Annotated in this window: 46 protein-coding genes and 1 pseudogene (1 of these 47 running past the window's edge); 16 read left to right on the forward strand and 31 right to left on the reverse strand. The window is 70.5% G+C overall.

Features of this window, described 5'->3' with window-relative positions; all coding sequences use genetic code 11:
• Window positions 1–760 precede the first annotated feature (760 nt).
• The 6 genes from ACLZN2_RS23395 to ACLZN2_RS23420 all read left to right on the forward strand — a co-directional run bounded on the left by ACLZN2_RS23395 (window position 761) and on the right by ACLZN2_RS23420 (window position 10724).
• The gene (locus ACLZN2_RS23395; RefSeq protein ID WP_416980954.1) at window positions 761–4723 is read left to right on the forward strand and encodes a DnaB-like helicase C-terminal domain-containing protein; all 3963 of its coding nucleotides are present in this window, start codon (window positions 761–763) and stop codon (window positions 4721–4723) included.
• Between the two features lie 3 nt (window positions 4724–4726).
• Entirely contained in the window at window positions 4727–5371 is a 645-nt protein-coding gene (locus ACLZN2_RS23400) for a hypothetical protein (RefSeq protein WP_416980955.1), read from the forward strand.
• A gap of 797 nt (window positions 5372–6168) precedes the next feature.
• Entirely contained in the window at window positions 6169–7866 is a 1698-nt protein-coding gene (locus tag ACLZN2_RS23405; RefSeq protein WP_416980956.1) for a KAP family P-loop NTPase fold protein, read from the forward strand.
• Entirely contained in the window at window positions 7866–8705 is an 840-nt protein-coding gene (locus ACLZN2_RS23410; protein ID WP_286246767.1) for a hypothetical protein, read from the forward strand. Before ACLZN2_RS23405 ends, ACLZN2_RS23410 begins: the two co-directional genes overlap by 1 nt.
• A complete protein-coding gene (locus ACLZN2_RS23415) occupies window positions 8702–9976 on the forward strand; it encodes a hypothetical protein (protein ID WP_416980957.1) in 1275 nt (424 codons plus the stop codon). Before ACLZN2_RS23410 ends, ACLZN2_RS23415 begins: the two co-directional genes overlap by 4 nt.
• On the forward strand, window positions 9960–10724 hold the full coding sequence (locus ACLZN2_RS23420) for a TatD family hydrolase (RefSeq protein WP_286246765.1): 765 nt from the start codon (window positions 9960–9962) through the stop codon (window positions 10722–10724). Before ACLZN2_RS23415 ends, ACLZN2_RS23420 begins: the two co-directional genes overlap by 17 nt.
• A 27-nt stretch (window positions 10725–10751) precedes the next feature.
• Here ACLZN2_RS23420 and ACLZN2_RS23425 read toward each other — a convergent pair whose 3' ends face one another.
• Entirely contained in the window at window positions 10752–11588 is an 837-nt protein-coding gene (locus ACLZN2_RS23425; protein WP_416980958.1) for a pentapeptide repeat-containing protein, read from the reverse strand.
• 836 nt (window positions 11589–12424) lie between these two features.
• Between ACLZN2_RS23425 and ACLZN2_RS23430 the strand changes: the two genes are divergently transcribed.
• Together ACLZN2_RS23430 and ACLZN2_RS23435 are read left to right on the forward strand one after the other, a co-directional pair.
• Window positions 12425–16690, forward strand: coding sequence for a hypothetical protein (locus ACLZN2_RS23430; RefSeq protein WP_416980959.1), 4266 nt, complete (start codon window positions 12425–12427; stop codon window positions 16688–16690).
• A gap of 605 nt (window positions 16691–17295) precedes the next feature.
• Window positions 17296–18282 (forward strand): hypothetical protein, encoded by a 987-nt coding sequence (locus ACLZN2_RS23435; protein ID WP_416980960.1) that lies wholly within the window; start codon window positions 17296–17298, stop codon window positions 18280–18282.
• Between the two features lie 11 nt (window positions 18283–18293).
• Here the strand turns inward: ACLZN2_RS23435 and ACLZN2_RS23440 are convergent, their stop codons facing one another.
• Window positions 18294–18488 carry a hypothetical protein gene (locus ACLZN2_RS23440; protein ID WP_416980961.1) on the reverse strand — a complete coding sequence of 65 codons (195 nt, stop codon included), beginning with the start codon at window positions 18486–18488 and terminating at the stop codon, window positions 18294–18296.
• 301 nt (window positions 18489–18789) lie between these two features.
• Complete coding sequence (locus tag ACLZN2_RS23445; protein WP_416980962.1) at window positions 18790–19944, reverse strand: hypothetical protein; 1155 nt, start codon at window positions 19942–19944, stop codon at window positions 18790–18792.
• A gap of 337 nt (window positions 19945–20281) precedes the next feature.
• Between ACLZN2_RS23445 and ACLZN2_RS23450 the strand changes: the two genes are divergently transcribed.
• A complete protein-coding gene (locus tag ACLZN2_RS23450; RefSeq protein ID WP_416980963.1) occupies window positions 20282–22624 on the forward strand; it encodes a Helicase associated domain protein in 2343 nt (780 codons plus the stop codon).
• A gap of 117 nt (window positions 22625–22741) precedes the next feature.
• Here ACLZN2_RS23450 and ACLZN2_RS23455 read toward each other — a convergent pair whose 3' ends face one another.
• The 3 genes from ACLZN2_RS23455 to ACLZN2_RS23465 all read right to left on the reverse strand — a co-directional run bounded on the left by ACLZN2_RS23455 (window position 22742) and on the right by ACLZN2_RS23465 (window position 27087).
• Complete coding sequence (locus ACLZN2_RS23455) at window positions 22742–23785, reverse strand: AAA family ATPase (protein ID WP_416980964.1); 1044 nt, start codon at window positions 23783–23785, stop codon at window positions 22742–22744.
• A gap of 78 nt (window positions 23786–23863) precedes the next feature.
• Window positions 23864–26320, reverse strand: a complete 2457-nt coding sequence (locus tag ACLZN2_RS23460; protein WP_416980965.1) for a hypothetical protein — start codon at window positions 26318–26320, stop codon at window positions 23864–23866.
• Window positions 26321–26328: 8 nt separating this feature from the next.
• The gene (locus ACLZN2_RS23465) at window positions 26329–27087 is read right to left on the reverse strand and encodes a TnsA-like heteromeric transposase endonuclease subunit (RefSeq protein ID WP_416980966.1); all 759 of its coding nucleotides are present in this window, start codon (window positions 27085–27087) and stop codon (window positions 26329–26331) included.
• Between the two features lie 201 nt (window positions 27088–27288).
• Between ACLZN2_RS23465 and ACLZN2_RS23470 the strand changes: the two genes are divergently transcribed.
• The gene (locus tag ACLZN2_RS23470) at window positions 27289–27612 is read left to right on the forward strand and encodes a hypothetical protein (RefSeq protein WP_416980967.1); all 324 of its coding nucleotides are present in this window, start codon (window positions 27289–27291) and stop codon (window positions 27610–27612) included.
• 47 nt (window positions 27613–27659) lie between these two features.
• Window positions 27660–28277 carry a hypothetical protein gene (locus ACLZN2_RS23475; protein WP_416980968.1) on the forward strand — a complete coding sequence of 206 codons (618 nt, stop codon included), beginning with the start codon at window positions 27660–27662 and terminating at the stop codon, window positions 28275–28277.
• Between the two features lie 7 nt (window positions 28278–28284).
• On the opposite strand, the gene ACLZN2_RS23480 is transcribed toward ACLZN2_RS23475, so the two are convergent.
• The 5 genes from ACLZN2_RS23480 to ACLZN2_RS23500 form a co-directional block, all read right to left on the reverse strand.
• Window positions 28285–29352, reverse strand: a complete 1068-nt coding sequence (locus ACLZN2_RS23480) for a hypothetical protein (RefSeq protein ID WP_416980969.1) — start codon at window positions 29350–29352, stop codon at window positions 28285–28287.
• Between the two features lie 842 nt (window positions 29353–30194).
• On the reverse strand, window positions 30195–31661 hold the full coding sequence (locus ACLZN2_RS23485; RefSeq protein WP_416980970.1) for a UvrD-helicase domain-containing protein: 1467 nt from the start codon (window positions 31659–31661) through the stop codon (window positions 30195–30197).
• 80 nt (window positions 31662–31741) lie between these two features.
• Window positions 31742–32224: a hypothetical protein gene (locus ACLZN2_RS23490; protein WP_416980971.1), complete on the reverse strand. Its 483-nt coding sequence runs from the start codon at window positions 32222–32224 to the stop codon at window positions 31742–31744.
• Window positions 32221–33042, reverse strand: a complete 822-nt coding sequence (locus ACLZN2_RS23495; protein WP_416980972.1) for a DUF6083 domain-containing protein — start codon at window positions 33040–33042, stop codon at window positions 32221–32223. Before ACLZN2_RS23495 ends, ACLZN2_RS23490 begins: the two co-directional genes overlap by 4 nt.
• Before the next feature lie 219 nt (window positions 33043–33261).
• On the reverse strand, window positions 33262–33525 hold the full coding sequence (locus ACLZN2_RS23500; RefSeq protein WP_416980973.1) for a helix-turn-helix transcriptional regulator: 264 nt from the start codon (window positions 33523–33525) through the stop codon (window positions 33262–33264).
• Window positions 33526–34144: 619 nt separating this feature from the next.
• Here ACLZN2_RS23500 and ACLZN2_RS23505 point away from each other — a divergent pair.
• Window positions 34145–34699, forward strand: a complete 555-nt coding sequence (locus tag ACLZN2_RS23505; protein ID WP_416980974.1) for a hypothetical protein — start codon at window positions 34145–34147, stop codon at window positions 34697–34699.
• Between the two features lie 218 nt (window positions 34700–34917).
• Here ACLZN2_RS23505 and ACLZN2_RS23510 read toward each other — a convergent pair whose 3' ends face one another.
• From ACLZN2_RS23510 to ACLZN2_RS23520, 3 genes are all read right to left on the reverse strand, one after another.
• The gene (locus tag ACLZN2_RS23510; RefSeq protein WP_416980975.1) at window positions 34918–35415 is read right to left on the reverse strand and encodes a hypothetical protein; all 498 of its coding nucleotides are present in this window, start codon (window positions 35413–35415) and stop codon (window positions 34918–34920) included.
• Between the two features lie 77 nt (window positions 35416–35492).
• Window positions 35493–35693, reverse strand: a complete 201-nt coding sequence (locus tag ACLZN2_RS23515) for a hypothetical protein (RefSeq protein ID WP_416980976.1) — start codon at window positions 35691–35693, stop codon at window positions 35493–35495.
• A 53-nt stretch (window positions 35694–35746) separates the two neighbouring features.
• The gene (locus tag ACLZN2_RS23520) at window positions 35747–36412 is read right to left on the reverse strand and encodes a hypothetical protein (RefSeq protein WP_416980977.1); all 666 of its coding nucleotides are present in this window, start codon (window positions 36410–36412) and stop codon (window positions 35747–35749) included.
• A gap of 92 nt (window positions 36413–36504) precedes the next feature.
• On the opposite strand from ACLZN2_RS23520, the gene ACLZN2_RS23525 reads away from it, so the two are divergent.
• The 4 genes from ACLZN2_RS23525 to ACLZN2_RS23540 all read left to right on the forward strand — a co-directional run bounded on the left by ACLZN2_RS23525 (window position 36505) and on the right by ACLZN2_RS23540 (window position 39442).
• A complete protein-coding gene (locus tag ACLZN2_RS23525) occupies window positions 36505–36789 on the forward strand; it encodes a hypothetical protein (RefSeq protein WP_416980978.1) in 285 nt (94 codons plus the stop codon).
• A gap of 199 nt (window positions 36790–36988) precedes the next feature.
• A complete protein-coding gene (locus tag ACLZN2_RS23530; protein ID WP_416980979.1) occupies window positions 36989–37279 on the forward strand; it encodes a helix-turn-helix domain-containing protein in 291 nt (96 codons plus the stop codon).
• Window positions 37276–38841, forward strand: a complete 1566-nt coding sequence (locus ACLZN2_RS23535) for a helix-turn-helix domain-containing protein (RefSeq protein ID WP_416980980.1) — start codon at window positions 37276–37278, stop codon at window positions 38839–38841. The genes ACLZN2_RS23530 and ACLZN2_RS23535 overlap by 4 nt, the downstream gene beginning before the upstream one ends.
• 28 nt (window positions 38842–38869) lie before the next feature.
• Window positions 38870–39442, forward strand: a complete 573-nt coding sequence (locus ACLZN2_RS23540; RefSeq protein ID WP_416980981.1) for a transcriptional regulator — start codon at window positions 38870–38872, stop codon at window positions 39440–39442.
• A gap of 123 nt (window positions 39443–39565) precedes the next feature.
• On the opposite strand, the pseudogene ACLZN2_RS23545 reads toward ACLZN2_RS23540, so the two are convergent.
• From ACLZN2_RS23545 to ACLZN2_RS23625, 17 genes and pseudogenes are all read right to left on the reverse strand, one after another.
• A pseudogene (locus ACLZN2_RS23545) lies at window positions 39566–39854 on the reverse strand (IS110 family transposase); the annotation flags it as partial.
• An 843-nt stretch (window positions 39855–40697) separates the two neighbouring features.
• Complete coding sequence (locus tag ACLZN2_RS23550) at window positions 40698–41246, reverse strand: MarR family winged helix-turn-helix transcriptional regulator (protein WP_416980982.1); 549 nt, start codon at window positions 41244–41246, stop codon at window positions 40698–40700.
• 886 nt (window positions 41247–42132) lie between these two features.
• Complete coding sequence (locus tag ACLZN2_RS23555; RefSeq protein ID WP_416980983.1) at window positions 42133–44322, reverse strand: xanthine dehydrogenase family protein molybdopterin-binding subunit; 2190 nt, start codon at window positions 44320–44322, stop codon at window positions 42133–42135.
• Entirely contained in the window at window positions 44319–45299 is a 981-nt protein-coding gene (locus ACLZN2_RS23560) for an FAD binding domain-containing protein (RefSeq protein ID WP_416980984.1), read from the reverse strand. The genes ACLZN2_RS23555 and ACLZN2_RS23560 overlap by 4 nt, the downstream gene beginning before the upstream one ends.
• A 9-nt stretch (window positions 45300–45308) precedes the next feature.
• Window positions 45309–45950 (reverse strand): (2Fe-2S)-binding protein, encoded by a 642-nt coding sequence (locus tag ACLZN2_RS23565; RefSeq protein ID WP_416980985.1) that lies wholly within the window; start codon window positions 45948–45950, stop codon window positions 45309–45311.
• Between the two features lie 498 nt (window positions 45951–46448).
• Window positions 46449–47594 carry an XdhC family protein gene (locus ACLZN2_RS23570; RefSeq protein ID WP_416980986.1) on the reverse strand — a complete coding sequence of 382 codons (1146 nt, stop codon included), beginning with the start codon at window positions 47592–47594 and terminating at the stop codon, window positions 46449–46451.
• A 488-nt stretch (window positions 47595–48082) separates the two neighbouring features.
• Window positions 48083–48949, reverse strand: coding sequence for a metal ABC transporter permease (locus tag ACLZN2_RS23575; protein WP_416980987.1), 867 nt, complete (start codon window positions 48947–48949; stop codon window positions 48083–48085).
• A complete protein-coding gene (locus tag ACLZN2_RS23580; protein ID WP_416980988.1) occupies window positions 48946–49689 on the reverse strand; it encodes a metal ABC transporter ATP-binding protein in 744 nt (247 codons plus the stop codon). Before ACLZN2_RS23580 ends, ACLZN2_RS23575 begins: the two co-directional genes overlap by 4 nt.
• The gene (locus ACLZN2_RS23585; protein ID WP_416980989.1) at window positions 49686–50612 is read right to left on the reverse strand and encodes a metal ABC transporter substrate-binding protein; all 927 of its coding nucleotides are present in this window, start codon (window positions 50610–50612) and stop codon (window positions 49686–49688) included. The genes ACLZN2_RS23580 and ACLZN2_RS23585 overlap by 4 nt, the downstream gene beginning before the upstream one ends.
• A gap of 68 nt (window positions 50613–50680) precedes the next feature.
• Window positions 50681–51007: a putative quinol monooxygenase gene (locus tag ACLZN2_RS23590; RefSeq protein WP_416980990.1), complete on the reverse strand. Its 327-nt coding sequence runs from the start codon at window positions 51005–51007 to the stop codon at window positions 50681–50683.
• Window positions 51008–51120: 113 nt separating this feature from the next.
• A complete protein-coding gene (groL, locus tag ACLZN2_RS23595; protein WP_416980991.1) occupies window positions 51121–52788 on the reverse strand; it encodes a chaperonin GroEL in 1668 nt (555 codons plus the stop codon).
• A 162-nt stretch (window positions 52789–52950) separates the two neighbouring features.
• Window positions 52951–53976, reverse strand: a complete 1026-nt coding sequence (locus ACLZN2_RS23600; RefSeq protein WP_416980992.1) for an NAD(P)-dependent alcohol dehydrogenase — start codon at window positions 53974–53976, stop codon at window positions 52951–52953.
• Window positions 53973–54707, reverse strand: coding sequence for an iron-sulfur cluster assembly protein (locus tag ACLZN2_RS23605; protein WP_416980993.1), 735 nt, complete (start codon window positions 54705–54707; stop codon window positions 53973–53975). The genes ACLZN2_RS23600 and ACLZN2_RS23605 overlap by 4 nt, the downstream gene beginning before the upstream one ends.
• The gene (locus tag ACLZN2_RS23610; RefSeq protein WP_416980994.1) at window positions 54704–55711 is read right to left on the reverse strand and encodes an amidohydrolase family protein; all 1008 of its coding nucleotides are present in this window, start codon (window positions 55709–55711) and stop codon (window positions 54704–54706) included. Before ACLZN2_RS23610 ends, ACLZN2_RS23605 begins: the two co-directional genes overlap by 4 nt.
• Window positions 55712–55731: 20 nt before the next feature.
• Window positions 55732–56085, reverse strand: coding sequence for a propane 2-monooxygenase effector subunit MimD (gene mimD, locus ACLZN2_RS23615; protein WP_416980995.1), 354 nt, complete (start codon window positions 56083–56085; stop codon window positions 55732–55734).
• Window positions 56082–57212 (reverse strand): aromatic/alkene monooxygenase hydroxylase subunit beta, encoded by a 1131-nt coding sequence (locus ACLZN2_RS23620; RefSeq protein WP_416980996.1) that lies wholly within the window; start codon window positions 57210–57212, stop codon window positions 56082–56084. The genes mimD and ACLZN2_RS23620 overlap by 4 nt, the downstream gene beginning before the upstream one ends.
• A 48-nt stretch (window positions 57213–57260) precedes the next feature.
• On the reverse strand, window positions 57261–57671 hold the end of the coding sequence (locus tag ACLZN2_RS23625) for an FAD-binding oxidoreductase (protein ID WP_416980997.1). The gene runs 621 nt beyond the window's last position; 411 of the gene's 1032 nt are visible here — the last part of the coding sequence; the start codon falls outside the window, past its right edge; it ends in the stop codon at window positions 57261–57263.

A 57671-nucleotide genomic window follows, 5' to 3' on the forward strand; every position in this document is an offset into this window, starting at 1 on the left:
TACATCACCCGCCCCGGGCAGTGGAACCCGGCGCCCACCCGACGCGACAACCGGGCCGCTGGCCTGCCCACCATCAGCTCCGGAAAGCAAAAGGCCCACCGACTCCGTCGGCGGACCCTCGCGAAAGATCGAGGTTAGGGGGATGGCCGGCAGCGACCAGCCCGTCTCGCAGTGCTTCGTACCACACTGACCTGAGTTGATAGCCACCGCCGTACTGCTGCCCGATGCCATGAATCCCAGCGATTGTTGCCATACCGGCAGCCTGGGCGCTGGCCTGTAGGGGCGCCTGCGGGGCAAGCCAACCGGTTGAAAAGTCGGTGCGTAGAGTCGGTTGCGCCGTGTTCCACTCATGGTTTCGGCCGCGCGGCGCCGTGACGATAAGGCCCCTCTCCGCCTGCATGACAGGTTCTCGTACGCACCCGTCACGTCCCCCTTACAGACTACTCTCGCTGTTACGTGTCCAGTGGATTGTGTAGCGGGTGGTGTTACGGGTTGGGTAGGGTGAGTCTTGCTGCTGGCTCAGGTGTGACGCGGGTGGCGTGTGTGGCGCTGCCCCCTGGACCATCTTGATCATTTCCCCGACCGCCGCCGCTGGCTGGTTGGCTTGTTTCTGGAGCTGCTGATGTCTGCCCGTTCCGGTGTCTTTGATGCGTCCGCCGCTGGGTCCGGGGTGGAGGGGGCTGGTGGTGGCGTCGGAGGTGCTGGTGCTGCTGAGGCGCGCGCCGCTGTGCCGATGTCGGTGTCGGTTGAGGTGCCGGAAGTGCTGGGGGTTTCCCAGGCCCGGAACCGGCTGTATGAGCTGGTGGACGCCGCGCGGGACGACGGCCGGGTGACGGTGGTGGTCAAACGTGATGGGACCACGCACCGTACCTACCGGGCGGCGCTGATTCCGGTGCACCGGCTGGACGATTCCGGGCGGGCGCGGCTTGCGGGGTGGCCGTCGTGGGCGCGGACGGCGGCCCGGCCGAAGCTCGGTGACCGGGTGATGGACGCGGTCGGCCGGCCCGGGACGGCGGGGGTGCCGCAGGTGCTCCTTGACCGTACGACCCCGCTTGCGGTGCTGGTGGATGCCGCGCTGGTCCCGCCCGGCGGCACACCGGTCGCCATTCCCGCCGAGGGCGCGCTCGCACCGGCCGCAGCATGGACGGACGCCGCGCATCTTGCGCCCTCTGAGGGGTCAGTCATGTCCCTGGGACCCGAGGCCGCGGCCCCCGACGGGCTCGAGGATTCCCGTCCGGTGGCTGCTTCGGTGCCGGCCGCATCCGCAGAGATGCCCGTCGTGCCGGTCCCCGGCGGCGGTGCCGACGTCGTCGAGGCGGGTCACGCTGCCGTCGGGGCCGGTCGGGGCGCCGTGGCGGAGCCGGCCGACGTCGCTGCTGCTGTTCAGGAAGCCGTCGTCGGCCGGGGGGCGGGCGGTGTGGCGGCCTCAGCGCGTACGGCCGCGCCTGTTCCGGTGGTTGGTGGTGGTGGTCGTCGGTTGCATGGTCTGGGGGAGGTGGCCGGGCTGGCTCTGACGGAGGCTGTCGCTCCTGCGGTCGTGTCGGGGTTCGGGTTCGGTCTGCGGGCTCTGGACGGGGTGTTGGGGAGTCTGCCGGTGGGGGTGTTGACGGTGGTGGCGGCGGAGCCGTACGCAGGCGGGTCGCTCCTGGCCGTTCATGCTGCCCGGCATACCGCGCTCGCCCACGGCCTGCCGGTGCTGTATGCGGCGTCGGGGTTGTCGCGGACGGATGTGGCGATGCGGGTGGTCGCGGCGGAGGGCGGGCTGGACTATCGGCGGCTGCGTACCGGTGATCTGACCGCGGACGAGCAGCAGGCTGCGGCCGTGGTTCAGGCCCGGCTGGCCGCGGCTGATCTGCACGTCGACGACGGCACTGGTCTGACCGCGGAGTTGATCGCGGAGACTGCTCCGTACGTCGACGGTCTGGCGCTGGTGGTCGTCGACCGTTTCCAGCAGGCGGCCGATCCGTTCGTTCCGTTGTCCGGGCCGGCTCTGCCTGAGGCGGCCCGGGTGCTGGCGCATCTGGCCCGTAGCCGGAACGTGCCGGTGGTGGCCGTGCTGGACACCACCGATGCCGAGGTCCTGGCCGCGCTGGATGCTGCGTACCTCACGCTGACCCTGACCCGTACCGACACCGACGTCCAAGTTGCTGTGGCCGAACGTGACTTCGGCGAGCTGGTCAGTGTGCCGCTGCGCGCCGACCTCGCCTCGGCCCGGTTCGCCGACGTGCCCGTGCGCCCGCGGGATGTGAAGGCCGCGTACGTGTTCGGCGGCGTGGAGGGCGAGCAGGTCACCGCCGGTCTCGCCGACGCGGTGCGCCCCTACCTCGAGCCGGGCCTGCGCGAGCAGCTGCCGGAGGCTTTGCGGGAGGTGCTGCCCGGCCTGGTCGACCACTTCGACGCGAAGCGTGCCGGCGATGAGTGGACGGGCTCCTGCCTGTCCTCCTCCCAGGCCGCCGTGTACGCGGCCTTCACGCGTGACCCGTCGCTTCCTCACGCCGGGCCGGTGGAGCGCCTTGAGCATGCCCTTGAGGCCTTCTGCGGGCATGCCGCCGCTCACGGTTACCGTCCGCTCGGGGAGGACCGGCAGGCCCCTGCGGGCCCGGATGACACGGTCCGCGCCGCTCTGGAAGCCCATGCTGGGGACCAGGAGCCGGACGACGTGCACACCGTGCTGTCCGCCGCCTTCGAGGACACCTCTGCTCCCGGCTCGCTGTCCGGTACGGCCACCCCGGCCGCGGCCGAGTCGGTGCCGCCGGCCGCCGGGGCCGCCCCGGGCGTGGCCCTGCAGCCGGCCGCCGCAGGCCAGGAAGCGCCCGCGGCACCCGATGCCGGCGTGGGGGAGGGGTTCGCGGCTGCGGAGGTCGAACTCCTCGATGCCGCGCTGCCGTTCACCTCCGGCGCCCGGCATGGGCTGTCCGCCCGCCTGAACGGCGTGCTCGCCGCGCTGCGCGAGGCCTCCACGACCCCTGGCCGCGCGGGTGAACTGCCGGGCCTGCGCGAGATCCTGGACGGCTTGGCCGCGCGCCGCCCTCCGGTGCCGTCCACACCGGAGGGCGTACGCCTCGGTGCGGCCCTGGCCGCGTTCACCGCCACTCGCCGAACCGCCCCCACCACCGTCCCGGCCCCGGTGGCGTCTGCCGCGCTGCAGCAGGCACCCGTCCCGGGCACGCCTCAGGCGGGCCCCACCCCGGCCGGGACGCCGGACCTTGCCATCGCGGAGGCCGAACTCCTCGCCGCCGCCGGGCCGTTCCTGACCGGCAACGAGCACCGTTCGGCGCTGTCGGTCCATGGGCAGCACGTCCTGGCCCACCTGCGTGACGCTCTTGCCGCCGGCCACGTCCACCTCCTGCCCGCCGCCCGGGCCCGTGCCGCCGAGCTCGGAGCCCGCCGGCTGCGCCTGCCCCAGGAGCCCGCTGCCGAGCGGCTGCGCACCGCCCTGACCGCCTACCGTGTGGCCGCGACAGCGGCTGGGATCACCCCGTCCGCGCTCCCGGCTCCCGCACCGGCTGGTGTTACGGGTCCGGCCCGACCCGTAACGCCGGTCCCGGTTGCGCCGGCGGCGTCGCTGGCGGTCACCGAGCCTGCTTCCGCCGCCGCGCCCATGGCGGACGCCGAGGCCGCCGGTGCCGCGCCCGGTGCCGTCGAGGAGGTCCAGGCGGCCGATCCGGCCCGCAGGGTGGTGGAGGGGGTGGTCATGGAGGCGCCGTCGGCCTCGTTTAGCGACGACACGCCTCCGCCCGAGGGCACCCCGGGCACCGGTGGCCGCAACTACACCTTTTTCCTCAACAAGATCCGTGACGCCGTCGAGCAGGCCCTCGGTGAGGCGAACGGTGACGTCGACGCCGCGATCGCCGCCCTGAAGAAGAAGGCCGTGCCGGACTCCATGGCCTTGTTCAAACTCACCCGGGTCGGCGCTAATTACGTCCACACCGTTTACCCGCCCGCTCTGGATTTCCTCTCAAAGCCCGGACAAGGTGAGTCCGACGGCGTTTGGGAAGGCCGCCAGAAATGGCGCAACGCCCCCCTCTACGAGGCCATCAGGAAGGGGGAGCGCGACCCGCTGGACGTGTTCGGTCTGGACATCAACGCGGCCTACCTGTCCGCGTTCAAGACGCACCTGCCCATCGGCGCGCTCAAGCACGACCCCACCGGCGGCTTCGACCGCCGCAAGGCCGGGATCCACCGCGTCGACCACTTCAACTGGCCACACGCCGACCTGCCCAGCCCGATCGGCAACCGGATCGAGCCCGGCCCCTACCTCCTGGACGAGGCCACCGTCCGCCTCCTGATCCGCTGTTCCGAGCTCGGCCTCAGTGAGCCGCCCCGGATCCTGGAATCGTGGACCTCCGGCGCATCCGAGGCTCTCCTGGAGAAATTCCGCCGCGTCCTGCAGCAGGCCCGCCAAACAGCGATCGACACCGGGGACCCGGTCACGGGAGAATACGTCAAGGCCATGTACTCCCGTTTCACCTCCACGATCGGTGAATCGGGAAAGAACCGTGAACTCCGCCGACCCGAGTGGGTCCACACGATCCGATCCCAGGCGTTCGCAAGCCTGTGGCTGAGAGGATGGAAAGCCCACCAGGCGGGCCTTATTCTGGTCCAGGTATCCGGCGTCGACGAACTCCATGTCGCCGGAGGCGACTGGAAAACAGTCTGGGAAGAGGGACGCAAGCCCACCCAGATGAAGGTGAAGCGCCTGTACACCCTCGGGGGGAATTAACCGATGCCGTACGACAACAGCGGCTGGCGCAACTTCGGCACGTACGGCGCCAACCGCTCCGCCGAGAACGTCCGCGGCGGCAAAGCCCTCGGCCGCGCCATGGAAGACGCCCTGGCCCGCATGATCCTCGAAGGCGGCATCAAGTCCCCCGTCACCTCCGCCCGCGGCCTTCGGGCCCGACTGAACTACCTCAACAGCGAGGCCGGCCACCAGGCCCTGCGCGACGCCGGGGTCACCGTTCGCCCCCGCGCCCTGAAAAACTGGTTCGCCGGCACCCAGCACCCCAACGCGGCCAACCTCGAGCTCGTGGACACCGCGTACTGGAACCTGCGCACCCAGCGAGTCCTGCGCAACCCCAGCGCCTTCAAGCAGCACCTGAACAACCAGGGCAGGGGCACCGCGGTGGAGATCCACCCCATCGACCAGTCCCTGGTCGACGAACACGCCGTACGCCGCAACCTCATGGGTGAGCAGGCCATCCGGACCCTGCCCGCGGTGCGCTACATCTGGGACGAGGCGGTCGACGCCAGAGAATCCGGCGACGAGGGGAAGCTCGAGGAGATCTGGGACGACATCATCAGCGAACTCGACTCCGACTGGGGCGCCTACACCTTCGTCTCCTACGTCGGCTGTCGATCTTCTATGTAGTTACGACGTGAGAGCGCTGCTGACCTGCTGTGCTTAGAGTTCAGAGATGATGTTGTGATCTTGACTGGTATGGCATCTGAACTGCTGTGGTTCATCAGGTGCGTTGCTGGATGGCAGGCTGACTGGGCATCTCACCTGTGATGCTGTGAATAGACGGAAGATGTCGTAACTAGACAGATAGTTTCTTGGCTTGGGTGCCAGATGTGACCGCGTCGTAGTTGATCTTCAGGTTGTGGGCGCCCTCTGTCCTCGTCGTCCCGTCGCCCGTGTTACGGCGTGGAGCGGGCGCGCTCTCGACGGATGTGCCCAGGCGCGCGTCGGTCGTACCGCCGTGCTTGGCGTAGAAGTTCAGCATGGCGGTGGTCGCGGGCCTGCCGCTGCGGGCGGAGCTGAGTTTCCGCGTCTCACGAGGCAGGTCGGTGCTCTACGCAGGCGCGCGCCCCGGATGCTCGGGGTGGCGGCTGAGCCTCCCAGCTGAGTGAGAGCCCTGGCCGGGCTCAGGGAGTTTCCGGCGTCGGCGCTGGGAGGGTACGGAGTGATCCTGCGACAGGGCAGATGTTTGTCACGGCGTGTCAGCTGCTGTGGCCATTGCTGCTGTTGTGGTAAGTATGACGGCCGAAGAGGGGGCGTAGCGCGTTGTGGTCAGGGACATTCGCTCCCGGACGGCGCTGGGGCGTTGACGGCACAGGAGTCAGCGGTACGTGAGGCGGCCTGTGGGCCGCTTGGCCGGGGCCCGGCCACCGATTGCGCGTGCGCGTGGCGCCGGCGGAGCGCTGCAGCAGGCTGGGGGGCGTGTGATGAGCGAAATGAGACTGTGGGACGACAATCCCACGGGTGTGGACCTGCTGGGCTTCGCATCCATCGTCGACACGGTGGTGACCACGCTCGAGATCCCGTACCTGGACCCTGTGACGATCGGGATCGCCGCGCCCTGGGGCGGCGGGAAGTCGACGGTTTTGCGACTTTTGCACAAGGAGCTGGACGGGCAAGACGGTTACCGGGTGATCCGTCTCGATCCCTGGGAGTTCGACGACCAGTTCGATGTGCGTGGCGGCGTGATCGGTGAAGTCCTGCAGGATCTTCTGACGGCCTACAAGGCGCAGGACGGCCTGCCGGACAGGATCAATGGGCTTCTTGAACGGGTGAGCTGGTCACGCGTTGCGGTCAGCCTGTCCAAGGGATCACTGGTCGCTCAGTCCGCAGACCTGGTCGAGGCCCTCACACCCCGCTCGAAGAGCGATCCCAGGAGCCTGGCGGGTTTCCGGAAGGAGTTCGCCAGTCTGCTCAAGGACCTGACACAGCTCAAGCGCCTGGTCGTGCTCGTCGACGACCTGGACCGCTGTTTGCCCGACGCGGTGATGGCCACGCTGGAGGCCATCAAGCTCTTCCTGTCGGTGGAGAAGGTCGCGTTCGTCCTGGCGGCGGACCAGGACATGGTGCGCGAGTCGATCGCAGCGAGCCTGGACGCCACGGGCCGGAGCGAGCGGTTCGCCCACCGCTACCTGGAGAAGATCGTCCAGGTGCCGCTGTCGCTGCCGCGGATCGGCGCCGACGAGGCAGCCACTTTCATCACGCTGCTGCTCTCGGCCCACGAGTGCTCGCCGGAGCACTACACACGACTGGTCGAGCACGCCCAGCAGCGGCGTGCCGCGGGGCAGTCCCCGGTCCTGTCGGACCTGCAGAATCTTCCGTGGCAGCCCGACGTGGCCTCGCTCGCCCTGGCCGACCGGCTGGCCACCGGCCTGTCGGCCGACCGGTCCGGAAGCCCACGCAGCATCAAACGCTTCCTCAACGCGTTCGCCCTGCGGACCCGGATCGCCGAGAGCCAGGGCATCAGCATCGACCCCTCGGTGATCGTCAAGCTCATGCTGCTGGAAGACAGCCCGGGCAAGGACTTCGAAACCCTCGTCAAACTCCAGGACGCCGCCCGCAGTGAACTCCTCGCGCACTGGCAGGCCTGGGGGAAGGGGGAACGCGACGACAGACCGGACCAGGTCAGTGAGGCGAGCAGGCACTGGGCCGCGTCCGAACCCGATCTCACCACGGCCCCGATCGGCCCCTATCTCAGCCTGGCCGCCTCCCTGGTGAGCCTCACCGCGGCCGCCTCCCTCACCCAGGAGCAGGTCACCTGGGTCTCCCACCTCGCCGGCCAGTCGGAGCCGCACCGGCGCACGGCGCAGCAAGAGGTGACGGCCCGCCCGGTCACGGAGCAGCAGGCCGTCGTCGAGGCCCTGCTGGAGCGCGGCCGCCGGGAACAGCAGAGCGAGCCGCTCGTGGAGTCCCTCCTGTACATCGCGAACGCCACCGAGGATCTGCGCCGCCGCATCGCCGACGGCCTGTGGGACATGCGCAGCAACCTCACTCCCGCCTCCGCCCTGGACATCGCCGACAGCGACAGCGGGGAACTGCGCGACCTGGCGGCACGCCTGGCAGAGGCGACGGACATCGACCCGATGGTGAGGGAAGCGGCCAAGCTGGAACAGGAGGGACCCTGATGGGCACTTCGGGCTCCTACGGAGGCAGCGGCTCCGCCGAGTGGAGCGCGGCCCATGACGCTTTCGACGCCCTGCCCGCCACCGGAACGGGATCCGCCAACTCCCCGGACACCACAGACCTGCCCGACAGTCAGCAGCAGCTCCTCGACGACGTTGTGCAGGCGTTGGCCAACGCGCTGAACAAGGACGACGCGGACCACGGCACGGTGCCCGCCGGAGGCTATCCGCTCTCCGCCCTGATCGCCCCGGCCCGTGGCAGCGGCGGCGGGGGAGGAGGGGCCGGGGGAGCGGCAGGCCCGGGCCGTGTCGGCGGCGGATCGCAGCGCCAGGTACTCAAGGGTTCCTCGCGCGGTGCCGCGGCCCTCGCGGGCGCTTACGCCCTGCGCAACGGCGATGCCGCGCAACTGCGTGAACTCGGCCTGGACTTCACCGAGCTGAACAGCCTGCCACGGCGCACCCAGATCTCCCGCATCCTGCAGGCCGTCCTCGGCGACGCCGGACACCCCGACGAGGCGGCCCTGCGCAGAGCCACCGTCAAGCACGTCAAAGACGTCCTCCTCGCCACCGAGCCGCCCACCCCGGAAGACAGCCTGCGCGGCCTCGTCGCCGAATGGATCTACGAACTCGGCCTGGTCGAGCTCCAGTCCCAAAAAGCCAGCGACAACCTCACCCCGGAGGAGGCTGTCCGCAAACAGGGCTGGCTGCGGTCCTGGCTGCAGCGCAAAGTACGCCACATCTCTGTGCCCGACACGCGACGCATGACCGTCAAGGAATTCACCGCCACAGCAGCGAGAGTGACGAGGGAGGCACTGCGCATTCTGCGCGCAGGACGCTCATGACGACCGCCTACGAAGTACTGCCGCACGACGGACAGCAGCACGAGCCCTCCGCCACCGCCCTGCACTGGCCCCGCACCCGCACCCACAGCCCCACACCGGCCGTCACCTGCACACTCGGCTGGGACCTCGATCTCCTGGGCCCCGCACCGGCAGCCGCCGCCGACCTCGTCCGCATCGCCGCCTCCGCCTACCTCGCCGACCGCAGCATCCGCCGTCCCCTCACCACCTTCACGCGCACCATCGACCTCACCGTCCACACCGTCGCCCCCGACCCCTGGAACGCTGCGTCCGGCCGGCTCGCCGAAGAACTGCTGTCCTGGCTCACCGGCGACGCCTGGCACCTGCACGCCGTACCCGCCGCCCCCGGCGACCACCGCCCGGCACCCGTGCCCGACGCCGACGACGTGATGCTCCTCAGCGGCGGACTCGACTCCCTGTGCGGCGCCGCGGACCATCTCGGGGACACGGCAGAGCGCATCCACCTCAGCCACTACGACGGCAGCACCGTCATCCGCCACGCCCAGCAGCAGACCAGTGCCTGGCTCAACGACCGTGCGCGGCAGCCGCTGCGCCACCTCAGCGTGAAGCTCTGCCAGACCCATTCCGCCGCGGAATCCTCCTCACGCAGCCGCAGCCTGCTGTTCGCCGCCTTGGCCTCAGCAGTCGCCGCCGGCGCTTCGAGCCCGCAGGTGACCGTCCCCGAGAACGGCTTCACCAGCATCAACCCGCCCCTGACCGCCGCCCGGGGCGGTGCCCTGTCCACCCGCTCGACCCACCCGGGTACGTTCGCCCGAATCAACGAGCTCCTGGCGAGCCTGGACATCCCCGTGACGGTGGCCAACCCCTACGCCTACCTCACCAAGGGACAGCTCCTGGCGCGAGCCTTGGACCGTGCGGGCCAGTCCCTGCTGCAGGCTGGGGCGGGAACTCTCTCGTGCAGCAAACTCGATGGCAACTGGTACTCCGGCGGGGACCCCACCCTCAACTGCGGCCTGTGCCTGGCCTGCCTGGTCCGCAGGGGATCATTCACCGCGGGCCCCCACCACGACGCAACCACCTACCTCGTTGATCACCTCACTGGCAGCGCGCGCCAGCTGCTGCTGGACCACCGGCGCAAGGACGTCCACGACGTACGGCAGGCCATCGTCCGCGGCATCGACGACACCGACATCCTCGCCGTCGGTGAACTTCCCCCCGACACCGACCTCGACGCCGTCGTGGACCTGTGCCAACGAGGCCTGCAGGAGTTGAACGATGTCCCCCTTCCCTGACGAACTGCCACCGCTCGACTGCCACGCCCACATCGCACCCGATGTGACCCCCGCGCAGATCGACGCCCTGCACGGAGCCGTCGTCTTCGCCGTCACCCGCACCCCGGCCGAAGCACACCGCGCCTGCCGACGCCGTGACGCGCGCCTGATGTGGGGATCCGGCGTACACCCCGGCGTACCCGAAGCGCTCGACGCCTTCGACCTGCAGCAGTTCCGTGCCACCCTGCGGCACAGCTGCCTCATCGGGGAAGTCGGCCTCGACCGCCGAGGCAACCTCGAGCGGCAACGCACCGTACTCGCCCAGATCCTTGAGGCCGCTCACGACCAGCCCGTTCTGCTGTCGCTGCACAGCACCGGACGCACTGGCCCCCTCCTCGACCTGCTGACCGACCAGCCGCACCCCGGAATGATCCTGCACTGGTTCCTCGGCAGCCCCACCGAGCGGCGACACGCCATCGACCTGGGCGCCTACTTCTCTGTCAACGCCGCCATGCCCGACGACATCCTGACCTCCCTGCCCCTGACACGTCTGCTGCCGGAGACCGACTTCCCGGCCAGCCGACGTACCACCGGCGCATCACGCCCCGGCCACATCGACCGGCTCGAACAACGGCTCGCCGAACTCCGCGGCATGACACCAGAACAGGTCAGACGACGCTTCTGGCAGAACCTGCGCGAACTGACCACCCGTACACACGTCCTGGACAGGCTTCCCGAACACGTCGCGGACTGGGCTCTGGAAGCCTGACACGCAGCCCTGCGGAAGCCACCGGCGTCACTCACCCCGGCTGACACGCTCCACGACCCGGGGATCACTGCGCACGGGCTCCGGCAGCACACAGTCGTGCAGACCGCGGGCCGCAAGAACCTGCTCGACCGTCAGCCCCCGCGCGTCGGACAGGTCCGCTCGCACCAGATCGGCATCCGCCAGGTCCGCACCGTCGAGTCGCGCCCGACACAGAACGGCGCCCTTGAGCGTCGTCCCCCTGAGAAGAGCACCCCGCAGGTCAGCTCCCGGCAGGCGGGCCTTCGCGAGATGACGCCCCGCGAGATCGACCGGCGGCCAGGAACCTCCTCGACGCCGTGAACCAGGTGCGGTGAGCGCCCGCAGCGCCTCCTGAACCATCTCGTCGGGTTCCCCCGGAAGCTGTACGGACGCCAGACCGCGCGGCGCACCGGCAGGCTGTGTATGGCGGCGCACGAATGCATTCAGCACCCGCGCGGCATGCCTTCCCTGGTCAGGGGCGTCCTGGACGATCTGTTCCAGTGCCAGAACACCTCCGATGCACACATACGGCTCATCCGAACTCAGCCGCTCCAGCGCCTTCGTGAAACGGTCCGTCACCTGCCCGCGACGGCTCAGCCGGTAGGACCGGGCGGTATAGATCAGGGCGATGCCGGCACCGACGCCCGCAACGGCCTGCACCACGGCCAGCCGGAACTGCCCCACCGCCGCAGACCGGGCCGCGGCGTCCATCAACGGCCAGTCCTGCCCGGCCAGCCAGCGTGCCAGGCGCCAGCTCAGCGGAGTGAACATCAGGGCCAGCACCCCCGCCAGCCCGGCCACCCCCAGCACAGCCATCACGGCCGACCACACCTTCTTCAACCCCATGCCCCGGTTTCTATCGCGCCCACCCCCTCGGCGGCGACTGTAAGCGGCGTACGGGATACAGGAGGCGGCCACCACCTTGCCCGTGCCGCTACTCCATGGTGCCCTTGGCGTAGTTCCTCCAGAAGGCCTACAGCGCTGGCGAGTTCGAGTCGGTGGAGGCGCCCGTGACGTCAAGGCTGACGATAGCCGGGCCTGCTCGCTCCTCCTACCGGAAGATCTGCCGCCGCACGGCGGGTTCGTGACTTTCCCACCGCCGGGGTGTGAACACCAGTGACCCCTGGCCGCCGCGCCTCCCGAGCGGGCAAGAGGACAGGAAGAGACGCGATGAGTTACCACCACATCCCCGCTGCCGCCGCGCCTCCCGGGCATCGGCGAGAGGCAACCGCAGGCGGTGGGCGGGCACTTCGTTGATGGCGATCTTCGTCCTGCAGCCCCACACCCTGCAGGTCCGCGACGCTCAGGGCCAGGCCGAGATACCGATACCCGATGCCGTCGAGACCCGGTGCGACGCGCAGGCGGACTGCAGCTCACCACGACGTCCACTCTTCACTCCCGTGCCCCGGCGCACCCCGAGCTGCGGCTGCCCGATGAGGCACTGATGACCTGGTTCCCGGACACGAGCCGCCTCTGCGACGGCTCCCGGTCGTCGGAGCCCACATGGCAGCGCGATGTCGCCGCCACCGGAGACGTCGTGATCATCACCGGGCCGATGGCCGACGCGGACTGCGTCGGCCCCGTGACGGTGCGGCGCAGTACCGCGGGCAGACAGCGCGAAGCGCAAAGGGGCGGAATGGAAGGCGGTCGGCGTTGTCAGTGGTGCCTGAGACAGTGATGGGGTGGACAGCCAGACAGAGCGAATCTTCGAGGATGCGGTCAGGACCGGCCGCAGGAACGCCGTCACCGTGGAGATGGCCCGCCGCCACTGTCTGAACATGACGTTCACCGAGTGCGGTGGCCAGGGAATGGCCGAGGCGGCCACCGGCCTGCCGATCAACACGCGGCAGGTGGGCTGCCTCGTGGCGCACGGCGGTGCCAGCGGGAACCTGGACTGGATTGCCGGCGAGTTCTACGAACAGCACTGCGTGGGGTGCGTTCACCGCCGTCCCACGGGCGATGTGCCGAACCTCGCCACGGTCATGGACGAACGCAGGGAAGCCGCGGCCAGAGCAGAGGAAGCCGAGCGAGCCGCAACCGTACGACGGCACCACGCGTGGGAGCAGCGCGCCGAGCACCGCCGGGGTGCGCAGGCGTCATCGGACACAGCGATGGCCGGTGCGCTGGACGATATCGGTGTCCTGGACCAGGAGCCCGGTACGGAACGGGACAAGGCGGCCTGTGACGGCGCGCTGCGTCGGCTGACCGCGCTGGCGGAGCGGGCGCCGGAGACCTTCACCACCGAGGTGATCGAGCTGGCCCTGGGGCTGGTGGCCGACGTGCGCGTCTCACCGTTGTTGACGCCGCTGCGGCACGTGGCCCGCTCCCGCGGCGAGTTCGCGGCGGATGTCCTGATGGCGGCCCTGAACACCTTGCGGCGCGGCCCGGTCGAGGAGGCCGGCCGCTGCGTGGCTGACCTGCTGACTCCTGACGACGACGGCCGGCTCGATGAGGCGGCGGTGCGGTCCTTGGTGTATCTCGCTGAGCCGCGAAGCCGACGTCTGGGGTCCTATGAAGGCGGAACCGGGGACGCCAGCGGTCTTCGGGTGGCAGCGGGAGCGTCCCCCCGCGCCGTCGCCGCGGCACTGACCGGCATGCTGCCCGCCCCCCGGCCGTCCGCGTCGCTGGCGGTGCCTGCCGGAGTGCGGCCTGTACCCCGGACACGACGAGAGGCCGAGACCGACCGGCGCGCAGCCGCAGCCGCCGTACGGGCCCTGGCGTTCACGCACCCGGACGTGGCGGGCGCGCTCGTGCCAGCGATGCTGCTGAATCTGGGCGTCGACGGTGACCACCACAACGACCCCGCGCCGGTGGGCACCCTCCAGCAAGCCCTTGCCGCCCTGCTCGTCCTGGAGGTGGGGGATGTGCCCGCCCAGCTCGAGCGGACCGGCAGCACAGCCGGAGACAACCTGCGCCAGCGCCTGTTCGGGGTCCTGGAACAGGCCGGCCGCCTCATCGACCCCGAGGACCGGTTTCGTACCTCGAGCGATCCCCAGCCCGGAGAGGGCCGGCAGCAGGCCGTCTTCGAGGAACTGCTCTCCACGTGCCTGGCCCGCGTCGGGGGAGACTGGGGCGACGACGTACGCGTCCAGGCCGCGACCCTGGCCGAGCAACTGACCCGAGCCCACCCCGCTTGGGCCGGCCCGCACCTGCCTGCCCTCCTGGGCACGGTCCTGACCGCCATCGACATGCTGGAGTCGGCGGACAGCGTACCCGCCCCGCTCCTGGCCACCCCCGAAACACTCCCGCCACAGCTGCGGTTCCTCGAACGGGAGGCCCACCTGCAGTCCTTCGCGTCCGGCATTGTCAGGCTCCTGGACGCGTTGGAACACCTCGCCGCCCTCGACGCGGTAGCCGTGTGCGCCGCGGTCATCGACACCATCACCGACGAACGCGACAGCCGGCGCAGACAGGTCATCGTGCCGCGTCTGCTGCCCCTGCTGGGAACGCTCGGACGGCGTCACGGCGACCATCCCGGCCTGCTCCGGATGATTCTCCCGCTGCTGCACACCTACCTCGTCGACGCCGATATCGCCTCCCGGTCGGCCGCGCTGAGCGCCTGGGCCCACATCGGCGGCGCCCACCGGCTGCCCTGCAGCGTCTCCGACCTCCTGCCGGCCCTGCTCAACGACCCCTACATCGGTGTCATCGACGGCGTGCTCGACACCGCCCTCCGCCTGGAGTGGAGCACCCAGGACACGCATCTTCTGCTGCGCTACGCCCTGCTGGTCTGCGCGCAGGTCGACAGCGACCGGTTCCCGAACACCGTCACGAAGGCCATGGCGGCCGCTTCCCGTCTCTCCCGCGGCGACGAAGCCCTCCGGGCCCTCACCGAACAGCAGATCCTCAAGCGCGCCGCCGACCTCGACCGCTACCACCTGCGCGATGCCCTGAGCCGCGACTGGCTGCCGCAGACCACGGCCACCTCGGCCATGGCGAAGCTGCGCCTGCGCCAGGTACACGACCCGCACATCAACGACCGGTTCAACGCCCACGACAACGAGGAACTGTGCGCGCTGCTGGAGTGCGGCCCGGGCCTGGCAGGCCTGCCGGTGCAGGATCTGCGGGAGGCCGCCCTCGAACTCGGGCCGCACGGGGTGTTCGGTGCGGCCGAATATGCCGAAGTCGCCTGGCGGGCAGCCCGCCCGGCAGATGCCGCCGCCCTCATGAACGCCGTCCTCGAGGCGACACCGGACGAGCCCGCCTTCACCGTCCACCGGGCGCTGGCCGCGCTGATCTCCGCCGCGGCCGCGTTCGACGCCGCCGCCGCGGCCGGGGGAGACACGCGGGAGGCCGCCCGCGCGCTGACCCACGCCGCCCACCCCCTCGACGCAGACAGCGACGCCCACGCTCTGACCGAGCAGGCCCATCTCCGGGTCACGCTCCGCAGCCTTCTCACCGGCCACGAACCGGCACCGGCAGACGGCACCAGCCAGCACGACACGGACCGGCGACCCGGCGACGTAGGCGGCGACCCGGCCGACGCACTGCGGGCCCGCGCAGCCCAACTCCGTGCCGCCGCAGACACCCTCAGGAACCAGGCCCAGGAAGCGACGGCGACCGCCGCCTACGTGCGGTCCTTCGCCGGACTGTGCGAGGTGGCCTCCTTCCTGGTCCTGCTCGATGCGGCCGAACTCGACGCCGACACCGCCCAGATGGCCGCGCTGGTCACCGCAGCCCGCCGACGCGCCACCGCCACCGCCGCCGACCTTCACAAGCGCTTCACGGACACCGATCCGCTGGCCGGTCCGCTGCTGGCCGCCCTACGGCAGGCACAGGCCCTCACCGGTGCCAGCGGAGTGGCAGGCCTCCTCACCCGCTTCGCCGCGTTGCCCCTGCCCCTGGTGATCGCCCGAGGCCGACGCCGCACACCGCTTCGCTCCGGCACGGCGGACACCGACACTGACGCCCAGGGCGCCGAGGACCAGCCGGTCGCCGCCGTCGTCCTGGCCAGCGTCGACGGACGCCTCATCACCGGCCCGCAGATCCTGCGCCCCTCCACGGTCTACGAACTCCGCCTCGACGTCCGCACCGGCCCCTGGCCCGATTGGGCCCAGAGCCTCGAAGCCGACCTCCTCGGCCACTTCACCCCCGCCGAGGCGGAAACCCCCACCTATTTGTGGCCGCGCCCGCCACGCCCCGAGGATCCAGTGACACTGAGCGCCACCGGCACGCTCATCCTCCGCTTCGCCCTGCCCGCCGGCAGACCTGCCCCGCCGTTCTCGGTCAACCTGCGCTGGCGCGGCACCAAGGACGGGAAGCCTTTTACCCAGAGTCTCGACGCCGCTGGGCACCGCGAGATCCGCTTGCGGCCCTTCGACGCCTCACGTGACTTCCTGACCAGCTTCCCCGTCTTCGACGAACGCCTGCTCGCCCTCTACGAAAGCCTCCACCGCGCCGGTTACGACGAGGACCAGCTCCAGGCCTTCTGCCGCCTGTTCACCGCCATCTGCCGCACCGGACTCACCATGACCTGGAATAAGCAGTACAAACGCGGTAGTCACGTGACCGAACGCAAGTTCCATGATGATCTGTACAAGGAACTGCAGGCAGAGCCGGAACTCGGCGGGCGCCTGGAACGGGGCAGCCCGCTCGCCCTCGGATACCTCGACGTCCGGCACGACGGCATCACCGCCGAACTGAAGGTCGAGCGCACCACCCCGGTCACTCAAGAGCGCGCCCCCAAGTACATGGGCCAGCCCACCCAGTACGCAGCCGCCGACGGCACACGCCTGTCGATCCTGTGCATCCTGGACATGAGCCGCAAGACCTCACCCGTCGGCGTGCCGGAGAACTACCTCTTCACCCTCCAGCCCGCGCTCCACGGCCTGACCAACCCACAGGCGCCGTCCCTGGTCGCAGCCATCGTCGTCAACGGCAACCTGCCGACCCCCAGTTCATGGTCACGCCGCAGAACACCCACCCTGCCTGCATCACCGCCGCCGTGAACCGGCTTGACTGCCAGGATGTCGGAAGCGGCACTGGCTGCACGATCGGGATTGAACCGCCTGAACAGGTGGACCGGACGCAACTGCCGCCGACCGGCAGCGGATCTGCTGGTCCGCTCGCCGGGAACTTGGGATTCCGGGGCCTCCGCCTGGACCGCATCGGAGTGCGAAACGGACGCGAAGGACCTGCACGACGACCGTGCGCTGACCGCGATCACGACAGCTCCCGCCATCCCAAAGTCACTCAGAAGCCCCGCGCGTGGCTGTCGCCGGCAACGGGCTGACTGTGCCGCCAACGGGAGAGCCGAAAAGATCCCTCGGTTACCTGAGCGTCGATACCCAGAAAACAAGCCACATTCGACGCCTGTGGAGCGGCCGTCCGGCATTCCCGTCACCGTGACAGCGGCCTACCTGACCCCCCAGGCGCGGATGCAGAAACGAGCGAAGGCGGCCAGAGCAGCACCAACGCGCGGTGACCGCACACGAATGCGCCCGCCGGGGACACGGTCTGCCGGTGCGGCGATCTCGGCCGGATCGGCTCGGCCCGGCCGGGAAGCTGTCGCATTCCGGCCCCGGCAACGGCATGCCGGTCTACCGTGAGGCGGGTGAAGGCTGAGGCAGGAGAGCTCGTCCCGGTGGGCTTGATGGGCCGCTACGGTATGCCGATGGACCGGTTCCACGGACGCCCGATGGACGCGGTCACGTGGGACGACGATAGTTTCGTGCACAGCGATCCCGGCTGCCGCGCCTCGGCTGATGCCGGATTCGGGGAGACCCATCGTGTCCGCTTCGGCGCGTTCTTCGCGGCACGTATGTGTGGTTGTTGTCGTGTCGAGCCTGTGGCTGCCGACGCGGGTCTCGCGGACACCGTCTTCGACCTGGTGAACCTCTGCGAGGCTGTCGAGGAAGAGGACGAAGAGGCTGAAAACCGTGAAGATCCGGACTACATACCGAACTTCCTGAGATCGAACTTCAACCCGGATCACTGGCGCTACCTGCAGTTTCACCTGTCGGAGGTTTCCAACAGCCTGCGGGCGCACCCTTGGCTGCTCAGCTGGGCGCAACCCACGCTGTCACGCATCGAGGCCTGCACAGAACTTCGATGTGAGGAACAGCGGACCCTCATCGACACCACGATGGTGGAGAGAGCCGCTGTTGCCCTGCAGCAGTGCGAGCAGTCCACCACGCAGCTGGCGCGAGCCTGGCGGTGGTGGCGGCAAAGGGAGGACTGGCGCGTCCACGCCAGTCCGGACTACGCCCAATACGATCTGAACGCGCGCCAGCGGCCTCGGACTTCAGACAGCTCCAAACCCAGCGCGGCGACCCTCGAGATCAGCGTGCGGCTTCCGCCCAGGGGAACCGACGAGGAGGGTTTCACCATGGTGGAAACCTTGTCGTTGTGGGAGATCGCCGCGATCGCCGCCTACAAGACCAACGCTGACTGGGCCGGAAGTGTCGTCACCCTGGCCGCTCCGCCCGTCGTCGCTCAGGAACTCCTGCGTCCCGCCCGGGGTCTCGACGTCACCCCCCTCCTGCCCGGCACGGGCAGGGTGCCGCCGCCCGCAGCACCGCGAGGCAGTCGCCAGAATTGAAAACAAAGGCTCTATTGCGAAGGGTGGTTGCCGCGTGCCGGCCGGATGCCGGTGACCGGTGGGCCCGGCGGGGCGTTGGTAGTGCGGCGGCGACGTGTCGCCGGGGGCGAGGCTCGGTTCGAGGCGTAGGCGCGCAGGCCGCCGAGCTTCTCCTTGAGATCGAGGAGACGGTAGCCGGGCAGGACCGTACGGATCTGTTCGGGCAACCCTCCAGCAGCTGCCGCCAGCCCGGCCCCACCGCGTGTATCCGCGCGGGGATCTGGACCGGGTGCGCGGCAGCGGAGTCTTCGGGCATTCCCCCATCCTCGCGCACAGCGCGTCCCTGCAGGCCGTGCCCGTGTGCGTGGCGCCTCGTCGCTGACCCGGACGGGGCGGCCGGGTGGCTGAGCCCCGACGTACGCAACGCCGAGACGCCGCGCCGTCCGAGGATGTGGACAGGAACGTCGCCGGGGGCGATCCGTGGACAGGCGGGGGGCTGGGGCACGCAGCCTGTCCACGGCCTGGGTCTTACGCGCGGCCGCCCAGAGTCCAGCCTCCCGGGGCGGGAAACAGCTCGGTGGTGATCATCTGGCCCAGTTTCCAGGGCAGGCAGGAGCGTTTGTCGAGCGTTGCCTCCAGTGTTTGTTCGGTGTGCGGAGCGTGCACGGGCAGACGCCGGTGGCGGCCGCGGGTCGGCCGCTCCGCCGTAGTCGAGGTCTGGCGGGTTCGCCGTGGCTTGGGCAGGAGCGGATGCTGGCCGGCCCAGATCTCGACCACGTCCAGGCCCTCGGCCGGGATGGCCCACTCCTCAAGGAGCAGTCCGACTTGCTCCAGCCAGGCGTGGTCCTCGTCCGGGGTCAGGGTGCGGCGCAGGCGCCGCCGTTCCCGCGCGGCCAGCATCTGGGCCAGGTGGACCGCCTCCGGGTAGAACACCAGCGGCGCGACGCGCAGCTCGTCGCGCCCGCCGCGTCCCAGTGCGCGTCTGCGGGCCTGCCACACCGGCGCGTTGAGGGCGGAGACGTTCCACCAGCACGAGACGATGGCGTAGGCGTCCGCGAACATCGCGCGGCCGCCCGCGCCCAGGCGCCGCTCCAACTGCAGCCGCAGCCGATGGGCAGTGACGACCTCGGGCAGTGCGGTCAGGGGGAGGGCGGCCGTCCCGGGTTCGCGGCGGTTGTCCAGCCAGCGGCCGTGGCGGGCGCACACCTGCCAGGTCGCATCACCGGCCAGGTAGGCGTCCAGGCTGGTGCCCTTGGTGCGGGCGCACAGCTCGCACACCCGCACCAGGAAGCAATCGTCCGTGTCCCAGGGCCAGTCCCACACCGGCGGCCCGTCCACCGGCAGCAGCCGGTGGCTGCGCAGGTTCGGCAGCGCGCGCTGCAGCTCGGCGACCCGGCGGCCGGCCATGACGGCGAGCCGCTCCAGCGCGGCCGGGTTCAGATACCCGTCGCCGTAGCGCGGGTCGCTCGGGCACCCGCCCTGGCGCAGCGGGGTTCCGAACATGAGCCAGAACTCCTCGTCCGGGATGCCGCCGTTGAGGTCCGCCAGGCGGCGCGTGTAGGAGCCGGTCGACTCTCCACCGATGAACGGCATCACCGACCGCCCCAGCCGCTTCGCCGGACGCCAGGCCTTCGTCCGGCGCGGCCGGGCCCCGCGGGCACGTGGAATACGGGCCGCTGTCACAATCACACACCTCCGACGTCACCTGCCCTCAGCGGGCGCCGCTCTTCACCGCCGGTTTGCACCGAGCGCGACGGCCGTGGCCGCCGGCAGCAGACAGGCGAAGTCAGCGAAGCAACAGCCCCGTCTGCCCGGCTACTTCTCTACGGCCTCCGGCTGCCGCACGCAGTGCGTTCGGCCCCCGCGTCCCGCACCGGACGCGTCTTTGGCTGAAACCTGTCGATGTCCTGCCCGGAGCGGCGGGTCCGCCGGGTACATTCCCGCGCGATCTGAGGGCTCGGCCCAGGAGCGGCCCGGCCCGGCACGAGGCGGCGCCTTGGCAGCTGGGTGAGGAGAGGGCATGGAGTTACGCGACCATCAGATCGAGGCGCTCGCCGCGATCGAGGCTGCCGTGGCCGCCGGCGAACAGCGCATGACCGTGGTGGCCGCCTGCGGCACCGGCAAGACCCTGATCGCCCAGCAGGCCGCGCAGCGCCTGGCCCACCAGGGCGCCGTGCTGGTGCTGATGCCGACGAAAGCCCTGGTGACGCAGACCATCAGACGCTGGCGCGAAGCCGGCCGGGCCGGGCTCGCGCTTGGCGTCTGCTCCCTGCGCCAGCGGGAGAGCGGACTGTCCCCCGGCGAGGCGGTGATGACCCGTCACCCCCGGGCGATCGCCCGCGCGATGCGCGTCGGCGGCCCGGTCACCGTGTTCGCCACCTACGGCTCGCTGCACCACATCCAGCGTGCCCACGAACAGCACGGCCTGCCGCCCTGGGACCTGGTGATCGCCGACGAGGCCCACCGCACCTGCTCCGCCTTCGGAGACGGCTGGGGCACCGTCCACGACGACAGCGCGATCCCCGCCAAGACCCGCCTCTACATGACCGCCACGCCCAGGATCTGGGGCGCCCCGGCCCAGCCCGAGCTGCTGCCGTTCATGGAACGCATCCCGCTGGCCACCATGGACCACCGCGAGATCTTCGGCCCGACCGTGTTCGAGCTGGGCATGGCCGAGGCCATCGAGCGCGGCATCCTGGCCGACTACCAGGTCATCATGCCCATCGTCGACGACAGCGACCTCCACGCCATCCTCGCCGCCCGCCGCCCCGCCACCAGCGCCCACCACAACGGGCTGCGCAACGCCGCCGTCCAGGTCGCCCTGCTGCGGGCGATCGCCGAACACCGGCTGCGCCGCGTCCTGGTCTTCCACAACCGCGTCGCCCTCGCACAGGCCTTCGCCACCTGGCTGCCGGCCACCGCCCTGGAGGTCGGTGAGGAACTGCGCATCGAGAACCTGTGGGCGCAGGCGATCCACGGCCAACAGTCAGGCGACTGGCGCCGCGACCTGCTGGACGACTTCGCCGACCCGGACCGGGACTGCGCGGTGCTGTCCAACGTGCGGGTGCTGAACGAGGGCGTCGACATGCCCGACGTCGACGCCGTGGTCTTCGCCGACCCGCGCTACAGCACCATCGACGCCATCCAGGCCGTCGGCCGCGGCCTGCGCCAGCCCCCCGGCGCGGGGAAGAAGACCACCCTGATCTTCCCGGTCTACCTCCACCCCGGCACCGACACCGCCGACCTGCTGCACAGCTCCGCGTTCGCGAACCTGCTCACCCTCCTGCAGGCGCTGCGCGCCCACGACAGATCGTTCATGGACCGCATCGCACTGCCCGCCCGCTCGCGCTCCACCATCTCGGCGCGGCGGGCCGTCTTCTACGCCCATCCCGAGCGCGCCGCTCAACTGGCCCGCGCCCTCGGCCTGGAGATCACCCTGCCAGCCATCGGCACCTGGGACCAGGCCCTCGCCTCCGCCACCCGCTACCGCACCAGCTTCGGGCATCTGGACGTCCCCGCCGACTACACCGACCCGGACGGCTTCGCCCTGGGCGAGTGCGTGCACAACCTGCGGCTGCGCCACTTCCTGGACCGCCTGCCGGCCGAACACCAACAGGCCCTGGACGCGCTCGGCCTGCCCTGGACCGTGCCGGCGCAGACCTTCGACTCCATGCTGGAGCACGCCCGTACCTGGGCGGCCGAGCACGGTCACCTCGCCGTCCCCGTCAAGGCCGACATCGGCGGCCACCGGCTGGGCACCTGGCTGGCCACCCAGCGCCGCAAGGCCGCCGCCGGCCGGCTGCCCGACGCCCACCAGCAGGCACTCGCCGCCCTCGACCCGCACTGGAACGTGCCCTGGATGGACTGGAAGCGCAAGTACGCCCGCGCCAAGGCCCTTGCCCAGACCGCCGGCTGGCGGTCCACCTCGCGCTCCTCCAAGGACACGAGCCGGGAGGACCGCATCACCATGAACTGGATCTACAAACAGCGGCTGAAGTTCTTCCGCCTGGACGAAGCCCAGCAGGACCTGCTGCTCCAGCTGGGCATCCCGCCCCTGCCCGACGGCGTCTACTACGACAGCTACCACGACCCCGAACGCCACCGCTTCTACGAGGGATTGGGGCACCTCGGCGCGTTCCTGGCCCGCGAAGGCCATATCGACGTTCCCCGCCGCCACCAGGAACCGTGGTGGTGGGGCAACGGCGGCATGCAGTCAAAGATGTTCCCGCTGGGGGAGTGGATCCACCAGTGCCGCAAGCACCCCGAGGTGCTCACCGAAGAGCAGCGCCGCGCCCTGGAAGCGCTGCGCATGGTCTGGGACCCCAGCCTGGGACGCCGCAAGCGCCCCCAACCGCCCCGCTAGCCACAGTCAGCCGCAGCCACGCCCAGGCGACCACGGCCCGTCGCACGCCCCCACCGCCGCCGCTCCCTGCCGCCCTCGAGCGGCGGGGGCGGGCTGCGGCGGTGGGGCGGGAGCAGGTCACAAGGGCACGACACCACCGAGCGGGATCGAGTGCAACAGCTCCGGGGTGATGCGCTCCTGCTTGGAGCGGATGGCCTCCTGCGCCGCCTGGCAGATCAGATGCGACAGCATCCGCATGTTGCCGCGGCTGCGGGTGTGCAGATCCTGCGACAGCTCCAGCAGGTCGCCGCGGGTGTGCCGGTACAGCCGCAAGTTCTTGTCGAACCGGTCGACGATGACGGCGAACGTGCGGGTCTCCTCGTCGCTGAAGCCGATCCGGCTGGTGCGCAGCAGCGGGTGATCGCCCCACGGCTGCTCGTTCGGTTCCAGGGGCGTCTCGTTGTCCCGAGTGAGCGGGTCGACGATGGAGCGTGCGCCGCGCCCGCAGTAGATGAACGTGGCACCAGTCTCCTCGCTGATCATGTCCAGGTACTGGAACGCCAGTTCCGCCTCCACCGCGGTGCGCAGCCGCTCGATGCCGTCGATGAGGACGAGCAGGGTGCGGGCCCTGCGCATCGTACGGATGACAGACTCGGTGGGATCTCCGCTCTCGCGTGCCTGGCCCAGAAAGCGAGCGAAGGCGCCCGCCCAGTTGCGGATGCCGCGCGCCGTCGGCGGCACGTTCAACGTGATCACCGGGATGCGGTTCTCGTCCGGCCCGTACAGCTTGGCAAGCTTCTGTTCCCAGTGCACGCCGATCCACCGCAGCAGGGCGCTTTTGCCGGTGCCGCGCGGGCCTTCCACGATGATCCCGACCTTGCCGCCCTCACGCTGCCGGTTGGCGGACACCTGCGTGGCCACCACCTTCAAGGCTTCGGTGATCGCCGGCGTGACCACGATGTTCATGTGCCCGTGGTAGAGCAGCCGCGGGTCGTGTTCGGTGACCTTCGTGCCCTCGGGTGCGCAGTCGGCCAGGTCCGGCGGCTTGGCCAGCCGGGCGGCCAGCGCCCGCCAGGCATAGCAGTCCTCGGGCCACAAAGGGGCCGGCGGGGCCAGGAACATCGGCTCCGGTTCGCTCATGCGGGCCAGCAGCAGTTCTTCGCCGGCCTTGTCCGCCTCCATCACGAAGTTCCCTTCCCGCTCTTTGCCCAGCCGGCGATCCCGGCCCGCCGGGGGTGCCCAGATCGCCTGGCACGAGGCTCACGCCACGCCGTCACCATCGTCGTCACCGTCCTCCTCGTCGGTGGTGTGCGTCTGGCGGATGTCGGCGATGATCCGCCGGTAGCGGGCGGCCCGGTCCTCACCGCCCTCATCAGCCTTCCCACCGGCCGGGGCGTTTTCCCAGGCGGCGAGCGAGGCGTCCGGGGCCACCGGACCGCTGTCCCAGTCGATGACCGCCTGCGCCTGGCCGGCCGCGTACAGGCCGACGTCGTCCAGCGCCAGCGAATCCCCGTCCCACTCCGACTCCGCGTCCAGCCGGTCCCCAAGCGACTCCGCGTCCAGGCCCAGCAGTTGAGAGCGGTCCAGCGGGGCGCGCCCCGCATACGGGTCGAACGCTGCAGCTGGCGCCGGCGGCGGCACGGGCGTGTAGCCGTCGGGCAGCTGTACCCGTGCGGCCCGGTCCGGGCCCTCGGCGGCGCGCTCCAGCAGTTCGGCGAGCGCCTGCGCGATGGCCTCCTCGTCGATGATCCGGCCACCCCGCTCGAGATGCTGGGAGGCGGCGATGTCCCACAAAAACTGCGTGAACGGCTGCCCGACCAGGTGCTGGTGCACCCACGTCGCCTCCACCCACTCGTTGGTGTCATGGTTACGCAGCCACACCCTCGACAGGTCGTTGGGCGTGTACCGAAGCTCCCACCGGCCTTTTCTCCTGCCCCGCAGCCCGGAGCGGACTCCGCGGCAGGGGTTGAGCCCCTTCTTCGGATCGCGCTCGAGGTTGTCGTAGGTGCGGTTCTTGAACCGGATGCCCTGCTTGCTCACCCCCACCCAGGCGGTCGGCAGCAGCCGCAGATAGTCGTCGCGGGTCAGCGGGATCGGCAGATAACCGTCGACGGCCACGCAGGCGGCGTACATCTGGTTCGGCGTCAGCTCGGGCAGGTAGGCGTCGTAGGGGTCGGCGAGCTCGGGATGCGGCGTGTTCTGCCACTCCAGCGCGATCCACTGCTGGAGCATGTCGTCGAGTTCGGCCAGCGTCCACAGCCGCTCCCCGTCCACGGTCCGCCGCACCCGCACCGGATCGTTGCCGGTGTAGGTGTTCACGTGCTGGCTGAACTTCGATTTCACGGTTCCGAAGGTGCGCTCCACGATCGACTTGTCCTGGCCCGTGCGTTTGCGCGCCGGCCGCACCGAGATGCCCAGGTACTCGCATGCGTCGAAGAAGGTCCGCCCGGCGAACACCGTGCCGTGGTCGATGACGATCAGATCCGGGATGATCACCGGCCGGGCCGCGGCCTGCGCGAACCGGGCATCGACAGCAACCAGTTCCTCGAACGGCAGGTCGGAGGCGCTGGCGTGGACTGCCGCGTCGAACCCGGGCCGCATCGGTACCGGCACCAGGGCCTGGGCCAGCAGCTCGCAGGCATCCACCGCCTTCGTCGCCCGGCCCTTTCGCCGCGGCGCTCCCACCAGACCGCCCTGGCCGCCCTTGCGGCGTTTGCCCCGCCGCCCGGACTGCTTGGGCCGCACCACCGCGGCGATGATGCTGCGGGTCGCCACACACACCGCGCAGGTCAGTTCCACCCGGGCCGGCTGACCGTCATCGCCCAGCACCCAGATGTCCAGATCGGTCGAGTCGATCTGCACCAGCTCACCCGGCATCGTCGCCGACGTCACCGAAAACGGCGGCACCGAACCCGGGCCCGCCAGACGGCGACCGCCCCGGCCGCCCAGGTCTCGGGCATCGATGCCCAGCCGCTGCAGCAGTTTGTACAGCGTCGGCTCGGCCGGCACCTTGACCGACTCCCCGTGCGCGGCGCGCACCGTCCGCCGCAACTGCTTGAACAGTTTGCGTGCGTCGCTCGGTGTATCCATGCGCCGCCGCTGCCGGTCCACCAGCATCAGCAGCTGGTCCACCACCCGCGCATCGGTCAGCCCGTACAGCCGCCGCTGCTTGGTGCTGCGCCCGTCCACCAGCGCCACCACGGTGCGCTTCTTGCGGTACGCCAGCCGCTTGGCCTGCACCGTCTGCCAGGACACCGACCAGCCCAGCACCGCATGCAACTCCGCCGCCTTGGCCTGGTAGCGCTCGATGAACGTGGTGGTGTCCGGGTCGTACATCGGCCGCGGCCGCGCCCCCGCAGCCGCGTCGGGCGGCAGCCCGGTGTCGACCTCGATGACCGCCCGCCACCACGCCTGCGCCGCTTCCGCCGCAGCGCCGGGGACGCCCTCCAGGGCAGCGAAGTCGGGCAGCTCGGCCTGGACGACGGGCTGCCCCGCCTCGTCCAGGACCGCGAAGTCCACGGCGGCGGCCAGCACCGCCAACGGCACCGACACCGGGGTCTGGTCACCGCCGACGGGGGCCAGATACACCGTCACCCCGTCCATGCCCGCCACTACGTACACGCTGCCGCGACAGCGCACCCGGTCACCGCGCACCAGCACCCCGCGCGGCGCACGCCGCACCACCAGCGACGCCCGCTCCACCACGGACGCGCTCACGGGCGCCATCATGGCTGCTCCGCCATGAACGGCCGGCGCACCGCGTCCGGCTCACCCGCACCCAGCGGCCCCACCAGCGACCCAGGACCGAGCGGCACACCCCAGTCCACGCCCAGCCGCCGGTGCCACAGCATGTGATAAAGCCGGGGCAGAGCCAGCATCCGCGGCACCCCGCACTGCGCCACGCCCTCCATCAGCGGCCGCGGCCGGGCGAAGGCCTCGCTCAACGCGGCCTCCACACCCGCATCGCCGTACCGCCAATGGCGCCGCCGCGAGACCCACCGCAGATTGATCAGCGCCACCGCCCCGGGCAACTGCGGCACCGTGAGCTGCCAGCCCGCCTGCCCGCACGCCTCACGCAGCACCGCCAGCTGCCGCTCGAACCGCTCACTCGGCCCCTTCCGGGGCGGGCACGCCACCACCAGCGTGCCCCCGGCCGCGGTACGTACGAAGAAGTCCGGCACCAGCTGCCGCTCCCGGCCCCGCTCGCGCCAGATCAGCTGCCCTGACCAGGCGCTGAAGCCGGTCACACCCGGGTGGAAGTCGAGCAGCATCGCCGTCGCCAGCCGCTCCAGCGACCGGCAGCCCACATGCCGCCTGGTGGTCGCCGTCCACCACCAGGTGACGATGCTGCGCTGCGAGGGATGCCGCGACGGCTTCCACACCTCGCCCCGCTCGGCCAGCGGAACGCCGGCCATCCGCTCTACCGGCAGGGTCCGCCGCACCCCGTACCGGTCCTGATGGAGAACCCGTAACTCCCGTGCCATGAAAGCCCCTTGCCTCACGCGGCCACACGTCCGTCAGACCTCATAGCACACCGCCCGCCTCGCTGCCCCCGCCGCACGACGCCTTCCGGACAGCATCAGACCCGCCCGGCAGCTCCACCCGGCCGGGCGACGACAACCGGCATGCCGTGGTCGCCAACTCGCCCTCTTGACAAGTGATTCGCGATTCGCGATAAACAAATCATGGAGCATGCGGAGGAGTTGCGGCGCCTGTCGGCAGGAGTCTTCGGCAACCGCTACCGGGCCGAGCTCATCGCCGCCCTGGCCGCCGCCGGCGACAGAGGCGTCTGTCTGGGGGACCTGGCCATGGCCCGGCAGGTGCCGGCGAGCGTCTACCTGCCGCCGGTTCACACACTGATCACGCTCGGCCTGGTCCAGCGGGTCCCGCCCGTCACCAGGCAGCGGCGGCGTTTTTACCGGTGCTGCGGCAGCGCCCAAGCCTGGCAGTCACTGGCCGCCACCGTGGCCCGGCTCCAAGAGCACCAGGCACCGCCCGGCGCGGCCTAGCCCGTGCCGGTCAGCATCCACCGCAAGCAGAGCCGAAAGGGGCCGGTATGGCGGCGCCGACAGCACGAGCAGGGGCCTTCGTCCAGCACGCCTCGGCCTCCCTGGTCGGCCAGGGCGCGCAGCTGGCCGAGACGACCATCGAGGGCAGCCCCAACACCCTCGTCTTCTACCGGCGCGATCACCTCGAATGCGAGCGCCGCCGCGCCCAGGCCGCGGCCGAACTCGGCATCGCCGACCTCACGGTCCTCCTCGACCTCCCCGTCGACCTCCCCGTCCGGCTGGACTCACTTCCCACCCGGCTGCGCGAACGGGTCCGCGCCCTGCCTCGGGGTGCCGTGACCCTCACCGGCGACCATGTCTGCCGGCGCGCGGTACGCCCGCTGACTGTGGACCTCGTCATCGTCCGCGCCCGCAGCACCCACTGGGAAGGAGGACTGGCCCGCGCCAGCCGCTTCAAGCCGTTCGCCCGCCGCGCCCTGCTCGTCGACCCGCCCGCCCACGCCCGCGACGAGCTGCTGATGCGAGCCGCCTACCTGGGCATCGGCATCCTCGAGCCGGCCGCCGAGGGCCTTGCCTGGAGGCTGGGGCCCGAGCCCTACCGGCCCCGCCGCCATACCCCCGTCGCCTGGCACTTCACCGAGCAGCTCCACGCCCGCCTGCCCTGAAGCCCCGTCAGCCGGCGTGCTGTGCCGCCCGGCGCGCGGGCAGCTCGGCCCACGCGGACAGGTCCGGGGAGGCGGTGAACCCCGGGAGCTGCTGGATCCGGGCATTCCACACCGCCGAGCTGTCCAGCGCCTGCCGGCACTGCTGCCGCCACCAGGCCGCACGGTCGGCGGCGTCGACCGCGCGCAGCTGCCGCACCCACACCATCAGGGAGGACGTGTTGTGCCCGGCGGCGGGGATCTGCTGCGCCATGCTGGTGAACCGGTCCAGGCGCTCGCCCTGGCACTCCTCGCACGAGCAGGCCGGTGCCTCGTCGTCGAACCGCTTGGCCAGGGTGAGGCCGAGGAAGAAGTCCATCAGTTCCGGGAACAGGACGGCCGGGCTGCCCGGGCCGCCCCCCGATCCCGCTTGCGCCGGCGACGGCGGCACGGTGTGCCGCATGCTGCCGTCAACGCCGAACGCGGTGAAGCCCGCACCCCGTGCCAGGCCGCCGAAAGCGCCGAGGCCCGTGCGCAGCACCCCGACGCCGGGCACCAGTTCCAGCAGCCGTGCCAGCCCCGCCGCGCCGCCGCGTGCATCCGGCCGGCCGCCCACCAGGACCGCCTTCGGCCCCGCGACCCGGTGCAGCACCTCGGCGAGGTACTCCACCGGTCCCGGATGCAGCCAGCCGGCGTCGACGGGCACCGCGAACACCACCCGCGGGTCGCCCAGACGCGTCACCCGTGCCGCTGCCGCCTGCAGCGCGCCGGTGGCCCCGGCGTGCAGGTATCCGGTCGGCGTCAGGGCGAGGTCGGCGAACGCGAGGTGGGCCAGCATCAGGTGTTCCAGCGGATCCCCGAACAGCGGCGCAGGCCCGTTGTCCAGGCTCGGGAAGGGCGCTTCCTCGCTGGCCGCAGCGACGCGATAGCAGCCCTCGTCGACCAGCAGTGCGGCATCGAAGCCGTCCTCCCGCAGCTGGACGGCCTTGGTCAGTGCCCCGTCCCCGGTCAGTACCAGGCCGCTCGAAGACGTATCGACCCGGCCGCGATAGCGCGCCGCGCGTCGGTGGCCGACCTGCAAGAGCACCCGGTCCGCCACGGCTGCGGGAACTGTGCCGCTGAGAGGAAGAGGCGCACGTGCTGTCATGTTGCCTCCGCGCAGGTCGACGAGGCGCAAAAGACGCTGAACGCAGGGCCTGCAGCAGCCCGGGATGCGAGCGTGACACAGCAGGCGCACAGGCCCATCGCTCAACTCCGGGCACAATAACAGCACTTACCCGAGCGAAGGGGCCGCTCAGGTCAACAGCCGCCGACCGGGCGGCCGGACCTGAAGGGAGGAAGCAGCAAGCCGCTGTATCGATCACTGCGTCGGCGAAGACGAAGACGTGAGCGGGAAGAATCCGAAGCGCTGGCCGTGGGCCTCGCGGCTGAACATGTAGACCTGCACCCGATCGAGGATGTCCGAGGGCGGGTCGGTGTTCTCCGCGACGACGGCCTGGCCGTGGAAGGACTGGAACTGGCGTGTGATTCAAAGTGAGTCGGAAACGCAGGCCGGCGTGCGTGACCGCTGCGGGTCGGTGATCATCTGGCGCCCAGCCTGCGAAGGAGCCGGCGCCGTCGGCTCAGGGTGAGCAGAACTGTACCTGTGGCCTGGTGTATTCGGTCTTCCAAGATCACGCCGACGACAGCAGCATCGAGGTCACCCTGGTACGGCAGCGCTCGAAGGCGTGAGACCGGAGCCGGGCGATGCTGGCACGCGTCTTCGTGCCGGATTGGCCACCCCGGTCGTGCTCGACGACGAGCGCCGTTCCGTCTTGACAGTTTTTGCGTCTGCCACAGCCCCCGATCGCGGATACCTGGTGGCTGTGGAGGCGGGCAACGGCGCGACGCGGCGACTGAGCAGGTGATGCCGCAACCGGGCCTGGCCGAACATGAGTTGGCTCAGGCGCCGGACAGGCGGGCGAGGTGGGTGTCGATCCAGGACAGGCCGCCGAGGTCGAGGTGGCGGCCGCGGGTGACGGCGACGTAGGCGAGACGGGCGTCGGTGTCACTGACGGGTTCGGGGATGGGCCTGCCCTGGGAGTCGTGCTGGTCGGTGTCCTTGGGCGGGGGGAAGTCGTCGCCGATCCGCACGGTGGGCCATTCGCGGCCCTTGGCGGAGTGGGCGGTGGAGACGGTGACGTCGGCGGTCTTCTCGTCGGTGAGCTGACTGATCGCGGTGAGGATGGCGTCGGGGCCGTGTGTGTCGACGAGGTTGACGAAGGGCTGCAGGTCGCATCCGGCGGGATCGTGTTCGGCGTACTCCTGCAACTCGCCCCAGGAACCGAAGAGAACGAGTTCGGAATGGGTGGTGGGGCGTCCTTCCTGGAGGTCGCGGGCGGCGAGCGCCAGCGCGGCCAGAGCCTGTGCGCCGCGGGTCAGGGCGACGCGCCGGCCCTCGGCGAGCAGGCGCATGACCTCGGTCATGGCACCGATGTTCGTGCGGCACAGTACCGCGTCCGGCCGGGCCAGATCGCCGACTTCCGCGGCGATGGCCGTGCTGCCAGTCAGCCGGATGGGGGCCTCGGCGAGCTCCAGCCACCGGTTTGCCTGCTCGGCGATGAGCGGGCCGAAGCGAAAGGACTGTGTGAGGGCCAGTTGCGTGGCGTCGAAGCCGGTCATCACGTCGCGGGCGCCGCGCCAGCCGTAGATGGCCTGGGCGGAGTCACCGACCATGACCAGCTGCGCATGGTCGCGCTGGGCGGAGAAGACCTGTTCCAGGACGGGGTTGGTGTCCTGGGCCTCGTCGAGCAGGAGGAAGTCCGCGTTGATCTTCGGCTCGGTCAGGGCCCACATCTTCAGGTAGTGGTCGTGCTCGAAGCGGACCACTCCCTGGTCGGGGTTGTGCAGGTCGGCCCAGGCGCGGCGGGCGAACGGCAGGACCGCCTCGGCGAGTTGGGCGTGTTCGCCGGGGGTTCCCAGGCGGCGCAGTGCGGGGACGTGATGGCGGCCCACGGCTCGGTCGGCCGAGTAGCAGAAGCGGGTCACGGTGCGCAGCACGGCGTAGGACAGCGATCTGGTACTGATCTCGTGCTCGCCGATGCGGACGGGCCGGGTGATGCCGAGCGCCTGGCCGGTCTTCCAGGCGGGCTGGCGGGGGCTGTTGAGACGGCCGGTGTAGCGGTGGCCGAGGGCCGCGTAGGCGGTGGCGTGGGCCGTCTTGCACTGCACGGTGCGGGGGAAGCGGGTTGCCGCGTCTTGGGCGATGCTCTTGTTGAAGGCGAGATAGCGACCGCGGCACTGGGTGCTGGCGGCGAGCAGGGCGAGCGTGGTGGTCTTGCCCGTGCCGGCGCCGGCCTGCAGAGCGAGGTGGTGGCCGGCACGGAAAACGTCGGCGGCATGGACCTGTTCGTCGGTGGGCGTAGGCAATGAAGACTCCGCAGCGAGCATGGAGACGAAGAGAGCCCAGGCGGCCTACGGCCCAGGGGGCACTCACGGAAGAGAGGGCGTTACGGTGCCGCCGGCGAGTGGCTGCGTCGGCTGAGGGCATGGACTGCGCAGGTCAGCACTTCTTCGAGGGAGTGGTCGGCCAGCAGGACCTGTAGCCGGTCCTCCAGTGCGCGAAGGCGCTGCTGTTCCCGCTCGGCGAGGGCCGCAGTCACGCGTCGGCTGAGGAATTGCGCGGGCCGCTGGCCCCGGCAGGCCGCAGCCTGGCGGATGGCTGCCTCATCGCTCCGGCTGAACGCGATATTGAGCCGTACCTGCCCTTTGCGGTCCGGGTAGTGCGTGCTCAGGACATCGATGGGCAGCCGTGAACCCAGGCGGCGCCGCAGTCTGTGCAGGGCGTGGCCCGGGCTGCGGGCGTCCTGCACGGCCATCAGCCGGGTGCGGTCGGCGTTCATGGCCAGCGATACGGCCCGCCGGGCGCGCTTGAGTTCACCGGGGGAGAGGGGCCGGGTCAGGAGGATCTCGACGGCATGGTGTCGCGTCACGGCCGGACCGCCTTCCGCGTGCGGCCCGAGGCCCCGGGGCGCCTGCGGGTGGGCAGCCGGGTGTGGATGTGCTCACGGTGCAGGAGAGGGTCGAAGGACTCCCAGTCCGGCACCGTCAGGTCGGGTGCCGTTGGAGTGGCTGCGTGCTCAAGGCAGCGCTGGGCACGCCAGCGCAGCTGCTCGGCGTAGGAAAGGCCGCTGAGGTCGTAGACGGCCATCACATCAGCGGGCAGCGCCAGTTGGCCGGTGGCAGAGGTGGCGGGCATCAGGGTCCAGGTGCCGGCCGGGGTGTGGGGAGCGAGGACCGGGCGGGTACAGCGGACGCGGCGCCGGGTCAGGGCCACGCACTGGATCTCCTCCACCGGGCCGTCGGCCAGGTAGCGGACGTACAGCAACTGCACAACAGGCCGGGCCGGGCGGCACACAGCTCTCTGTGCCGCTGCCCCGTCCGGCGGGGTGGCGGGTGGGGTGAAGGTCCCGGCGTCGATCAGGCGCCGGGTGTTCACCGCGAGCGCTCTGCGCAGCGCCTCCAGCTCGGCTGCCGCGGGGGCGTCCCGTGCGGGGCACAGCAGGGCGTGCGGGATGCGGCACCAGCTGCTGCCGTCCCCGGCTGGATGGGCGATGCCGGAGCTGACGTGCCAGCGGCAGTCGGCCGGTACCCGGGCGGCGGGGAGTTCGCGCGGATGCAGACGGACCATCTGCGGGCCGCTGCGGTGGTACCACTCGATCCGGTTGCCGCACTCACGGCAACGGCTGTGCTGGCCGCAGCGCATCAGCCGGCTGCTACCGCCAGGATTCACCCGCAGGGCACGACGCATGGGGACGGCAACGGGACTGCCGTCCCAGTTCCGCCCGGAAGTCGAAGAAGGGGAGCGCATGAGGGCGAACCTGCCAGCCAACACGCCGCACATGTGGAATTGGCGCCGCCGTGTCGCCCGGTCAGCCCTCCGTGAGGCAACTGGTGTGCGAAGAGGGGTTCGGGCGTTCGGTGCGGCGTCGCCGTTTCAGGTGATCTGCGACGGCCTTGCCGGTGACTGTCAGCTGTCGGCGGGGCCGGGCTGATCGTGGTCGTGGCACAGCATGGCGAAGAGCTGCTCGAACGGGGTTCCCAGGGCGTGCGCGAGGGCGTGCCAGGTCTTCAGGGTGCCGATGGTGCGGCCCTGCTCGATCTCGATGACCGTGCGCCTGGCCAGGCCGCTGTGGGCGGCGAGCTCGTCGTACGTCCACCCGCGCACGGCCCGCAGACGCGCGAGCTCCAGCCGCAGCGCGTTGAGGTCCGGATCGGGCGGCAAGATCGTCACCTGTCCATCCGACGGTGCAGACCCCTGCCCTGTCAGTGCAGACCTCTGCCCTATTTGCCCAGGTGGTGGCGGCGGCTGAAGGGCAGAGGTCTGCACTACGGTGTCCGCCGCCGCCCGTTCCCCGGCGGACAGCGGTCAGGCATCGAGAGGAGGGCACCCGCCCATGAGGCTGCGCGCGCTATGCCCCGCGACATCACGGGCCTGGACCGTGGAACTGCGTTCACACACAGGCGGGCTCACCTTCGTCTGCCGGCAGTGCCTCGGCGGCGGCCCAGTCGCAGCACCATCCGCTCGCGCGGCCGCCCTTACTCATCTCGCCCGGCACGCCCGCAACGAAGTACTCGCGCCCCACCTGAGGACCTGTCAGTGCCACGAACGAGGCTGCCGCTGGCACCGCCGCCGCCACCGCGGCTGCTCCGGCCCCGTCCGGCTGCTTCTCGCCTGCGAGCGCGGGGGCCGGGTGTGGCGGCTCGCCGACGCCTGCACCGCCTGCGCCGCGGCAACAGCCAACGCCGCAGTGGTCCCCGACACCGCCCTGCTCATCCCGCGGCTGACACCGGCCGCATCCCGCCGACAGCGTCGGCGCAATGAACCGGACGGGCGGACCAGGGTCCGGGAAATGTTCAGCTATCTGGCTGCCGCGCTCCCGGCTGGAGCCTCGCCCGCCACCCGACTGATCGCCCTTCAGTGCGCTTTGCGTATGAACGCCAGCATGCGGGTGAGCCTCCCCCTGGGCCTGCTGCGCAGCCTTCGGCTAGGCGGCAACCCGAGCCCCTGGCAGGAACTGGAACAGGCGCGATGGCTGTGCCACCTCCCCGATCGCGAGACCGGCGAGGTGGCCGCCGTACTGCTGGACGCCGCGCTTCTCGGCCAGGCACCCACCCGCCCCGACCGCTGCAATGCGGCGGACTGGGCGCTGCGCGCCGGTTGTCCGAGCCGGGCCGGGGTGCTCGGTCCGCTCCTGCAAGTGGTGAGTGTCTACCTCACGTCACACAGCCACCCCGAGACCGGCCAGGGACTGAATGAAGCTGACCGGACAGCGCGCGAGTGCGGTATCCAACCCGCAGAACTGCCTCACGTGCTAGAGCAGTTGGCTGCGTTGGGGCTGCTGAACTCGTGGCGCATCACCGCTGATACGGAAGATCTTGGCTGGGTCATGAGGGCTCCGCAGTGAAGGGGAAGCCGAGGGCGGAGCAGAGATGGGTGGAGAAAGGCTTGGTGAGGTACGTGCCGCCCCGCTTTCTGGAGGCGGCTGAACCGGACCCTCGTGGACCGATTGCTCGTTCGCTCCGCCATGCCGCATCCTGCCCGTCTGTTCGGGCCAGGTCACCTGCCAGATCGGACAACATGTCCGCGTGCCGAGGGCCGGGCGATCCACGACATCGCATCGGTCTACGCCGTGCGGTTGCTGCGACGCTGGCGCCAGCCGGGGTCGAATCGGGGCGCCGGCTGAGGCGGAGGGTCGCTCTGGTCGCGGTCGTTGATCTTCATCATGTTGTCAAGCAGCCACAGCATGCGCAGGAAGCGGATCAGCGCGAACGACATGACTGCCTCGAAGAGATAGCGTGCCGAATGCGCATCGGTCTTGTTGTCCAGCCCCTGAGCGGCGAGGCAGCCCACACAGATCACGGCGGTGGCGACGAGCAGCGCCTTCCAGTTGCGTCGCAGTTCGTTTTGGTAGTGGCGCCGCGCGGCGCGGATTCGTTCCCCGTTGCTGGAGAGGTAGATGGAGATCGCGATCGAGCTCAGCCCTCCGATCGCGGAGACGACGCCGGCGGCGGTCCCGTACAGAGAGACACGCTGTTCGGACTCGATCCAGGACAGCCAGTCGCCTCTCCCTGAAATCTGCACAGTTGCGACGTGCCCTGACACCAGCAGAAGGGCGATCACGTAGTCCCACCACACGGCCTCTGACCATCGGTCGACGAGAGACTCCCGTACGCTCACGCACCGCCCCCTATCACATGTCAGCGCAGGTCAGCCCCCACAGCCGCCCGCAGCTCGCCCTCGTGCTCGGCCGCTACGTCAAGGATCGCATCCACCGCTGACAAGATCCGGATGGAGTTCCCCTCGTCGTCGACCGCTGAGACCCGCCGCTTCGCCGTGATGTGATGCTCCGTCAACTCCACGAGGCGGCTGCGCTCTACACCGTCCGCCTCCGCGAACACCAGCTTGGCCCGAGCACGGTCAGCGGCCCCGGGGGCCACCGGCGCGATGTCCCTCAGATCGTCCAGCAGCGCCTGACGGTCCTCGTCCCGCCCTTGCCCCGCGGCACACTGATGATCATCGTGACGTTGATGTCGCCGTAGGCCTCGTGCGCCAGCCGCAGGAAGCTCGCCAGTCGGCCGGTGCGGTTACGCAGCGCCGATGCCTTGTGGTTTCCGATCTTGATCTCGATACGAGACGCCCCGTGCGCAGTCCCCAACCGTTCGACCTCGGCCTTCGACAGCACCGGACGGATCGCCAGCCGTGTGTCGGGAAACAGGTGCAGCTCGTTGAGCCAGGTCTCCAGTCCTTTATGCGTGGGGGCCGAAACGGAACCCTGCATGATGCCCACCACATTCCCGAACGGCAGGAAACAGATCGCAGAAGTGTCCACAAAGCCGCGGCTGGCGTTCTGCTCAAGCTCGCGCCACTGGCCGGTGCTCCAATCCATCATGCTCAGCCACTCCGTGGCGTCCTTGACCCGGTGCAACAGCAGATGATCCTGTTCGCGCACAGTGGCCACCGAGCCGACCAAGGTCACCTCCTTGTCGACCATCCGCTCCTGCAGGGTGGCTGTGGCCAGATCACTCAGAGCCCTGTCCCACTCCATGGGAGGCACCCGCACCTGTTCCCCGGAAGCGCCCGCGACGATCTCGAAGAAGGCGATCGTGCGCTCGGGCATGCGTCGGATGGAAGCCACCGCGTCTCCTCGGTCATGCACGCGGGCCGGCCTCAGGAGAGGGAACGGGCGTGCGGGCGGGTGCAGATGGACATGTGACGCTAGCACCTGGCGTCGCCCGAACGGTCTACAGCACGCCACCCCTCCCGGACGTCCCCGAATATCCCGAATGTACATTCCAGAGCCCGGCAACATTTCGACTGATCGCACGGCTGTACGCGCACTTCCTCGACCACGTCACCGGCGCCCGCAGCGGCACGCCGCACACACGCCCGCACCAGGTCGTCATCGTCGACAACGACCTGCCGTCCCTGCCCGCGCAGCTGCGCCGCCGGATGCACACCATCGAGCTCACCCGGGACAACCCGCTGGTGCCCTGACCCCCACCACGCGATCACGGCGGGCGTGGACCTCGCTCTCGGACACGCGGCCGCGGCGGTGTGCCCTGTGCGGAGACCCGATGCACCGCGGCGCCCGCCTCCTGCCGTCCGGCCGTTCCCCGCGCTCCGGCCCACCAGACAGCTATGCGAATCACTCATAAATGATTCAAAAACCGCATGACTTTGGTAGGATGGGGTCATGGGAATGTCCTTGCCGGAACGGGTGCGGCTGGTGGTGGCGGCGCTGATGCACGCCTCGGGCGAGTCGCAGGCGAGACTGGCTGAGGCGCTGGGAGTGACGCAGGCGCAGGTGAGCCGCCGTCAGTCCGGGGCCGCCGCCTGGAGTCTGGCCGACTGTGAGGCGCTGGCCGTGCACTACGGCATGGACGTCCTGGACTTCCTGGCGGGCCCGACCCGGGCATGCGAGGTGCTGCCCGACGCGCGCCGTGCCGGACGGCGGCGGCCGCCCGTGAAGGGGGAGGTGCGGTGAAGCCGCAGTTCGAGGCGATCGACGCCCTGCTGGCCGCGGCCCGCAACGAGGCCGAACTGCCCCCGGCCGGGCAGCGCCGCGCCCTGCGTGAAGCACTGGACCTCTCCCGCGCGCAGGTGGCCCGGGCGCTGGGGGTGAGTCCCTCCACGGTCGGCGGCTGGGAAGCGGGCCGCGACCCGGCCGGTGACGTCCGTGAGCGTTACGCCTACTTCCTCAACGGCGCTCACGCCAAGCTCGCCGACCTTGATGCCGCCCGGCAGGCCGAGACCGCCGCTCACGCCGGCCTGCCCCAATCCGGGCCCGCCACGTCGGGCGGCGATGCTGTGACGGCTGCCAAGCGGCCGGGTGCAGCTGATCAGCCGTATCCGGCGCCGGAAGCCGACGACGTCGAGGACCTGGGAGTGCCCCGGCCGTGCGTCCTGTGCGGGCAGCCCGCCCGCCACCAGGTCGCCGGATTCCCGCAGCACCTGGACCCCGCCGCGTGCGCGCCGCAACCGGCCCCGCCGGCCGCGAATGTCCCGGCGAGCCGTCCGTCCCGCCCCGCCGCGCCGGTGAGAACCGTGTCCGGCGCCCGCCGTGTGCAGGCCGCCTCCGACCTGCCGGATCCGATCGCAGAAGTCGTCGCGGCCGCGCTGGCCAGGCACGAGGGCGATGTGGAGGCGGCGACGGCAGCGCTGGTCAAGCGGGCGATCCCGGACGCGATGGCTCTGCTGGACGACTGCCGCAAGGGCGGCCGCTACGCCATCGTCGCCCACCCCTGGATCCCGGACATCCTGCGCAAGTCCTCCGCCCGCGGCGCCGACCAGATCTGGGAGGCCCGCCCCAAGTGGACCCGCCCCGAACTGCCCGCCGGCACGCACCAGGTGACGGCCCTGGACATCAACGGCGCCTATCTCAGCGCGCTCAAGACGCACCTGCCGATCGGCCAGCTGGAACACACAGCCGGCAACCACCACGACCGCCGCCGCGCCGGCGTCCACCTGATCACCCCGCCCGCATGGGAGCACGACGCCTACCTGCCCAACCCGATCGGCAACCGCGACGAGCCCGGCCCGCTCTGGGTCACCGAACCCACCCTGCGCCTGCTGCTGCGCCTGTCCGGCCCCAGACACGGACTGTGCGAACCGCCGCAGATCCACGAGTCGTTCACCTCGGGCGCGACCGAGAGCCTGCTGGAGAAGTTCCGTATCGCCCTGAAGGACGCCCGGGAGAGGGCGCTCGCCGAGGGCGACGAGGTGACGCTGGAGTATGTGAAGGCGATGTACTCCAAGTTCGTCTCCACGATGGGGGAGTCGAACTACAACCGGGAGCTGTACCGCCCGGACTGGATGCACCTCATCCGCTCCCAGGCCTTCGCCAACCTCTGGATGAAGGCGCACAAGGCGCACACCGAGGGCCTGACCGTCGTCCGCGCGATGGGCACCGACGAACTCCACGTCATCGGCACCTGGCACCGTGTCTTCCCCGAGGGCCGCGGGGTTTTCGAGGTGAAGGTCAAGGACGTCTACACCGTCGGCGCCGCGCCCGCACACCCGGCCGCCGCCCACGAAGCCGACGACTGAGAACCGACAGGGAAGAAGGACCTTTCAAGTGCCCGAGCGCACCGCCGAGTTCGGCAAGTACGGCGCCAGCGGAATCAAGGGACACCAGGCCATCGCCCGGCAGCTCGACGCCCTCGCCGACTTCATCGCCACCCCCGTCACCACCCGGCGCGGCCTCCTGGCCCGCCTGCACTACCTCACCCGCACCCCCCACGCCCGCGCCGCCGCCCACGACGCGGGCCTGACCGTCACCGACCGCACCCTGAAGGCATGGCTGGCCGGCACCCGCAGCCCGACGAAGCAGAACCTCGCCCGGATCGACGCCGCCTACCGCGCCGTCCGCCGCCGCAACGTCGCCCGCTACCTCCTGGCCCGCCTGGGCCGCGCCGGCCGGGGCACCCGCGTGGAGATCCACCCGCTCAACCAGTCCGGAGTACGTCCCTCCCACCAGCGGGCCGTGGAACTGCGCACCCTCAACATCCGCCACTGGGAGGCTCTCGTCGCGGCCTGGTCCACCGGCGACGACCGGGCCCTGGACGATGCCTGGATCGAGCAGATCGTCGACCTCGGATCGCGATGGGGCCAGTACGAGTACGTCACCAACATCGGCTTCGCCGCCTGACCCCTGCGTGAGTCCGCATGCCGCGTATCTCCCCCCGGCAGCGAGGGCATCGCCCCGGTCGACTGACGAGCCCGCCGATACGGGCGGGCGCTCCAGCGCCGCAGAACGCCGTCCCCCTCATCGTGCAGCCCTGTCGTCGAAGCCCACGAGCATGTGCAGTTCGGCGATGGTCTCGTCGTCCGGCTCGATGGAGCGGAGCGTGTGGGGCATGGTGCGGGCGGCGTCCGCGATGATCGCCGCATCCCGGGCGTCGGTCCTGCCCTCGCCCGGAGGGGCGGGGGTCGGCAATCCGCCGCATCGTCGGGCCGGGCAGATAGGCGACCTTGCGGTCTGCGTCGCGGGCGGCCGTCGGCGGCAGGGCGCCGATCGAGGCGGGCTGGTCGACGATCACCAGCACGGTGCCGTGCTCCGCGGCGAGCGCGCCGTCTCCGTCTTCGCCGGCCTCGACCGCGTCCCTGGCGTGACCGTGTTCCGCTGGCGCCGTACTTGCCGAACTCGGCTGTGCGCTCGGGCACCCCACAAGTCGTCGTCCACGATCCGGCAGAATGCTCACACCACACGAACGGTCGAATCGTCAGGCCGGTAGCGCCCGACCAGGACATCTCGGCAAGATCGTGTTACGAGCTCTTATGGGCGAGTTCACGGGGTTTCCGGGGGGCCTTGTGCCGCGCACCGCGGCCCGGTGATGTGCGGCCAGGCTGCGGTGGGGGAGAGGCGATGTCGCGTACGAAGACGGGCTTGAGGCGCTTCTCGTGCAGCGCGTCTGGGGGCCGTGTAAACCCGGCGTACGGCCCGACTCGTCTGCCGATCTCTGTTTCCGCAGGCCAGAGGCCATATTTCCTCGCTGGATCGACTGTCCCGGTCGAATCCGGGTCTGCGTATTGCCTGCCCTGTCCAACCGGCGGACGGGCAGGCAGGGCATATCGGGCGACCGGTTGGTGCGAGGTGCGGTCGGAAGGCGGTGGACAGCGGGGTTGAAGCGCGGGGACGGGCCTTGGCCACCATGGGTACAGCCCGCTGAAGGTCGCAACTGTCGCGGGGGAATCGGTCGGCGCACATTCCGGCAGAAGCAGGAAAACCGCCGCATTGCCCCGGAAACCGTAGGCGTCGTGGTGCGTGAGGCCGTGTCGACCGCCCTGATGGTCAGCGGGCCCGGGAGCTCGCAGATGGCGTGGTTCGCGCCTGTCCTCGGTGAGGATCCGCGCCCCCCTTCGGCGACGTCCGCGAGGCGCCCGAGGGGGCGGGGCGGCGGTCCTCAGGCCGGGCCCTGGGCTCGGGCGGCCCGCACCGCAGAGCTGCGGGGGAGCAGGCCCGGGCAGGCGGTGATGAGGTCCCGGAGCGCGGCGGTCGCCGCGTCGATGACTTCGGCCGGCACACCCTCGAAGAAAGCGTCGTGCTCGGCCGAGGTGACGAGGACCGCACGCTCGGCGAGCGCGATGCCGTCCGGTGTCAGCCGGATCCAGGTGCTGCGGGCGTCGGCCGGGTCTTCCTCCCGCTCGACGGCGCCGCGGGCCACCAGGCGGTGGGTGACGTTGGTGGTACCGCCGGTGGAGAGCATCAGGGAGCGGGCCAGCTGGTTGGGCTTCATGCGGTACGGCTCACCGGCCCTGCGCAACGCCACCAGCACGTCGAACTCGGCCACCGTCAGCCCGAGTTCGGCCAGATCGGACCGCAGCACGCGGTCCAGGGCCGCGGAGAGGAACATGATCCGCTTGCTCAGCTCCGACGATGCGAAGACGACCTCGGGCAGTTCCGCACGCCACGCCTGCATCCACGCGCCCACGGGATCTGATGTCGCTGTCACGCCTGCAGTATAGGTCACTAGCGCGATAGCTTCATAGAAAGCTTTTGTAGGTGGCTTGCGATGTGGGGAAGTCTCGCTGACACGCACGCTGCCCGCCCCCGCCTCCTTGGCGATCACACCCAGCGGGCCTGCTCGGGCGCCGCGGTAGCGCCGGCGCCACCGATCACGACCCGTGCGGTGGGCAGGCGGAAGACAGCGAACGACATTCTGCGGGGCGCGGTCGGCTCGATTGTCGAACGCCTCCAGAAGCCGGTCGCCCATCCGCGACCGGCCGGACGGCGGCGCAACGGTCGGGGATGTACAGGAGGGCCTGAGGGCCGCATGAGCCGAGGTGTCGGCGACAGGCCGGGCACCCGGCTCGGGTACTACGGGCTCACCGTGCTCGCGCCGCGGAACCCGTCGGACGGGAACTCGCCCGGCGTCAGTACCGCAGCTACCGCGATCGGGCGGCGCACGCCCTCGTCCCGGTGGGCAAGGACGTCGAGCCCGACGGGCCGCCGCGGCTGCCCCGTTCGCGGCGCCCGCGTTCGACGGCCTCACATGCGACCGGACACGGGCGCGGGGCGGGAATCCATCGACACCCAGTGCCTCGTAGGCCCCACGACTGCGGTGCCGGGCGGGATGGGAGGGGTGCGCTGCCTCTGACGTCGACGGCCGTGGCCAGGGCGAAGGGGCGGGCCTCGCCGCACCGGCGGTGCAGGGGGTCCGCGATGTTCGGCCTGGCGTGCGCTTCGGGGAAGACGGGCTGCTCGAACGGGCCGCCGCCGTGCCCTGGGGGAGAGGGGCGCGGCGGCGGCCCTGGTACCCGGTGGTGTGGCGTCGCAAGCCGCCGGACGTCGGTGGGAACGCGCGGGTGGTCGGCGGGTGGACCGACCGGCCCGGGCGTTCAGAGCAGGGCTTCGGGGGTGATGGGAAGTTCGCGGATGCGGCGGCCGGTGGCGTTGAAGACCGCGTTGGCGATGGCGGGTGCCACGCCGACGATGACGATCTCACCGAGTCCCTTGACGCCGATCGGGTCGGCCTTGTAGTCCTCCCCGTCGATGTAGATCGCCTTCAGGTCCGTGGGAATGTCGGCGTGGACCGGCACGAGGTAGTCGGCGAGGTTGGCGTTGACGATCCGGCCGTCGCGGTGGTCGGTGACCGTGTGCTCCAGCAGGGCCTGGCCGATGCCGCCGATCATGGCCCCGATGGCCTGGCTGTCGGCGAGTTTCGGGCTGATGATCCGGGCGGCGTCGTACACGCCGACCATGCGCCGGACCCGTACCAGGCCGAGCGTTACGTCCACGGCCACTTCCGCGAAGGTCGCGGCGTAGGCGTAGAAGGAGAACTTCTCCGTTCCGGTCGCCCCGGCGTACGAGCCGAGCGTTTCGAGGTGGGTGAGGTTGTTGCGGGCCAGGAGCCGCTGGTATGTCTCCCCGCGCGCGGGGTCGCTCTTGTCGTACAGCCGGCCGCCGCGTACGACGACGTCGGCGGGGGCGACGCCGTGCAGTGGTGATCCCTTGTCCCCGACCGCGAGCGTGATGGCCTGCCGCCGCAGCTTGTCGCAGCCGTCCTGGACGGCGGAGCCGACACTGGCCATGGTCCGCGAGCCGGCATGGATGGTGGCCGGGGGCATGAGGGAGTCGCCGAGCCGGAAGGTCACCCGGCGCATGGTCAGGCCGAGGGCGTCGGCGGCGACCTGGGTCATGGACGTGGCCGTGCCGGGACCCATGTCGCTGGTGGCGGACTGCAGCAGGGCGGTGCCGTCGGCATCCAGCCGGACCGAGACCTGGGCCTCGCCGCGCTGGGTGTCGTAGACACCGGCGGCCATCCCCATACCGATGAGCCAGTCGCCGTCGCGCGTCGAGCGGGGCTCGGGATTGCGCCGGTGCCAGCCGAACTCGCGGGCGCCCACGCGGTAGCACTCGCGCAGGCGGCGGGTGGAGAACGGCAGCCCGCTGGCCTCGTCGGCGCTGGGTTCGTTGCGCAGCCGCAGCTCGATCGGGTCGAGGCCCAGTTCGTGGGCGAGTTCGTCCAGCGCCGACTCGATGGGGTAGATGCCGCTGGCGTAGCCGGGGCCGCGCATGAACGTCGGCGTGTTCACGTCCAGCGGCACGGGCCCGTACGCCTGGCGGACGTTGGGCGTGTGGTAGAGCATCCGGCCGGGAACGAGAACGCTTTCGCTGTACGTCTCGTAGCTGGAGGTTTCGGAGCGGACGTCGTGCACCGACGCGGCCAGGCGGCCCCGCCGGTCGCTGCCCAGGCGCAGCCCGTACTCGTACGCGGGCCGGTATCCCACGCCGAAGTACGTCTGCCTGCGGGTGAGCACGAGTTTCACGGGGCGCTTCACCTCGCGGGCGGCCATGGCCGCGATGGCGGTGTGCACCCAGGTCCGCCCGGAGCTGCCGAAGCCGCCGCCGACGGCCGGCGCGATGACACGGACCTTGTCCGCCGGCATGCCGAACTCGGCGGCCATGGTCATCACGGTGCCGCCCACCCAGTTGGTCTTCTCCCACAGGGTGAGCCGGTCACCGTCCCAGCGGGCGACGGTGCCGGCCGGCTCCATCGGGTTGTGGTGGTTGCGGGCCATCCGGTACGCCAGGTCCAGCTTCACGTCGGCGGCCCCCAGGGCCCCGTCCGCGTCGCCGCGCGCATAGGTCTGGGGATCGCTCGCGGACGGGGCGGCGGCAAGGTCGGTCGAGACGGGCCGGGCGTCGTAGGAGACCTCGACCAGGCTCGCGGCGTGCTGTGCCGACTCCAGCGTGGCCGCCACCACCACCGCGACAGGCTGCCCGAAGAACCGGACCCGGTCGTCCTGAAAGGCGCGCAACGCCCCCGGCGGTGGCCATCCCCCCGTCAGAGGCGGGAGCTTGGGCGCGTTGAGGTGGCTGATCACCTTCAGGACGCCCCTCTGGGCTTCGGCGGCGCGGGCGTCGATACCGGTGACACGGCCGCGCCCGACCGTGCTGTCGACGATGACCGCGTGCACGACCCCGGCGGGGCTGTTGTCTCCGGCGTACTTCGTTCTCCCGGTCACCCTCTCCCGCGCGTCGACCCGGGCGACGGACGCGCCGACGGCTGCCTGCGGCTGGCTCACTTGGTGCCTCCTACGATGCGCAGCTGGCGTTCGACCGTGCGTTTGAGCAACTCGACCTTGAAACGGTTGTGCCGCAGGGGGTGGGCCCCGTCCGCCGCCCGCTCGGCCGCCTCGGCCCACAGGGCCTTCGAGGGCCGCTCGCCGATGAGCCGCTGTTCGACGGCGGGCAGCTTCCAGGGCACGGTGCCCACGCCGCCTGCGGCCACCTTCGCCTCGCGGATCACCCCACCGCGGACGTGCAGCGCGACGGCCGCCGAGGTGAGGGCGAACTCGTAGGACTGCCGGTCACGCACCTTCAGGTAGCCCGACCTGAGCGGCCGCGGATGCGCGGGGATCTCCACTGCGGTGATCAACTCACCCTTCTTCAGGGCCTGTTCGCGGTTCGGGGTGCTGCCGGGTTGCAGCAGGAAGCCGGCGAACGGGACGGTGCGCGAGCCGTCCGGGCCCAGCAGGTGCACGCTCGCCTCCAGCGCCGCGAAGGCCACGGCGGCGTCGGAGGGGTGCGTGGCCACGCAGGAGGCGGACGTGCCCAGGATCGCGTGGGTGCGGTTGAAGCCCTCGCGGGCCGCACAGCCCGAGCCCGGCTCGCGCTTGTTGCAGGCGGCCGTCACGTCACGGAAGTAGGTGCAGCGGGTGCGCTGCATGATGTTGCCGCCGATGGTGGCCATGTTCCGCAGCTGGGGCGAGGCGCTCAGCTCCAGCGCCTCGGAGATCACGGGGAACAGAGAGCGCACCTTGGGGTGGGCCGCGGCGTCGGCCATCCGCACCAGCGCGCCGATGCGCAGGCCGCCGCGTTCGGTGGCCGTCACCTCGTGCAGCGGCAGGGCGCTGATGTCGACCAGCGTGCCGGGGCGTTCGACGGTCTCGCGCATCAGGTCGACCAGGGTGGTGCCGCCCGCGATGTAGCGGCCGCCGCGCCGGCCGGCGTCGAGCGCCTCACGGGTGTCGGAGGCCCTGGTGTAGGCGAAGGGATGCATGACCGGGCCTCATTTCCCGCGCGCGGTCTGCTCGACCGCGCGCACGATCTTCACATAGCAGCCGCAGCGGCAGAGGTTGCCGCTCATCCACTCCCGGATCTCGTCCGTGGAGCCGGTGTGGCCCTCCTCGATGCACGCGGCACCGGACACGATCTGGCCGGAGGTGCAGAAGCCGCACTGGTAGGCGTCCTGGTCGATGAACGCCTGCTGCAGCGGGTGCAGCCGCTCGCCCTGCTCCAGGCCCTCGATCGTGGTGACCTCGGCGCCCTGAAGCCGCACCGCCAGCGTCAGACAGGAATTGACCCGGCGTCCGTCGACCAGGACGGTACAGGCGCCGCAGGCACCGGCGTTGCAGCCCTTCTTGGCACCGGTCAGGTCCAGGTGCTCACGCAGCAGGTCGAGCAGCGAGGTGCGGTTGTCGACCGTGACGGTGCGCCGGACACCGTTGATTGTCAGGGAGACGCGACTGCCGGGCGGCGCCTCGGCCGCCACCGCTTCCTCGGCAGCGACCGCGGGCGGCGCCACGATCAGGCCGCCTGCCAGGGCAGTCCCTCCGACCACGGTGGTCGTCGCGATGAACGTACGTCTGGTCGGCGCCGAGGGGGGCCCGGCGGACGGAGACGCAATTGAGTCGGGAAGTTCGGTGGACATGTCCGCTCTCCCTCATTGGGGTGCAGGTGGTTGTCAGGGGATTACCGGTGGGCGCGCAATTGCGCACGGCGCGCGTCGCCGGTGCGTGCGGGGCCTGCGTCGTCAGAACATGGGCGAACCGGACGGTGTCGGCCACCGCATGCCGCGGTCGATTGCGGAGGGGCTCAGGCGGCTGTGCATCGTCCCGAGGTCGGCCTCGGCGATGGCCCGGCCGGCGGTTGGAGTCGCGCAGGTAGAGGTCGGCGGCCTGCGAGGCGGCCGGGCAGGACGACTTCGTCGTGGTGGTCTCGGTGCCGGCGAAGGCGGTCGTGCCTACGGCCGGTGCGGCTGTGGTGAGGCCCGACACCGACAAGGGTGACGTGGCGGCTGGGGTTCGGGCGACTTCATGACAGTTTCCGAATCGGTCTGAGGAGATATGGACATGTCCTGCAGGTCTCCCGGCCCCGAGGAGGCGTGGAGAGGCTTGGTCGCCTTGCTGGTGGCGTGCAGGCGCCCCCGTCAGGCGACTCCCAGTACGGCCCGCTGACCTGCGTCGCGGTGGATGGGTGTCCCCGCGCCGGTGAGCGGGATGCCTGTGCCACCGTGTTGGACGGCAACGATCTCCGCAGCGATGGACAGGGCGGTCTCCTCAGGCGTACGGGCGCCGAGGTCGAGCCCGATCGGTGACCTGAGCCGGGCCAACTCCGTCTCTCCCAGGCCGGCTTCGCGCAACCTGCGCTCGCGGTCCGCGTGGGTGCGGCGAGAGCCCATGGCGCCGACGTAGGCGACCGGCGTCCGCAGAGCCTCCGTCAGCAGGGGTACGTCGAACTTGGCGTCGTGGGTGAGGACGCACAGGACGGTGCGTGCGTCCGTCGATGTGCCGCGGAGGTAGCGGTGGGGCCAGTCGACGACGATGTCGTCGGCGTCCGGGAAGCGGGCCCGGGTGGCGAAGACGGGGCGGGCGTCGCACACGGTGACGTGGTAGCCGAGGAACTTGCCGACCCCGACCAGCGCCGCCGCGAAGTCGATCGCCCCGAACACGATCATGCGGGGCGGAGGCATGTTCACCTGGACGAGCAGGGTGAGCCCGCCGGGACAGAGTGATCCGTCCTCGGAGATGTCGACCGTGCCGGTGCGGCCCGCTTCCAGCGAGGCACGCGCCTCGGCGGCCGCAGTCCGGTCCAGTGCGGCGCGGTTGTCTCCGTGTGTCCCTTCGAATGTGCCATCGGGGCGTACGAGCAGGCTCTTGCCCAGAAGGTCGGACGGACCGCGGATGACCTGGGTGAGGGCTGCCGGTTCGTTGCGGGCGGCGCCGGCCAGGGCGGACCGGAGTACCGTCCTGACCGTCGCGGCGGCGGTGACCGGCGTGACGAGGATGTCGATGATCCCGCCGCAGGTGAGGCCGACGGCGAAGGCATCGTCGTCGCTGTAGCCGAACCGCTCGACGACGGCGTTGCCGTCTTTGAGCGCTCGTGTGCACAGGTCGTGGACGGCTCCTTCCACGCAGCCGCCGGAGACCGACCCGACGGCGGTGCCCTCGCGATCGACGGCGAGGGCCGCCCCGAGTCCGCGCGGTGCGCTGCCACTGACGCCGACAATGGAGGCCACGGTGAACTCCCGGCCCTCCTCAAGCCACCGACTCAACTCCTGGGCGATGTCCAGCACTTGGTCCCTCCACAGAACGCGATCGGATCGCATGGGCAGGTGGTGGCGTACGCCGGTGGCGGGCCGGAGCGTCGTTGGGCAGGCCGGGAGTCGGCCATGCGCCTTCACCGCATCCGGCGCTGTGGCGCCGCTAAACGGACCGCGGTCCGCTCACACGGGAAACGTACCGGACCACTGTCCGTTTAGCAAGGTGTCGGGATGTGAACCCAGCAGGAGAGTGGAGTTGAGAAGTGACGGTCCTCAACGCTCGGACGCGCAGTGGCATTCGGAGCGCATTCTGGAGGTGCCGCGGGTCGAGCTCTCGCATCCGGTGGACGTGCCGCCAGGTTGAGGCTCTTGGCTTTCGCGGTTGACGCAGCCTGTGATGAGCTCGAGTTTCGCGCCTTTTGCAGACGGTCAGGTGCAGCGGGCACCGGTAAGACGCGCCAGTGACGCTTCGGAGGGAGGCGAGCGGGGCCCTCCGGCACCGCCGCTGTCGCCGGGGCCTTTCATGTGTGTGCCCGGTGATGCCGGCGTCTGGTGATCTGGTTGCCGATGAGGCCGTGGCGCGGGGCGAAGAGGTACACGAGGGCGAACACGGTGCCCTGGACCAGGACGATCATGCCGCCGGAGGCGGTGTCGAGGTGGTAGCTCAAGTACAGGCCGGCGACGGCCGCGGCAGCGGAGAAGGCCGGTGCGATCAGCAGCATGCGCTGGAATCGGTCGGTCAGCAGGTACGCGGTCGCGCCGGGGATGACCAGCATGGCCACGACCAGGATGACACCGGCGACCTGGAGAGCCACCACGCAGGTGAAGGCGAGCAGTGCGAGCAGGGCCGCGCCGAGCAGACGGGGGGACAGGCCGATGGCCTGCGCATGGGTCGGGTCGAAGGCGTAGAGGGTGAAGTCACGGCGCTTGAGGATCAGCAGAGCGAGGGTGACCGCGCCGAGGGCGGTGATCTGGATCAGGTCGGCGCGGTCGACGCCGAGCAGGCTGCCGAAGATGATGTGGTTGAGGTCCGTCTGGCTGGGGGTGACCGAGATCAGCACGAGGCCGAGGGCGAACAGGGTGGTGAAGACGATGCCGATCGCCGCGTCCTCCTTGACCCGGCTGGTGTCCCGGACCACCCCGATGAGCGCGACGGCCAGCACGCCGAAGACGATGGCGCCCAACGCGAACGGCACACCGAGGACGTAGGCCAGCACCACGCCGGGCAGCACGGCGTGGGAGACGGCGTCGCCCATGAGCGACCAGCCGATGAGTACCAGCCAGCAGGACAGCACCGCGCAGACCACGGCCGCGACGAGCGTGGCCGCCAGGGCCCGGACCATGAAGCTGTAGGTGAGGGGTTCCAGGAGGAACTCGTAGAGGGTCACACCGTCTCCTCTCGCCGGAGCACGTCCAGACCGAACGCCCGTGCGAGGTTGTCGGGCTGGAGGACCTCCTCCGGTGAGCCGTGGACGAGGACCGTGCGCATGAGCAGGACCGCCTCGTCGGCGAGGCTGGGAAGCGCGTGCAGGTCGTGGGTGGACACCAGGACGGCGGCCCCGTCGCGGGCCAGTTCGCGCAGCAGACGGGTGATGGTGGCCTCCGAGCCCTTGTCGACACCGGCGAAGGGCTCGTCCAGCAGCAGGATGCCGGCCCCCTGGGCGATTCCGCGGGCGACGAACGCACGTTTGCGCTGGCCGCCGGAGAGCCGCCCGATCTGGCGGTCGGCCAGCTCGGTGAGCCGCACTCGCTCCAGGGCATGGTCCACGGCCTCGTGGTCGGCGCGACGCGGGCGCCGGGTGAAGCCCATGTGGCCGTAGCGGCCGGTCATCACGACGTCCCGTACCGACAACGGGAACGCCCAGTCCACGTCCTCGCTCTGAGGGACGTAGCCGATCGCCTGGGCCTTGCGTGCCCGTGCGGGCGGGCCGCCGTTGACGCGCACGGTGCCGCTGTCGGGCTTGAGGGAACCCATGATGGTCTTGAACAGCGTCGACTTGCCCGAGCCGTTCATCCCCACGAGCCCGCACACCCGTCCGGCGGCCAGCGACAGCGTGACGCGGTCGAGTGCGACGACGTCGCCGTAGCGGACCGTGGCGTGCTCGACGTGGATCGCCGGCGCGGTCACCGGGTGGTCCCGGTCAGCGCAGTGACGATGGTGTCCGCGTCGTGGCGGATCAGATCGAGGTAGGTGGGCACGGGACCGTCCGGTTCGGACAGGGAGTCGACGTAGAGCACACCGCCGAACCGTGCTCCGGTGGCCGAGACGACCTGGCGCATCGGAGCGTCGGACACGGTGGACTCGCAGAACACCGCGGGGACCCTGTTCTGTTCGACGAAGTCGATCGTGCGGGTGATCTGCTGCGGAGTGGCCTGCTGCTCGGCGTTGACGGCCCAGATGTACCGTTCGGTCAGGCCCGTGTCGCGTGCCAGGTAGGAGAAGGCGCCCTCACAGGTGACCAGTGCCCGTTCATTGTCCGGTAGGCGGTCCAGCGCACCCACCAGTTCGTCATGAAGCCGTTGCAGCTGCCGCTTGTAGCGCGTGCCGTTGGCCTTGAACGCGGCAGCGTTGTCCGGGTCGAGGTCGCTGAACGCCTTCACCATGTTGTCCACGTAGATCTGCACGTTCAGCGGTGACATCCACGCGTGCGGATTGGTTCGTCCCCGGTAGGCGTCCTCGGAGATGTCGATCGGCGTGACTCCTTCGCTGACCACCACGTGGGGCACGTCGAGTTCGGCCACGAACTGCTCGAACCACGCTTCCAGGTGCAGGCCGTTGTCGATGATCAGATCCGCTCCGGCGGCCTTCTTGATGTCGTCCGGTGTGGGCTCGTACCCGTGAATCTCCGCACCGGCCTTGGTGATGGACTCCACCCGGAGGTGGTCCCCCGCGACGTTGGCGGCGATGTCGGCCAGGACCGTGAACGTCGTCAGGACAACCGGCCGCTCGGCGCGGGCCGCACTCGCGCTCCCGATCTGGCACGCGGCCAGCAGGAACACCATCGTCGTCGCACAGGCGCCCCAGGCACTGCGGGCGAATCTCTTCGGCATGTGTGGCTCCGCTGGACAGAGGTGGCAAGAGGCAGGTTCATCAGGCACCGGACGCTCCCCGCGGGGAGTCACTTCCGTGGAGTGACCTCCGCCATCCGCGACCATCCCTGGCCCTCCGCCTCGACGTTGATGATGTCGGGGGTCACGGTCACCACATCCGGCATCCAGGCCATCGCCGCCTTGAAGTGGTCGGAGCCGACGTGTTCGACCCCCGCCTCCTGGGAGGCGAACGCCTCCAGGAGGACGAAGCGGCGCGAGTCAGCGGTATCGACGGACCACTCGAAGAAGAGGTTGCCGGGCTCGGCCCGGGTGGCGGCGGTGAAGTCGGCCACGCGGTCGAGCCACTGGTCGCGGTATTCCGGACGGACGGTGAATCGTACGGCGATGAAGATCATTGAATGCTCCGTGAGACAGCGCCTTGGGACATGTACGAAGGGGCGCTCAGCCCGCGAACACACGCGTCGGCAGAGCCACGCTGAGCGCCATCACCACGCGAGGCGCGTCTGCGCTACGGGATGTTGGACGGCCGCGGCAGTCCCTCGGCGAGGTCGCCGATCTCCGGGGAGTGGATGGAGCCGGGATTGCCGATGATCTCCTCGACGATCAGTGTCTCGGTGGTGAGCAGCAGGGCGGCGATGGACGCGGCGCTGAGCAGTGCGCTGCGGGTGACCTTGACCGGGTCGATGATGCCGCGCTGGTGCAGGTCGGCGTAGTCGCCGCGCAGGGCGTCCAGTCCGCTGCCGGTGGGCAGTGTGGCCACCTTGGCCTCCGCCTCGTCGGGGTCGAGACCGGCGTTGATGGCGATCCAGCGCAGCGGTTCGGCGAGCGCCTTGGCGACGATGGCGCGGCCCACTGCGGCGTCCCCGTCGCCCCGGCCAGGTCCGGGTCCGTCGAGCGCGGCGATGTCGGCCCGGGCGTGCAGCAGCGCCGCGCCGCCGCCCGCCACCACGCCCTCCTCGGCCGCCGCCCGGGTGGCCGCAAGGGAGTCCTCCAGGCGCATCTGCTTCTCCTTGAGTTCGACGCCGCTCGCGGCGCCGACGCGGATGACGGCGACGCCGCCGGAGAGTTTGGCGATGCGTTCGGCGAGCTTGTCCTGGTCGTGCTCGTTGGTGGCGCGCTCCAGCTCGGTCTTGAGGTTCTCGATGCGTTCGGCCACGCGCTCGTCGCCGCCGGCGCCGCCGAGGACGGTGGTGGAGCGTTCGGTGGCGATGACCTTCTCGGCGCGTCCGAGGTCGTCGAGGGTGGCGCTCTGAAGGGTGCGGCCCGCGGTGCCGGTGATGACCCGGCCGCCGGTGAGCGCGGCCATGTCCTCCAGTTCGGCGATGCGCCGGAAGCCGAAGCCGGGGGCGCGTACCGCGAGCGAACGGAAGGTGCCGTGCGCGGCGTTGGTGACGAGCATGCCGAGCGCGGGCCCGTCGACGTTCTCGGCGATGACGACCAGCGGGGAGCCGGTGCCCGTCACCCGCTCCAGGACCGGCATCAGCTCCTGCACCTTGGTGATCTTCGTGTCGCAGTAGAGGAGATAGGGGTTCTCCAGGACGGCTTCCATGCGCCCTTGATCGGTGACCATGTACGGGGAGATCCAGCCGCTGTCGAACTCCAGGCCCTCGGCGTACTCGACGGTGATTCCGAAGGCCGACGACTCCTCCACCGTGACGACGCCGGTGCGGCCGACGCGGGCCACGGCCTGGGCGATGGCCTCGCCGATGGCGGGGTCGTTGTTGGCGGACAGGGCGGCCACCCGCACGAGTTCGTCGTCGGTGCGGACCCGGCGCGACTGGGTGGCCAGCGAGTCGACGGCCACGGCCACGGCGGCCTCGATGCCGTTCTTCAACAGCACTGGATTCGCGCCGTCGTTGACCGCCCTCAGCCCCTCGCGGACGATCGCCTGGGCGAGCACGGTGGCAGTGGTGGTGCCGTCGCCGACGTCCCCGTTGGTGCGGGTGGCCACCTCCTTCACGAGTTGGGCGCCCATGTTGGCGAAGGGGTTCTTGAGCTGGATCTCGCGGGCGATGGTGACGCCGTCGTTGGTGATGGTGGGCGGCCCGGTCAGCTTCTCCAGGACCGCGTTGCGGCCCTTCGGGCCGAGGGTGACACGCACGGCGTCGGCCAGCGCGTTCACCCCGCTCTCCAGCAGTGCGCGCGCTTCGGCGTTGAAGCGCAGTTCCTTCGCCATGGCGGTGTCGTCCCTTCGGGTACGGCTCGGATGCGGCAAGGTGCGGGCGGTGGGGCAGGCGTACGGGCGGTGGCGACGGTCGGGGTGCGGTTTCCGCGGTGCGCCGACCCTCAGGAACGAAGGTCCACGGACCGGCCGCCGCCACCTGCGCGGGGGTGCGGATCAGGGCACGAGCACGGCGCGCCCGCGCACCCGGCCCTGGTTCAGGTCGTCCAGGGCCCGGCCGACGTCGTCCAGCGGGTAGGTGACGGTGTGGAGGGCGACCAGTCCGCGTGCCGCGAGGTCCATCAGTTCCACCAGGTCGGTGTAGGAGCCGACCAGGTTTCCGATGAAGTTGATCTCGGTGGAGATGATGTCGATGGTCGGCACGGACAGGGTTCCGCCGTAGCCGATGACGTAGTAGTCGCCGGCCCGGCGCAGCATCCGTACGCCGTCCTCCAGGGCGCCGCCCTCACCGACGAAGTCGAGCACGGCCTCGGCGCCCTCCCCTCCGGTGAGCGCGGCGACCTGGTCGACCTGGCTGCCGTCGGCGACCACGGTGTGGTGCGCGCCGAGCGTCTCGGCGAGCTTGAGTGCCTGAGCCGACCGGTCGACGACGATCAGCTCGGCGGGGGTCAGCGCCCGCAGCACCTGGATGCCGATGTGTCCGAGCCCGCCCGCGCCGATCACCACGGCCCTGGCGCCCGGAGCGAGCGAGCGGGCCGCCTTCTTCGCCGCGTGGTACGCCGTCAGGCCCGCATCGGCCAGTGCCGCCACGTCGGCCGGGGCGAGGCCCGCGTCCAGCGGGACGACCGCGCGGGCGTTGGTGCGCAGGTACTCGGCGAACCCGCCGTCGGAGTCGATGCCGGGGAAGGCGCTCGCCGAGCAGTGCACGTCGTCACCGCGCCGACAGGCGGCGCACAGTCCGCAGGTGGCGAGCGGATGCAGGATCACCGGGTCGCCGGGAGCGACGGAGGTGACGGCGGATCCGACCTCCGCGACCCAGCCCGCGTTCTCGTGCCCCTGGACGTACGGCAGACTGACCCCGCTCTTGGCCTCCCACTGGCCCTCGATGATGTGCAGGTCGGTACGGCACACACCGGCGCCGCCGATCCGCACGATCACGTCCAGCGGCGAGGAGATCACCGGGTCGGGCACCTCGTCGAGCTCCAGTTGATGCTCATACTGGTGCAGTCGTACGGCCTTCATGACGCTTCCTCCCTGCTGCGACTCACTTGCGTCCAGCCGGCGGGCCCGTAACGAGTGGCCAGCAGGCCCTCGCAGAACTCGGTGTTGGCGCCGATACCGACACCGGCCGCGCGGCCCATGATCAGATGCCGCTCCAGACCGGCGGCGGGCACGGCCCGCCCCTCGGCGTCGGTGAACAGCGGCGCCGACGCGTCCGCCCGGAGGCCGAGCAGGGCACGCCTTCGGCGCAGGGTGACCGTCAGGCGCTCGGGCAGGTCGCCCAGGACCGCGCCGGCCAGCTGCCGGTGGGTCCAACCGCGCTCCAGCAGCCGCTTGCCCAGGCGGGCCTGGGCCGCGAGGTGCCCTTTGCGCAGGAAGACGGCGCGCAGCTCCTGCATGCGGTCGGGGTCGGCGAGACCGGGGAAGGCCTCGGCGAACGACTTCCCGCATCCCACGCCCTGGTTGATCTCCTCGGAGGCGAAGTGGTCCTCCAGGACCACCGTGCACTGCCTCGCCCAGGACAGCCGGGCCAGCTCGCGCCGGGCGTCCTCCACCATCAGCCAGGCGAAGTTGGGAGCGCAGAAGTAGGTGGGCAGCCGGAGTCTGGCCTCCACCGAGCCGTCGGCGCCGACGCTGACGGAGCGGACGAAGCCGAGTTCGGTGATGGGGCGGTCGAGTTCCGGGTCGAGCACCGCCGCCAGAGCCGTGTTGACGGCGGTGACCCGGTCGACCGCGTCGGTGACGGCGGTCATGCCGCCACCGCTGCGGCGGCGGGCAGCTGAGCAGTTTCGGGCACCTTCAGGTCGTACAGGCGTGCGTGGTTGAGGCCGAGGATCTTGCGCTTGGCGTCGGTGGTGAGGGTGCCGTACTCGGACTGGAGGTCCTCGGGGATCTGGAAGTCGACGAACTTCTCGATCAGCCACTTCGGGCTCCAGATCGCGTAGTCGCTGCCGAACACGATCCGGTCCTCGTCCAGCCAGTACAGCAGCTCGCCGATGACCTGGGCGAAGTAGCGCGGGCGGGTGTGGATGAACGGCATGACCACGGACAGGCCTGCGTACACGTTGGGTTCCTGGGTGGCGATCCAGCAGAAGTCCTCCAGGCGGGGCAGCCCGGAGTGCTCCACGACGAAGTTCAGGCCGGGGAAGGCGGTGGCCGCGTGGTCGATGTCGGCGACGTCGAAGGCGTCCCGGTTCAGCGGCCAGATGGTGGGGCCCTTGTGGACGTGGATGTTGCGGATGCCGAGCTCCTGGCACAGGGCCAGGTAGTCCTGTGCCTCGGGGTCGCTCAGCTTCCAGCCCTTGGAGGCGCCGCGCCATTCGGCGGTGTAGAGCTTGACGCCCCGCAGGTTCCACTCGGCGTGCAGCTTCCGCAGCCGCTCCAGGCCGGCCTCGCCCTCACGCGGGTCGAAGGAGCCGTTGGCGATGAGGCGGTCGGGGTACTTGCGGGCCAGTTCCCCGTTGCGCTCGGTGGTGTTGAAGCCGTTGCGGTAGAACTCGTTGAGGTATGTGGGCTGGAAGATGCCCCAGTCGACGTAGCCGGTCTCGAACAGGTCGTGGATCAGGTCCTGTTCGCTGTACTTGCGGAACTTCTCCAGCGGCCACACCCACTCCTCGGGGCTGAGGTTGCGCTGGTAGTCGTAGAAGCAGCGGATGAAGCCCTCGCCGTACTTGTTGGCGGTGTTCTCCTCGCTGCCGTCCCAGAAGTGGATGTGACCGTCGACGATGAAGTAGTCGACGCCGTCCTTGCGGTACATGTGGCCCCTCCTGACGGGAATCAGTCGACCGGCCTGAGGTCGAAGTCGATGTACTCGGCGGCGTCCTCTGGGTTGGCGAAGAGCACCGTGCGGTCGTCGAGGTGGACCATTCGCCCGTAGTGGGTGGACATGATCTCCTCGAAGTCGGCCTGGTCGAAGTCGAAGCCGAGGGCGCCTGAGATCTCGTCGAAGTCGAAGGTGAGCACCCGCTCGCCGTCGACGCGGATCATCGACGGGAAGTCGGTGACGGTGACGTTCTCCTTGGCGCGCATCACATCGGCGACGACATGGCCGTTCTGGTTGTTCATCAGCGTCACGCCGCACATGTTCGACGAGGTGCGGTCGGCGCTGAACGGCTGCGGGGCGGTGGTCACTTGGCGGTCCTCTCGCTCGTGCGGTCGGCGGGTGCCTCAAGGCCCAGGTCCTCGACGAGGCGGGCGAAGCGCTCCTTGGCGCGGTCGAGACTGTCCTCGAAGCGGACGGGCTTCTCGGTGGGCTGCGACCACAGCGGCTGCAGCCGGCGTGCGGCATCGAGGCTCACCGGTGCCCAGCGCTCCAGCCATTCCTGGACGACCTGCTTGTTGCCGGCGCCGTGGGCGGCGTCACCGAGCAGGAGGGTGAACAGGGCCCGGGTGTAGCGCAGGTCGCGGTCGTAGTCGTTCTCGCCGGCGCCCATCACGGTCGGGGTGGTGTAGTCACCGTTGCGGGCGGCGATCTGCAGCACGAGGTGACTGCGGAACAGCTCGCCGACGAGGGGCTCGAAGACGAGGTTCGTGGCGAACAGGGCCTCGGCCCAGTCCTGGACGGCGGTGAGCCGTTCGGTGTTCTCCCGTACGCCCTGCCAGGCGGGGTCCGACTGCCACACTTCCCGGTGGGCCGAGCCGTTGAAGCCGTCGAGCTGCTCCTCGATGTCGAGGTTGTACAGCGCGAGGTCTTGGGCGAAGCGGAGTTTGTGGACGCTGTTCACCGCGAGCGCGTTGTTGATCATGTTGGTGGGTGCGGAGCGCTGGATCGCGACGAACACGTGCATGCCCAGGCCCTGTTCGGCATGCATCCACGCGCCGACGTGCCGCTCGACGAACGTACGCCAGGATCGGGACCACTGCCCGTATGCCTCGGCCTTGCGGGCGTTGGCGAGGTTCTGCTGGACCTGCCGCACGACGTTGGCGTTGTTGCGGTAGATCGTCTGCTCCCACTCCTCGTTGGGGTCGAGGAAGCGGTGCCAGTCCGAGGACTTCAGGGCGGTCCAGTCCTGCGGGTATCCGGCGGAGCCGTCGGCGAAGCCGTAGATCCAGCCCTGCAGCAAGTGGCGTTCGGGGTCGGGCTGGACGTCGAAGGTGACGTCCTCGTACATGGTGGCCCGCATCTTCTGGGGCTTGTAGTAGGAGAAGGTGCGGCTGGTGGAGCTGGGGAAGACGAGGGCTCCGGCCTCGGCGTCGGTGAACTGCGGCTTGGGGAAACTGCGTTCGGCCTTGGCCGGCTTGTCGGCTTGGGTGGTCATGCGTACGGCTCCTCACATCTCGGTCAGGAGGTCGGGTGGGTGCGCGGGTCAGGTGTCGGTGGAGGTGGTGAACTTGTCCAGGAAGATCCGTTCCTCGGGCATGCCCTTCGCGGTGAGCAGCTCGAAGGCGGCGTCGCACATCGGCGGTGGGCCGCACAGGTAGGCGTCGGCCTGTGACAGATCGCCCTCGTGCCGGTCGACGATTTCGGTGATCAGGCCCTGTTCGTACGGTCCTGACGCGTCCTCGGACAGGGCCGGCACGAACGCGAAGTCCGCGAGGTGGTCGCCGAGTCCGGCGATCTCGTCGAGCGCGAACAGGTCCCGCCGGGTGCGCGCCCCGTAGTAGAACCGGGTGCGCCGGGCGCTGCCGGTGGCGGCAAGTCCCCGCAGCTGGGCCAGGATCGGCGCCATGCCGGCGCCGCCCGCGAGCAGGATCAGGTCACGGTCCGGTGCGTCCCG

The organism is Streptomyces sp. T028, assembly GCF_048159505.1.
In the GTDB taxonomy this organism is placed as follows: domain Bacteria; phylum Actinomycetota; class Actinomycetes; order Streptomycetales; family Streptomycetaceae; genus Streptomyces.

Coding starts and splice junctions, on each gene's coding strand:
- ACLZN2_RS23400 (WP_416980955.1), top strand. CDS start 4,727: ATGCCGTACGACAACAGCGGCTGGCGCAACTTCGGCACGTACGGCGCC.
- ACLZN2_RS23405 (WP_416980956.1), top strand. CDS start 6,169: ATGAGCGAAATGAGACTGTGGGACGACAATCCCACGGGTGTGGACCTG.
- ACLZN2_RS23410 (WP_286246767.1), top strand. CDS start 7,866: ATGGGCACTTCGGGCTCCTACGGAGGCAGCGGCTCCGCCGAGTGGAGC.
- ACLZN2_RS23415 (WP_416980957.1), top strand. CDS start 8,702: ATGACGACCGCCTACGAAGTACTGCCGCACGACGGACAGCAGCACGAG.
- ACLZN2_RS23420 (WP_286246765.1), top strand. CDS start 9,960: ATGTCCCCCTTCCCTGACGAACTGCCACCGCTCGACTGCCACGCCCAC.
- ACLZN2_RS23425 (WP_416980958.1), bottom strand. CDS start 11,588: ATGGGGTTGAAGAAGGTGTGGTCGGCCGTGATGGCTGTGCTGGGGGTG.
- ACLZN2_RS23450 (WP_416980963.1), top strand. CDS start 20,282: ATGGAGTTACGCGACCATCAGATCGAGGCGCTCGCCGCGATCGAGGCT.
- ACLZN2_RS23455 (WP_416980964.1), bottom strand. CDS start 23,785: ATGGAGGCGGACAAGGCCGGCGAAGAACTGCTGCTGGCCCGCATGAGC.
- ACLZN2_RS23465 (WP_416980966.1), bottom strand. CDS start 27,087: ATGGCACGGGAGTTACGGGTTCTCCATCAGGACCGGTACGGGGTGCGG.
- ACLZN2_RS23470 (WP_416980967.1), top strand. CDS start 27,289: ATGGAGCATGCGGAGGAGTTGCGGCGCCTGTCGGCAGGAGTCTTCGGC.
- ACLZN2_RS23475 (WP_416980968.1), top strand. CDS start 27,660: ATGGCGGCGCCGACAGCACGAGCAGGGGCCTTCGTCCAGCACGCCTCG.
- ACLZN2_RS23495 (WP_416980972.1), bottom strand. CDS start 33,042: ATGCGTCGTGCCCTGCGGGTGAATCCTGGCGGTAGCAGCCGGCTGATG.
- ACLZN2_RS23505 (WP_416980974.1), top strand. CDS start 34,145: ATGTTCAGCTATCTGGCTGCCGCGCTCCCGGCTGGAGCCTCGCCCGCC.
- ACLZN2_RS23520 (WP_416980977.1), bottom strand. CDS start 36,412: ATGCCCGAGCGCACGATCGCCTTCTTCGAGATCGTCGCGGGCGCTTCC.
- ACLZN2_RS23530 (WP_416980979.1), top strand. CDS start 36,989: ATGGGAATGTCCTTGCCGGAACGGGTGCGGCTGGTGGTGGCGGCGCTG.
- ACLZN2_RS23560 (WP_416980984.1), bottom strand. CDS start 45,299: ATGCATCCCTTCGCCTACACCAGGGCCTCCGACACCCGTGAGGCGCTC.
- ACLZN2_RS23565 (WP_416980985.1), bottom strand. CDS start 45,950: ATGTCCACCGAACTTCCCGACTCAATTGCGTCTCCGTCCGCCGGGCCC.
- ACLZN2_RS23585 (WP_416980989.1), bottom strand. CDS start 50,612: ATGCCGAAGAGATTCGCCCGCAGTGCCTGGGGCGCCTGTGCGACGACG.
- ACLZN2_RS23590 (WP_416980990.1), bottom strand. CDS start 51,007: ATGATCTTCATCGCCGTACGATTCACCGTCCGTCCGGAATACCGCGAC.
- groL (WP_416980991.1), bottom strand. CDS start 52,788: ATGGCGAAGGAACTGCGCTTCAACGCCGAAGCGCGCGCACTGCTGGAG.
- ACLZN2_RS23600 (WP_416980992.1), bottom strand. CDS start 53,976: ATGAAGGCCGTACGACTGCACCAGTATGAGCATCAACTGGAGCTCGAC.
- ACLZN2_RS23605 (WP_416980993.1), bottom strand. CDS start 54,707: ATGACCGCCGTCACCGACGCGGTCGACCGGGTCACCGCCGTCAACACG.
- ACLZN2_RS23610 (WP_416980994.1), bottom strand. CDS start 55,711: ATGTACCGCAAGGACGGCGTCGACTACTTCATCGTCGACGGTCACATC.
- ACLZN2_RS23620 (WP_416980996.1), bottom strand. CDS start 57,212: ATGACCACCCAAGCCGACAAGCCGGCCAAGGCCGAACGCAGTTTCCCC.